Origin of the sequence: Coprococcus sp. RTP31081st1_H1_RTP31081_211007 (assembly GCF_040227275.1) — a bacterium.
In the GTDB taxonomy this organism is placed as follows: domain Bacteria; phylum Bacillota; class Clostridia; order Lachnospirales; family Lachnospiraceae; genus Coprococcus; species Coprococcus aceti.
In genome coordinates this window covers 346,029-403,699 of the sequence record NZ_JBEHVP010000002.1, presented here as the reverse complement: position 1 = coordinate 403,699, position 57,671 = coordinate 346,029, and the positions used below count along the sequence as shown (strand labels likewise).

45 protein-coding genes and 3 pseudogenes (1 of these 48 only partly in view) are annotated in these 57,671 nt (G+C 41.7%); 45 read left to right on the top strand and 3 right to left on the bottom strand.

Going from position 1 to position 57,671, the window contains the following annotated elements:
- Positions 1 to 9 precede the first annotated feature (9 nt).
- Complete coding sequence (locus tag ABUA31_RS05930) at positions 10 to 765, top strand: tRNA threonylcarbamoyladenosine dehydratase (protein WP_004851697.1); 756 nt, start codon at positions 10 to 12, stop codon at positions 763 to 765.
- Positions 766 to 785: 20 nt separating this feature from the next.
- Here the strand turns inward: ABUA31_RS05930 and ABUA31_RS05925 are convergent, their stop codons facing one another.
- Positions 786 to 1,214, bottom strand: a complete 429-nt coding sequence (locus ABUA31_RS05925; RefSeq protein WP_015534741.1) for a DUF3592 domain-containing protein — start codon at positions 1,212 to 1,214, stop codon at positions 786 to 788.
- Positions 1,215 to 1,504: 290 nt separating this feature from the next.
- Between ABUA31_RS05925 and ABUA31_RS05920 the strand changes: the two genes are divergently transcribed.
- From ABUA31_RS05920 to ABUA31_RS05710, 43 genes and pseudogenes are all read left to right on the top strand, one after another.
- Entirely contained in the window at positions 1,505 to 2,362 is an 858-nt protein-coding gene (locus ABUA31_RS05920) for a DUF3737 family protein (RefSeq protein WP_349818883.1), read from the top strand.
- A 375-nt stretch (positions 2,363 to 2,737) separates the two neighbouring features.
- A complete protein-coding gene (locus tag ABUA31_RS05915; RefSeq protein WP_055280287.1) occupies positions 2,738 to 3,958 on the top strand; it encodes a MalY/PatB family protein in 1,221 nt (406 codons plus the stop codon).
- A complete protein-coding gene (locus ABUA31_RS05910) occupies positions 3,951 to 5,480 on the top strand; it encodes an MATE family efflux transporter (RefSeq protein WP_015534744.1) in 1,530 nt (509 codons plus the stop codon). Before ABUA31_RS05915 ends, ABUA31_RS05910 begins: the two co-directional genes overlap by 8 nt.
- Before the next feature lie 69 nt (positions 5,481 to 5,549).
- Entirely contained in the window at positions 5,550 to 7,040 is a 1,491-nt protein-coding gene (locus ABUA31_RS05905) for an AAA family ATPase (RefSeq protein ID WP_118016848.1), read from the top strand.
- 111 nt (positions 7,041 to 7,151) lie between these two features.
- A complete protein-coding gene (locus ABUA31_RS05900) occupies positions 7,152 to 8,213 on the top strand; it encodes a LacI family DNA-binding transcriptional regulator (protein ID WP_173795887.1) in 1,062 nt (353 codons plus the stop codon).
- 280 nt (positions 8,214 to 8,493) lie between these two features.
- Positions 8,494 to 9,972, top strand: a complete 1,479-nt coding sequence (locus tag ABUA31_RS05895) for an extracellular solute-binding protein (protein ID WP_173795886.1) — start codon at positions 8,494 to 8,496, stop codon at positions 9,970 to 9,972.
- 113 nt (positions 9,973 to 10,085) lie between these two features.
- Entirely contained in the window at positions 10,086 to 10,982 is an 897-nt protein-coding gene (locus tag ABUA31_RS05890) for a carbohydrate ABC transporter permease (protein WP_044998090.1), read from the top strand.
- Positions 10,982 to 11,818: a carbohydrate ABC transporter permease gene (locus ABUA31_RS05885; RefSeq protein WP_173795885.1), complete on the top strand. Its 837-nt coding sequence runs from the start codon at positions 10,982 to 10,984 to the stop codon at positions 11,816 to 11,818. The genes ABUA31_RS05890 and ABUA31_RS05885 overlap by 1 nt, the downstream gene beginning before the upstream one ends.
- A 9-nt stretch (positions 11,819 to 11,827) precedes the next feature.
- Entirely contained in the window at positions 11,828 to 13,525 is a 1,698-nt protein-coding gene (locus ABUA31_RS05880) for an alpha-glucosidase (RefSeq protein ID WP_349818882.1), read from the top strand.
- A 387-nt stretch (positions 13,526 to 13,912) separates the two neighbouring features.
- The gene (locus ABUA31_RS05875) at positions 13,913 to 16,237 is read left to right on the top strand and encodes an alpha-galactosidase (protein WP_349818881.1); all 2,325 of its coding nucleotides are present in this window, start codon (positions 13,913 to 13,915) and stop codon (positions 16,235 to 16,237) included.
- A gap of 400 nt (positions 16,238 to 16,637) precedes the next feature.
- Complete coding sequence (locus ABUA31_RS05870) at positions 16,638 to 20,447, top strand: EAL domain-containing protein (RefSeq protein WP_349818880.1); 3,810 nt, start codon at positions 16,638 to 16,640, stop codon at positions 20,445 to 20,447.
- Positions 20,448 to 20,469: 22 nt separating this feature from the next.
- Positions 20,470 to 21,750: an O-acetylhomoserine aminocarboxypropyltransferase/cysteine synthase family protein gene (locus ABUA31_RS05865; protein WP_015534752.1), complete on the top strand. Its 1,281-nt coding sequence runs from the start codon at positions 20,470 to 20,472 to the stop codon at positions 21,748 to 21,750.
- Complete coding sequence (locus ABUA31_RS05860) at positions 21,747 to 22,604, top strand: TrmH family RNA methyltransferase (RefSeq protein ID WP_349818879.1); 858 nt, start codon at positions 21,747 to 21,749, stop codon at positions 22,602 to 22,604. Before ABUA31_RS05865 ends, ABUA31_RS05860 begins: the two co-directional genes overlap by 4 nt.
- Before the next feature lie 131 nt (positions 22,605 to 22,735).
- Positions 22,736 to 23,491, top strand: coding sequence for a metallophosphoesterase family protein (locus ABUA31_RS05855; protein ID WP_015534754.1), 756 nt, complete (start codon positions 22,736 to 22,738; stop codon positions 23,489 to 23,491).
- A gap of 271 nt (positions 23,492 to 23,762) precedes the next feature.
- Positions 23,763 to 24,476, top strand: coding sequence for a CpsB/CapC family capsule biosynthesis tyrosine phosphatase (locus tag ABUA31_RS05850; RefSeq protein WP_349818878.1), 714 nt, complete (start codon positions 23,763 to 23,765; stop codon positions 24,474 to 24,476).
- Positions 24,477 to 24,531: 55 nt separating this feature from the next.
- The gene (locus ABUA31_RS05845; protein WP_015534756.1) at positions 24,532 to 24,657 is read left to right on the top strand and encodes a hypothetical protein; all 126 of its coding nucleotides are present in this window, start codon (positions 24,532 to 24,534) and stop codon (positions 24,655 to 24,657) included.
- Positions 24,658 to 24,685: 28 nt separating this feature from the next.
- Positions 24,686 to 25,696, top strand: a complete 1,011-nt coding sequence (locus ABUA31_RS05840) for an LCP family protein (protein WP_349818877.1) — start codon at positions 24,686 to 24,688, stop codon at positions 25,694 to 25,696.
- Between the two features lie 55 nt (positions 25,697 to 25,751).
- Entirely contained in the window at positions 25,752 to 26,570 is an 819-nt protein-coding gene (locus tag ABUA31_RS05835; protein ID WP_022217120.1) for a YveK family protein, read from the top strand.
- Positions 26,567 to 27,319 (top strand): CpsD/CapB family tyrosine-protein kinase, encoded by a 753-nt coding sequence (locus ABUA31_RS05830; protein WP_055223475.1) that lies wholly within the window; start codon positions 26,567 to 26,569, stop codon positions 27,317 to 27,319. Before ABUA31_RS05835 ends, ABUA31_RS05830 begins: the two co-directional genes overlap by 4 nt.
- Positions 27,320 to 27,412: 93 nt before the next feature.
- Entirely contained in the window at positions 27,413 to 28,183 is a 771-nt protein-coding gene (locus ABUA31_RS05825; protein WP_055223477.1) for a hypothetical protein, read from the top strand.
- A gap of 246 nt (positions 28,184 to 28,429) precedes the next feature.
- Entirely contained in the window at positions 28,430 to 29,881 is a 1,452-nt protein-coding gene (locus tag ABUA31_RS05820) for a sugar transferase (protein WP_349818876.1), read from the top strand.
- Between the two features lie 13 nt (positions 29,882 to 29,894).
- On the top strand, positions 29,895 to 30,791 hold the full coding sequence (rfbA, locus tag ABUA31_RS05815) for a glucose-1-phosphate thymidylyltransferase RfbA (protein ID WP_117550428.1): 897 nt from the start codon (positions 29,895 to 29,897) through the stop codon (positions 30,789 to 30,791).
- Between the two features lie 92 nt (positions 30,792 to 30,883).
- Positions 30,884 to 31,903 carry a dTDP-glucose 4,6-dehydratase gene (gene rfbB / locus ABUA31_RS05810; RefSeq protein WP_117550429.1) on the top strand — a complete coding sequence of 340 codons (1,020 nt, stop codon included), beginning with the start codon at positions 30,884 to 30,886 and terminating at the stop codon, positions 31,901 to 31,903.
- Between the two features lie 11 nt (positions 31,904 to 31,914).
- Positions 31,915 to 32,826 (top strand): dTDP-4-dehydrorhamnose reductase, encoded by a 912-nt coding sequence (rfbD, locus tag ABUA31_RS05805; protein WP_117550431.1) that lies wholly within the window; start codon positions 31,915 to 31,917, stop codon positions 32,824 to 32,826.
- Between the two features lie 115 nt (positions 32,827 to 32,941).
- Positions 32,942 to 33,550, top strand: a complete 609-nt coding sequence (gene rfbC, locus ABUA31_RS05800) for a dTDP-4-dehydrorhamnose 3,5-epimerase (protein WP_117875244.1) — start codon at positions 32,942 to 32,944, stop codon at positions 33,548 to 33,550.
- A gap of 40 nt (positions 33,551 to 33,590) precedes the next feature.
- Entirely contained in the window at positions 33,591 to 34,415 is an 825-nt protein-coding gene (locus tag ABUA31_RS05795; protein ID WP_117875246.1) for a glycosyltransferase, read from the top strand.
- A 19-nt stretch (positions 34,416 to 34,434) separates the two neighbouring features.
- Entirely contained in the window at positions 34,435 to 35,541 is a 1,107-nt protein-coding gene (locus tag ABUA31_RS05790; RefSeq protein ID WP_117550437.1) for a glycosyltransferase family 1 protein, read from the top strand.
- A 20-nt stretch (positions 35,542 to 35,561) separates the two neighbouring features.
- Positions 35,562 to 36,722, top strand: a complete 1,161-nt coding sequence (locus tag ABUA31_RS05785; RefSeq protein ID WP_117550439.1) for a polysaccharide pyruvyl transferase family protein — start codon at positions 35,562 to 35,564, stop codon at positions 36,720 to 36,722.
- Positions 36,719 to 37,915, top strand: coding sequence for a Coenzyme F420 hydrogenase/dehydrogenase, beta subunit C-terminal domain (locus tag ABUA31_RS05780; protein WP_158547600.1), 1,197 nt, complete (start codon positions 36,719 to 36,721; stop codon positions 37,913 to 37,915). Before ABUA31_RS05785 ends, ABUA31_RS05780 begins: the two co-directional genes overlap by 4 nt.
- A gap of 11 nt (positions 37,916 to 37,926) precedes the next feature.
- Entirely contained in the window at positions 37,927 to 39,051 is a 1,125-nt protein-coding gene (locus tag ABUA31_RS05775) for a glycosyltransferase WbsX family protein (protein ID WP_117550443.1), read from the top strand.
- Between the two features lie 2 nt (positions 39,052 to 39,053).
- Positions 39,054 to 40,220: a glycosyltransferase WbsX family protein gene (locus ABUA31_RS05770; protein ID WP_117550445.1), complete on the top strand. Its 1,167-nt coding sequence runs from the start codon at positions 39,054 to 39,056 to the stop codon at positions 40,218 to 40,220.
- Positions 40,221 to 40,331: 111 nt separating this feature from the next.
- On the top strand, positions 40,332 to 41,489 hold the full coding sequence (locus ABUA31_RS05765) for an O-antigen ligase family protein (protein WP_117550447.1): 1,158 nt from the start codon (positions 40,332 to 40,334) through the stop codon (positions 41,487 to 41,489).
- A gap of 38 nt (positions 41,490 to 41,527) precedes the next feature.
- Positions 41,528 to 42,532 carry a capsular polysaccharide synthesis protein gene (locus ABUA31_RS05760; RefSeq protein WP_158547601.1) on the top strand — a complete coding sequence of 335 codons (1,005 nt, stop codon included), beginning with the start codon at positions 41,528 to 41,530 and terminating at the stop codon, positions 42,530 to 42,532.
- Entirely contained in the window at positions 42,533 to 44,065 is a 1,533-nt protein-coding gene (locus tag ABUA31_RS05755) for an MATE family efflux transporter (protein ID WP_117875256.1), read from the top strand.
- A 6-nt stretch (positions 44,066 to 44,071) separates the two neighbouring features.
- Positions 44,072 to 44,905: a glycosyltransferase family 2 protein gene (locus ABUA31_RS05750; RefSeq protein WP_117550453.1), complete on the top strand. Its 834-nt coding sequence runs from the start codon at positions 44,072 to 44,074 to the stop codon at positions 44,903 to 44,905.
- Positions 44,906 to 45,225: 320 nt separating this feature from the next.
- Positions 45,226 to 45,402 (top strand): annotated as a pseudogene (locus tag ABUA31_RS14385) (DapH/DapD/GlmU-related protein); the annotation flags it as partial.
- Positions 45,403 to 45,688: 286 nt separating this feature from the next.
- A pseudogene (locus ABUA31_RS05740) lies at positions 45,689 to 46,130 on the top strand (sugar phosphate nucleotidyltransferase); the annotation flags it as partial.
- 157 nt (positions 46,131 to 46,287) lie between these two features.
- The gene (locus ABUA31_RS05735; protein ID WP_349818875.1) at positions 46,288 to 47,190 is read left to right on the top strand and encodes a sugar phosphate nucleotidyltransferase; all 903 of its coding nucleotides are present in this window, start codon (positions 46,288 to 46,290) and stop codon (positions 47,188 to 47,190) included.
- 493 nt (positions 47,191 to 47,683) lie between these two features.
- Entirely contained in the window at positions 47,684 to 48,148 is a 465-nt protein-coding gene (locus ABUA31_RS05730) for a hypothetical protein (protein WP_349818874.1), read from the top strand.
- A 90-nt stretch (positions 48,149 to 48,238) separates the two neighbouring features.
- Complete coding sequence (locus ABUA31_RS05725) at positions 48,239 to 49,363, top strand: AAA family ATPase (protein WP_349818873.1); 1,125 nt, start codon at positions 48,239 to 48,241, stop codon at positions 49,361 to 49,363.
- A 120-nt stretch (positions 49,364 to 49,483) separates the two neighbouring features.
- Entirely contained in the window at positions 49,484 to 50,098 is a 615-nt protein-coding gene (locus ABUA31_RS05720; protein WP_349818872.1) for a hypothetical protein, read from the top strand.
- 1,000 nt (positions 50,099 to 51,098) lie between these two features.
- A pseudogene (locus ABUA31_RS05715) lies at positions 51,099 to 51,194 on the top strand (SEC-C metal-binding domain-containing protein); the annotation flags it as partial.
- A 452-nt stretch (positions 51,195 to 51,646) separates the two neighbouring features.
- Positions 51,647 to 54,052, top strand: coding sequence for a cytidine/deoxycytidylate deaminase family protein (locus ABUA31_RS05710; RefSeq protein WP_118016826.1), 2,406 nt, complete (start codon positions 51,647 to 51,649; stop codon positions 54,050 to 54,052).
- 345 nt (positions 54,053 to 54,397) lie between these two features.
- On the opposite strand, the gene ABUA31_RS05705 is transcribed toward ABUA31_RS05710, so the two are convergent.
- The gene (locus ABUA31_RS05705; protein WP_349818871.1) at positions 54,398 to 55,642 is read right to left on the bottom strand and encodes an IS256 family transposase; all 1,245 of its coding nucleotides are present in this window, start codon (positions 55,640 to 55,642) and stop codon (positions 54,398 to 54,400) included.
- Between the two features lie 169 nt (positions 55,643 to 55,811).
- Positions 55,812 to 56,318 carry a toll/interleukin-1 receptor domain-containing protein gene (locus tag ABUA31_RS05700; protein ID WP_349818870.1) on the bottom strand — a complete coding sequence of 169 codons (507 nt, stop codon included), beginning with the start codon at positions 56,316 to 56,318 and terminating at the stop codon, positions 55,812 to 55,814.
- Between the two features lie 325 nt (positions 56,319 to 56,643).
- Between ABUA31_RS05700 and ABUA31_RS05695 the strand changes: the two genes are divergently transcribed.
- On the top strand, positions 56,644 to 57,671 hold the 5' portion of the coding sequence (locus ABUA31_RS05695; RefSeq protein ID WP_118016823.1) for a hypothetical protein. Its footprint extends 253 nt past the window's final position; 1,028 of the gene's 1,281 nt are visible here — the first part of the coding sequence; its start codon is at positions 56,644 to 56,646; its stop codon lies off the right edge, out of view.

Here is a 57,671-nt window from a genome sequence, read left to right as displayed (position 1 = left end):
GAATAAGAGATGTTAACACAGTTTTCGAGAACGGAGCTGCTATTTGGCAAGGAAGCCATGGACAAGCTGGCAGGCTCTAAGGTAGCGGTATTTGGAATAGGCGGAGTTGGCGGTTATGTATGCGAGGCACTGGTCAGGAGCGGTGTCGGAGCATTTGACCTGATAGATGACGACAAGGTGTGTCTGACAAATCTCAACAGACAGATCATAGCGACAAGGAGCACAGTTGGAAAGTATAAGACCGATGTTATGAGGGACAGGATGCTTGACATCAATCCAAATGTGGAGGTTGAGGTACACAAATGTTTCTTCCTTCCGGAAAATGCGGATGACTTCCCTTGGGACAGCTACGACTACGTAGTCGACGCGGTGGACACCGTGACAGCCAAGATCGCTCTTGTCATGAAGTGCAAGGAGAAGAATATCCCGATCATCAGCAGCATGGGTGCGGGAAACAAGCTTGACGGAAGCCAGTTCAAGGTTGCAGATATATACAAGACAAAGGTGTGTCCGCTTGCGAAGGTCATGAGAAGAGAGCTGAAGAAGAGGGGCGTCAAGAAACTCAAGGTCGTATACTCGGAAGAGATTCCGACAAGGCCGATCGAAGATATGGCGATAAGCTGCAGAAACAACTGCATTTGTCCTCCGGGTGCAGAACACAAATGTACAGAGCGCAGAGACATCCCGGGCAGCGTGGCATTTGTGCCATCAGTCGCAGGGCTTATAATAGCCGGTGAGGTGGCAAAGGATCTCATCAGGAGGTAATAAAAAAGGACGCTGAGAAATCAGCGCCTTCTCCATAAAAATACCAGAGTTCCAAGCAGAACCGCACCACCATAGATGAATGGTGCATTTTTGTCACTGTTCATAGTTCTTTCCGTATAAGATACGGATGGATTATTCGGGTTGTAATATATTGCGATGGACGACATGGAGTTGTAATTTGTTATACCGCGGACGGAAAGAAAACCATTGTGCAATACTCCGGACTGGTCGCGGTATTCATAGTTGATATGGGTTCTTTTACTGAATCTTCTGACAGATGTGATATCGGCGGATGTTCTGGTATAGTCCCGCTCGATACGGCATGCCTTACCCCGTATGGAAAGGCCGATGACCACAGCTATGATGAATGATGCTATTGGAATAATGTAAGTCGTATAAGGTAATAGTCTGAAAAAAATACTGATAGAATCCCCCGATGTTAAAATCATAATGTACCCCCTGAAATTGTTGTTTCCCCCAAATGTCAGACATGAGATCCCTATTTACATGCCGGACTTGTATGTGTAGATTATAATATAAAGAAGACTGGTTGAGAATCCCTTAATTTAAGAGGATAAGTCTGTTAATATAGCAAATTTCAGGTAATAAATATATTACTGTATGCACTGCCACTCATGGTGGTCATAAGCTCAGTCATATTCGCATTTGCCAGAAGTGATAACATGGTGATAATAGACCAATAATATAATAGAGAATATACAAAAGGAAGATGAACGAGATGGATAAGAAAGAAGAAAAGAAAATCATAAGACAGGAGTTTCTGACAGGTGAGAGAGCTCTTTTCATGGGAAAAAATCTCGATATATATGATACGATATTTGACGACGGCGAGTCTCCGCTTAAGGAGAGCTGCGGCATAAATCTGTACGGCAGCATGTTCAAATGGAAGTATCCGCTGTGGTACAGCAAGAACATTGTTGCGGAGGATTGCCACTGGTTTGAGATGGCGAGAGCCGGAGTCTGGTACACTGATAATATCGCGGTGAGGCGTGCACTCATCCAGGCGCCAAAGAACTTCCGCAGATGTAAAGGGCTGGAGCTTACGGATGTGACATTCACCAATGCGGAGGAGACACTGTGGAGTTGCGATGACGTGACAATGAACCACGTGACAGCAAAGGGCGACTATTTTGCCATGAACAGCAATAATATGAAGATAGACGACCTGAAGCTTGACGGCAACTATTCATTTGACGGATGCAGGAATGTAGAGATAAGAAACTCCAATCTGCTTTCAAAGGATGCATTCTGGAATACCGAGAACGTGACCGTATATGATTCATTCATATCGGGCGAGTATCTTGGCTGGAACGCAAAGAACCTCACCCTGGTGAACTGCACCATCGAGAGCCTTCAGGGCATGTGCTACATCGACAACCTTGTGATGAAGAACTGCAAGCTCATCAACACAACACTTGCATTTGAATATTCAACAGTGGATGCCGATATCTGCAGCAAGATAGACAGTGTCATGAACCCAACATCAGGAACCATCAAAGCCCAGCACATTGACAACCTGATAATAGAAAAAGACAAAGTAGATCCGTCAAAGACAAAAATAATAGTACAGGACTAAATTAAAGCACAGGGATTCACGGCAAAACATCACCCCTACGTGTGACAGCATATGATAATATAAATAAGAGAAATATAATAATTTTTACGTAGAATGATGATAAATACATGGTGGCATATCATAACGTAAATGAGATTCCGCGGCTGCTGTGGTGAAACGAGTTGGCACATATAGAGTGCTCAATCGGTAGTGAAGTCGACTGAGCATTGCTGCTTCTTGCCGGAGCGGCGCAAGCAACGCCCTTATCGCTTGCAGAGCGCAGTGCAGATAGAAGCAAAGCAAGGCGAGGGAAGACGAACGTGATGGAGCACTCTATATGTGCCAGCCGTTTGCCACAGCAGCCGCGGAATCTCTCCATGAAGTGGAGGGACAAACATGAAGTTTGATTTTGACAAGGTTATAGACAGACGCGGCACAGGCTCCCTGAAGTGGGACGTGCCGGAAAACGAACTGCCAATGTGGGTGGCAGACATGGACTTTCAGACGGCTCCATGCATCAGGGAGGCACTGGCAGCCCGGGTGGAGCACGGAATATTCGGATATTCCATCATCCCGGACGAGTGGGCAGATGCCTACGTGAACTGGTGGGGCAACAGACACGGATTTGCGATAGATAGGGATTGGCTGGTGTTCTGCTCCGGAGTCATCCCAGCCATATCAACGGCGGTGAGAAAGCTCACCACACCCGCAGAGAATGTTGTAGTGCAGACCCCTGTCTACAATATTTTCTTTAATTCTATATACAACAATGGGCGAAATATATTGGAAAGCCCTCTGAAATATGACGGCGAGGGATATGCCATGGACTTTGAGGATCTTGAGGCAAAGCTTGCAGATCCACAGACCAGCCTCATGATACTCTGCAATCCGCAGAATCCTGCGGGAAAAATCTGGGATAAGGAGACACTTGCCCATGTGGGAGAGCTATGCGCAAAGTATGGTGTGACGGTCATCTCGGATGAGATACACTGCGATCTCACCGATCCTGGAAAGGAGTATGTGCCATTTGCCACGGCATCTGACACATGCAGGGATATAAGCGTGACCTGTATTGCGCCGACAAAGACCTTCAACATAGCTGGAATACAGACCGCAGCAATTGTGGTTCCGGATAAATTCCTGAGACACAAGATGTGGAGAGGTCTGAACACAGATGAAGTAGCCGAGCCAAATGCATTTGCGGTGGATGCGGCGATAGCAGCATTTACAAATGGCGGCGAGTGGCTGGACAGTCTCAGGCAGTATCTGTATGAGAACAAGCAGTATGTGAGAAAATTTGTATCTGAGAATATCCCTGACATGAAGGTGGTGTACTCGGAGGCAACATACCTTCTCTGGCTTGACTGCAGTAAGATAACTGACAACGCAAAACAGCTTTCAGCATTTATCAGGAAGAACACCGGACTCTATATGTCGCCGGGACTTTCATATGGTAAGAACGGAAAGGCATTTATCAGACTTAACATCGCATGTCCAAGGTCGATCGTGGAAGAGGGCATGAAGAGACTTGCCGAGGGAACCACGGCATTCAGAAAAATGAACGCAGAGATGGTAAACATAGACAATGCGGCTAAAAAAGGAGATATAGATGAGTAGCAGTGAAAACTTGCTGAAGGACATGATATCTGGAAAGTCGATGACCGCATCCCAGCAGATAGGACTTACGGTCAGGCTCAGCATCCCGGCGATCCTTGCCCAGATCTCGTCCATTGTCATGCAGTACATCGATGCATCCATGGTGGGGCGTCTTGGTGCAAATGCATCGGGAGCCATCGGACTTGTTTCGTCCACGACATGGCTGTTTGGCGGGCTATGCATTGCGGTGACTACAGGATTTACTGTGCAGATAGCCCAGGCTGTGGGGGCCGGTGAGGATAAATCTGCCAGAAATATCATGAAACAGGGACTCATAATAGCCCTGTGCATAAGCGTCATACTCGCACTCATTGCAGCAGTGATAAGCACACCGCTTCCGAGCTGGCTCGGCGGTGAAGCTGCTATACAGAAGATGGCAAGCCAGTATTTCCTTGTGTATATGCTGGGACTTCCTGCTCTGCAGATGAACAGCATAGCGGGCGGTATGCACCAGAGCTCCGGAAATATGAGACTCCCAGGTATACTTAATGTCATGTGCTGTGTGATGGATGTGATTTTTAATTTGTTCTTTATATTTCCGACAAGAATTGTAAATTTAAGTATTCCGTTTTTATCCAGCGTAAGGCTGGCTGGTTCTCAGATGGCAGGAACGGTTCAGGCAGGAGCCTTTGGTTCCCATTTGTCAACACTTGTGCAGTCTGAAACCTCGATGAATGGACTGACATTTACCATGCCGGGACTTGGACTTGGCGTTGCTGGGGCGGCACTTGGAACCATCACTGCTGAAGCAGTTACCTGTGCCATCATGGTCACTGCACTTCTTTGGAAGAACAGGACACTCCATTTAAGAAAGGGAGAACGTTTAAGATTTCACAGGGATACCCTTGCCAAGGCGGTGAAGATTGGAGCACCTGTGGGTCTTGAGCAGATGGTCATGTGCTCAGCGTATGTCATGTCCACAAAGATCGTGTCACCGCTTGGAACGATAGCCATCGCAGCCAACTCATTTGCGGTTACTGCGGAGAGCTTCTGTTACATGCCGGGGTACGGAGTACAGGCGGCATCAACCACACTTGTGGGACAATGCGTGGGAGCAGGACAAAAACAGTTGTCCAGAAGAATGGCATGGATTACAATGGGATTAGGTGTGTCGGTTATGACCATTGGCGGAGTCCTTATGTACATAGCAGCTCCGTCCATGATAGGTGTGCTGACACCGAACGAAGAGATAAGAAATCTTGGGGCGGCAGTGCTGAGGATAGAGGCATTTGCCGAACCATTTTATGCCGCATCCATAGTTGCATCGGGAGCACTCAGGGGAGCCGGGGACACTTTGGTTCCTAGCTGCATGAACTTTGCAAGTATGTGGTGTGTGCGGATACCGCTTGCAGCCATACTTGCACCTAGAGTCGGTCTCTACGGTGTATGGATCGCCATGTGCGTGGAGCTCTGTTTCAGAGGAATCCTGTTCACCACAAGGCTTAAACGGGAAAGATGGATGCGGGTGTTTGACGAACATTAAATATGATGTTTTATAATTGCAAGGCATGATTAAACTTGCAATAAAACATCGTTAAACAGGGAGGAAAATATGCCAGTATTTGATTTCAGCGGAAGTGACAACAAGAATAAGAACATAGTTACATATGAGACATTTCAGTCATCGGAAAGAACAGCCACAGCAGAGAAACCGATAATGCTCCTGGAGAACTCGACCAGGAAGTGGGCGCACCACTCCGGCGGAAAGTTCACAAATCCGATCAAAAGGACAGCATTTGAATTTGACGAGGTGGACGGAGTTCAGTCTGCCGACATATTGAAGATAGATGCGAGATTTGTAAGCCTTCTCAAATGGCTCGGCGAAAATCATATCAACGTCCGTCTGTCAGGAGAGAACAGACCGGAAGGCTATGCAGTATATAAGATAAGGGAGACCGAGTTCGGCGGCGGGGCAAAGCTGTCGGCAAATGACGGATTCCTCCAGTTCATGATAGAGCGACTTCTTGCAAGTGATGCCCCTTCAGAAGAGGAGAAATCCGAGGAGGAAGAAGAGGAGGAGGCACTTGGCGACGACATGAAACTCACAAGCATGCAGAGTATCATTGATTTCATGCACTGTGCCGGAAGAACGCTCCCTGACAATATAAGACTGTGGGCGAGAAGAAATCTTGCGGTTGCGAGATCCAGCGAGGTATCACCGGAGGAGAGACGCCACGCCCAGAGAGCACTTTCCATGGCGATGAACATCAGATGGAAGAGCAATTACTTTGAGGCGATAGATCCGGAAGAGGCCAGAAGGATACTGGACGAGGAACTCTACGGAATGGAGAAGGTAAAGCAGAGGATCATCGAGACAATCATCCAGATCAACCGTACACATACACTTCCTGCATACGGACTTTTGCTCTGCGGACCTGCCGGAACAGGAAAGTCACAGATAGCCTATGCGGTTGCGAGAATACTCAGACTTCCATGGACGACCCTTGACATGAGTTCCATCAACGATCCGGAACAGCTTACAGGAAGTTCAAGAGTATATTCCAATGCCAAGCCGGGAATCATCATGGAGGCATTTTCACAGGCTGGAGAATCTAACCTCGTATTCATCATCAACGAGCTGGACAAGGCAAATTCCGGCAAGGGCAACGGCAATCCTGCCGATGTACTGCTGACACTCCTGGATAACCTGGGATTCACCGACAACTACATGGAGTGCATGATCCCGACAAATGGCGTGTATCCTATAGCAACGGCAAATGACAAGGAGAACATCAGCAAGCCGATCATGTCGAGATTTGCTGTTATAGACATACCGGATTACACCCCGGATGAGAAGAAGGAGATATTCAACAAATTTGTTCTGCCGAAGGTGCTCAAGCGCATCGGACTTGAAGGGAGCGAGTGCATCATCCTTCCAGACGGCGTGGATGCTGTCATCAAGAAGTGCGACGGCGTGACCGGAATCAGAGATATAGAGCAGGCTGCAGAGCACATAGTTGCACATGCGCTTTACCAGATCGAGGTAAATCACGTTCAGAGCGTGACATTTGACGGAGCTATGATAGAGGAGCTTTTGAGCTGATTATCGTCATATTACACAATTTACATTACGGAAAGTATTATGGTATACTCTTCTTATGAAACAAGTTTCATGGACTACAGTCTGAAATTCATAAGGAGAGTATATTTATATATGGCAAGTATAAGAGACGTTGCGAAGGAGGCGGGGGTCGCCATCTGCACGGTGTCGAGACTTATCAACGGCACGGCAAATGTTGAACCTGAGACTCAGAAGAAGATAGAAGATGCGATGAAGAAACTGGATTATGTTCCAAATGAGCTTGCGCGAGGCATGTTCAAGGGCAGATCAAACTCCATTGCGATGTTGGTTCCAAATATCCAGCACCCATGGTTCTCATCACTGGCATCGGAGATAGAAAAGATACTTTATGAGAAGAAATACAAGTTTATGCTTTTTTCCACATCCGATGACAAGCAGAGGGAGAAGGAATGTTTTAAGCTGTTAAAGTCCAACATCGTGGATGGGATCATATGCGGAACGTCGGCATGTACGGCGAAGGAATACCAGAAGATAGATAAGCCGATGGTCATGCTGGATTATAAGGTTGGCAGCAAATTTCCTGTCGTAGTGTCGGATCACAAGATGGGCGGACAGCTTGCTGCCCAGGAATTTATAAACAGTGGATGCAAATATGTCATCCACATATCAGGAATCAAGGTGGATAAGAATATCATGTCATTTGAGTGCCATGAGGAACTAGATAGAGTCCTTGCCGAGAATGGGATAAAATCCAGACGAGTTCCAATACAGTGGAACGACTTTGATTTTCATGGATATTTTGAGATGGCAAAATGCATACTGGAGGAGTACCCGGATGTGGACGGTGTATTTGCCGCAGACATGCCAGCGATAGCATTCCTCAAGGCGGCACTTGCCATAGGCAAAAAGATTCCTGATGACCTGGCGATCGTGGCATATGACGGAACGTACATAACCAACGCCAGCACGACAAGGCTCACATCGATACATCAGCCGTACAAGGAGATCGCCCAGGAGGCAGTACGCCAGCTTATGGAGATGATCGACGGACCGGGGGAGGAAGATGATGCCGAAGGACAGGTTGAAAGTGCAACCGCAGATCAGATCGACAGCGCAAAAGAGAGAAACACACATATAGACGGAAATCTTATACTACTTCCGGTGAGCGTAGAAAAAGGCGATACAACTTTATAGTATGATTACGAAAAGAAGTTCATGAAGAGAAAATGAGGTGCCACTCAAAAATCATGAACTTCTTTTTTATGCGGGTACAAAACATAAGAAACTTGCTAAGAGCACAAAATACAAAAATCTATAAATTCCCTATTGACGAAACATGTTTCATATGATAATCTTAATGCAAATGAAACATGTTTCATTTAAGCGCTTATGAAATGTGTTTTATCGGAACAATATGAATGATAGCGAGAATTAACAAGAGGGAAAATTCAAAGCAAGAAAAGGAGAAAAGGTTATGAGAGCAAAGAAATTAGTAGCATGTGCACTTTCAGCAGCTATGATGCTGGGACTTGCATCCATGACAGGATGTGGTTCAGCAAAGAAGGATTACGATCTGTATATTTACAACACAAAGTCCGAGATCGCAGACAGTATCCAGGATCTGTGCAAGGATTATGAGACAGAGACAGGAGTTAAGGTTAAGGTTTACACATGTGGTACACAGGAGACCATGGAGACACTCAGATCTGAGATGAATTCCAAGAACTATCCTACACTGTACGCGATAAATCAGGCACAGTTCACAGAGTGGAACGAGGGCGGATTTGTACTTCCATCAACATCAGTAAAGAATGAGGAGTTAAAGTCAATCTACGATTCAATTCCAGAGAGCATGCAGCTCGCAGATGAGAGCGGAGCAAGCTGCGGAATCCCTTACAACGTAGAGGGTTACGGACTTATCGCAGATACGCAGATGATATGTGATGTATTTGGACTTGACAGCGCAGACGCATTTGTCGCTGATTACAGAAGTGCCAATTATGAAGAGTTCACAGGCATGATCAAGGCAATCGATGATTACATAAACGGCAAGGGTGGTGAGAAGGTTACACTTTCAGGCAATGCATACACCACGGCAAAGGACAAGACAGCCACAACAGAGAACATGAACGGGGTATTTGCAATCGCAGGCGCAGAGAAGTGGACATATGCAAACCACTATACAAACTACGCACTGAATGCAGTATTCCCTAACTACAATGCAACGGCAGCAGCTACAAAGGAAGATGTTGATAAGCTTGAGGAGCCACTTGTAAAGATGGTTCAGGAGCTCGACATGCTTTCAAGCTACACAGCAGGACCAAGCGGCAAGGTAGAGCGTGGATCAGAGTACATTAACTCAACAGTGACAGGATATGATCAGGCAGTTCAGACATTTGCCGAGGGTAAGGCAATGTTCATCAAGCAGGGTAACTGGGTATACGGAACCATCGCAGGTGTGGATGCAGACAAGGCATCAAGACTTACGATGCTCCCAATGAAGGTCAACCTTGAGCAGAGTGACATCTCAGCTGAGGGCGTTACAGTTGATAAGATGAACAGCTCAATCCCTGAGTTTGTTTCACAGTATTACGTTATCAACAAGAAGGATTCAGAAGAGGAGCAGAAAGCCGCTGAGGACTTCCTTGTATGGCTCTACACATCAGATACAGGAAAAGATTACATCACCAACAAATTCGCATTTGTCCCATTCAACGCAGACGAGAGCGAGAAGCTTGAGAATCCGCTCAGCAATTCACTTGTATACTATATGAGCAATGACCTTGTGATGGGCAATGACTTCGATGCTTTCCCTGAGTCATGGGGACTCAACACCATCGGTGCAACTATTCAGGAGCAGTTGTTTACAAATCCTGATCAGTGGGATGAGAACACTATAAGAACAGGTGTGGAAGATGCACTGACAAAGTGGAAGGACAGCATCAAAGAGTAATCGGTGCTAAATGGGATGTGTCAGGTTTTCTATGAAAACCTGACATGTAGCGCCAGCCATTTGCCGAAGGCAAATTTTGTATGGCTGGTGTTCAATGTAGGAAAGGAAAAACTATGAAAAGATTTTACAAGAGAAAATTCTGGTTTATGGTTCTGCCTTCTATAGTGTTGTTTCTGCTGGTTATCATAGTTCCTTTTATAGAGGGTGTGATCTACTCCTTCACCGAGTGGAGAGGTTCCTACTTCGTAGGTGGGGAGCACTGGTGGAATGCACTGGTGGGACTTAAGAATTATACAAGCATATTCAAGTCGAAGGATTTCCTTCAGTCACTTGGATACACGGCCATATATGCTGTACTCGCAGTAATAGCACAGAATGTTGTCAGTCTTCTTCTGGCACTCATGATCAAGAAGCTTACCAAGGGCAAGGGACTTTTCAGAACGGTACTGTTCCTTCCATATGTACTTGGAATGCTCGCCATGGGTTATGTATGGCGTTTCATATTTGAAAATGTATTTTCACAGACGCTGTTCGGAACAGACGGTGTGGTACACGTAGAGGTGCTCAACAACATGCTTCAGAATCAGTGGAAAGCACTTCTGGCATATGCGATCGTTGGTGTGTGGCAGGTTGCAGGTTATTACCTGATAATCTACCTCAACGGACTCAACAATATTTCAGAGGATATTTATGAGGCTGCCAGAATAGATGGGGCTACGGGCTGGACAAGCTTCAGGAAGATCACACTTCCGCTTCTCATGCCTTCATTTACGATAGTGCTCTTCATGTCACTGGCAAACAGCTTCAAGATGCTTGACCTCAACGTTTCACTGACAGAGGGCAATTTCGGAACGACCATGATATCCTACATGATACTGAAAACAGTAAGAGAGAGCTCTCCTCCGGCATACGGAGAGGCGCAGGCACAGGCAGTTATATTCTTCGTTATCATTGCAGTTATATCTATAGCTCAGGTAATGATCACTAAGAGAAAGGAGATTGAATCATAATGGGAGTAAAAGGCAAGATCAAAAGAGCAATCATAGTGGTTATACTCGCTGTATTGGCAATCGTGACCATATTCCCGATATGGTTCCTGATCGTCAATTCATTCAAGGGACAGCAGGAGATAGTAGCATCTCCAATAGCTCTCCCGAAGTCTTGGAATCTGGACTATCTGAAGAATGCAGCTGAGCAGATAAATCTCGGCAGCAGCCTGCTTCAGACAGTACTCATAACAGTTGCGGCTGTGGCACTTATCGTGGTCATATCTTCATTTGCCGCATGGGCAATTGCCAGAACAGATTCCAAGGTGGCAAATATACTATTCATCGCATACACAGCAGCCATGCTCATACCTTTCCAGTCAGTTATGTACCCGTTGGTATCACTGATGGACAAGCTGGGACTCAAGAACACACCGGGTCTGATCCTCATGTACGGAGGCTTTGGAATCAGTATGTCGGTTCTGCTGTACAGAGGATTCATCAAGAGTATCCCGCTGTCACTTGAGGAGGCAGCCATGCTCGATGGAGCAAATATATTCCAGATATACAGATATGTGGTCATGCCGCTCTTAAAGCCGACGACCATGACAGTTGTCATCACAAATGCAGTGTGGATATGGAACGATTACCTTCTTCCATTCCTCGTAATAGGAAATAACGACAAAAAGACGCTCACGCTGAGCTTATATTATGCAAAGAGTCTGTCAGGACAGTACGGAAATCCTTGGGAGCTCATCTTCCCTGCAGTACTTCTCTGCATCATCCCTATCGTGATCATATTCATCATACTTCAGAAGAATATCATCGAGGGAATTTCAGCCGGAGCTGTGAAAGGATAAACATAAAATATGGACAGAAAATGGTGGAAAGAGGCGGTATTTTACCAGATATACCCTAGAAGCTTCTATGACAGCAACGGAGATGGAATAGGAGATCTGAAGGGAATAACTGAGAAATTGCCGTACCTCAAAAATCTTGGCGTGACCGCTGTGTGGATATGTCCATTCTTCAAGTCGCCTATGAAGGACAACGGATATGACATATCGGATTACTATGATGTGAATCCTGAGTTTGGAACCATAGAGGATGCGGATGAACTTATAAGATGCGCAAATGAAAATGGCATCAAGATCATTATGGACATGGTCATAAATCATACATCAGACCAGCACAGATGGTTCCAGGAGGCGTGCCGGGACAGACACAGCAAATACAGAAATTACTATATATTTAAGGACAACATAGATGGACTTGCAGATCTCAGATCCAACTTCGGTGGAAGCACATGGACACAGATTGAGGATGGCAGCTGGTATTTCCATTCATTTGCGAAGGAGCAGCCGGATCTCAACTGGGAATGTAAGGAGATGAGACAAGAGCTCTACGACATGATGAATTGGTGGCTTGACAAGGGAGTTTCAGGATTCCGAATGGATGCCATCACATTTATCAAGAAAGACCTCTCATTCCCGCCTATGCCGTCAGACGGCGAGGACGGCAGATGCGATGTTGGAAAATGCTGCCTCAACAGGCCGGGAATAGATGAGTTCCTTCACGAGTTAAAACTCAACACATATGGCAGAGGAGACTTTGTGACTGTCGCAGAGACTCCTGGAGTCCCAAATGAGGATTTGGACAGATATATTGGGAGAGATGGACATTTCTCCATGATATTTGACTTTAGCTACACAGATATAGATATCAATCCGGGCGATCTCTGGCTGCACCAGAGAGACTGGACGATAGAGGAATTCAAGGACAAGCTGTTCACCAATCAGAGACTTGTGAAAAAGATCGGATGGGCAGCAAATTACCTGGAAAACCACGATCAGCCTAGAAGTATAGGCAAGTACTTCCCAGCCGGTGATATTCCTGAATACAGAACACAGATGGCAAAGGCGCTGGGCGCGCTGTTCTTCTTCCTGAAGGGTACGCCGTTTGTATATCAGGGACAGGAACTTGGCATGATAAACACTCATTTTGATAACATAGATGAGCTGGACGATATCAACTCCAAGGGACAGTTTGCGAGATGCATTGAAGCCGGATACAGCGAGGCAGAGGCGATGGAATCTGTAAATATCAGGAGCCGCGACCAGTCAAGACTTCCGATGCAGTGGAACAGCGATAAGAACTTCGGATTCTCAGTGCATGAGCCATGGCTGGCATGCAACAATCAGTGTGACCTCCAGACAGTGGAGCTTGAGAGCGCTGATAAGGATTCTGTGCTTAACTTTTATAAGGCGATGATACAGCTCAGAAATCACTCGGAGTACACACAGACTCTCATCTACGGAGACCTGGAGGATGTGGAGACGGATAATGCAGGAATCATAGTGTACAGGCGCAAGCCGGTTCAGATTGAGTGTGTATGTGGAACTGGAGCAAATGCAGAAAGCACAGACAGATCGGTATATGTTGTTGTCAACATGACCGGTGAGGATGTGGGCTATGCAATTCCTGAGACTGCGGATATGCTTATGGGTAATTATGCGGATTACGATGGTACGCTCAGACCTTATGAGACTGTGGTGTACGCGGTGTAGGCCGGAGCTGGCAGAAAAAGCCTGAATATTGGTGGAGACTGATTGAAAATTACAGTTGGTCTGGTATCAGTATTCAGGCTTTTTTCATTGTCTGTATACTTTTGGGATACTTTGCTCAAATCTATAGACAAAGTGAATGGATCATTAAATGCAAGATATGTCTTAATGTTCAAAGCGTATTCACAGTTCAGAATAATCACCCAACTTAACCATTATCGGTACCATATTTGGTCAACTTTTTTCCATATAAAATCTAATTCCCAGATATTAAAATAACTGTATTAAAAGCAGTCAGACATGAGATTTTAGAGCAGAGGGTGCGCAGTGCGCAGGCGTAACGGAGGTTGTCTGCTCAGACAAATAAATGGAGAAAAAGGAGTCACACTTATGGGTATTATTTTTCACGAAGAAACAAAGACATTTCACCTTACAAATGGCGAGATAAGCTACATCATGACAGTGCTCCCCAATGGACATCTGGGAAATCTGTACTATGGTAAGGCGATAAGGGACAGAGAGGATTTCTCACATCTGTTGGAGCTTGTCCAGAGACCTATGTTTCAGTATGTATATGACGATGACAGACTGTTCTCACTTGAGTCAGTGAAGCAGGAGCTTCCTGTGTACGGAACCACAGACTACAGAGCACCGATGGTTGAGGTACTTCAGTCAAATGGCAGCAGGATATCAGATTTTGTATATGTATCACATGAGGTAAATGAGGGCAAGCCAAAGCTTGAGGCATTGCCGGCAACATACACAGAGAATGATGACGAGGCAGAGACATTGATCGTCACATTGAAGGATTCACTCACAGGCATAAAGGCGAGAATGCTCTATACGATATGGAGCGACAGACCAGTCATAGCAAAGAGTGTGGAGTATGTAAATGAAGGCACAGAGGCGGTACATCTCACCACTGCTTACAGTATGTGCCTGGATCTTCCTGATCCTGATTATCAGTGGATGCAGCTCTCAGGCGCATGGGCAAGGGAGCGCCACATAATAACAAGGGATCTCGAGCAGGGCGTACAGTCGATAGGCAGTAATCGTGGTCATTCATCCCATGAGCACAATCCGTTCATCGCATTGAAGAGAAAGACAACTGACGAGAACCAGGGAGAGGCGATTGGAATAAGCCTTGTATACAGCGGCAATTTTAAGATACAGGCAGAGGTTGACACGAGAAATACAGCCCGCATTCTTGCCGGAATAAATCCGGATACATTTGACTGGAAGCTCGATGCAGGTGAGCATTTCCAGACTCCTGAGGCAGTCATCGTATACTCAGATCAGGGACTCAACAAGATGAGCCAGACCTTCCACAAGCTGTATCAGAAGAGACTTGCAAGAGGCGAGTGGAGAGACAAGCCAAGGCCGATCCTCATCAACAACTGGGAGGCTACATATTTTGATTTCACCAGAGAGAAGCTCATAGCCATCGCACAGAAGGCAAAAGAATGTGGAGTTGAGCTGTTCGTCCTTGACGATGGCTGGTTTGGAGCCAGAACTACAGACCATGCAGGTCTTGGAGACTGGGTTGCAAATCCAGACAGACTCCCGGAGGGAATCACAGGAATTGCAGAGGATATAGAGAAGGTAGGATTGAAGTTCGGACTGTGGTTCGAGCCGGAGATGACAAATAAAGATTCAGACCTCTACAGAGAGCACCCAGACTGGATACTTTCAGTTCCGGGAAGACATGACTCACACGGAAGATTCCAGTATGTTCTGGATTTCTCCAGAAAAGAGGTCGTTGACAGAATATATGAGATGATGGCAAAGATACTCAGCACGGCAAAGGTGTCATATGTGAAGTGGGATATGAACAGAAGTATCACCGAGTGCTATAGTGCAGTTCTTCCGGCTGACAGACAGGGCGAGGTGTTCCACAGATACATACTTGGTGTGTACGATTTGTATGAGAGACTCACAAGCACATTTCCACATGTACTCTTTGAATCATGTGCCAGCGGCGGCGGACGTTTTGATCCGGGCATTCTCTACTATGCGCCACAGGGCTGGACAAGTGATGACACGGATGCCATAGAGAGAGTCAAGATCCAGTATGGAACATCCATGTGTTACCCGATCAGCAGTATGGGAAGCCACGTTTCGGTTGTGCCAAATCATCAGACAAGACGTGAGACTCCGCTTAAGACCCGTGCAAATGCTGCATATTTTGGAACATTTGGATATGAGCTGGATCTGAACAAGCTCACAGCCGAGGAGATAGAGGAGGTCAAGAAGCAGGTCAAGTTCATGAAGGCATACCGTGAGGTGATCCAGTACGGAACATTCTACAGGCTTGCAAGTCCATTTGACGATGAGGAGTGCGGCTGGATGGTCGTATCAGACGATAAGAAGACCGCCATCGTTGCGTGGTTCAGAACACTCTACACACCGAACAAATGCTTCACCAGAATGAAGCTCCACGGCCTTGATCCTGATGCGATATATAGCTGCAATGTGCTCGGGGGACAGGCGCTCACAGTGAGCAAGACACCGGATGGAAAGCTGATATATGAGAAAGTGTCAGGAGACAAAGGAGAGGATTCTGCAGTTAATGTCATCGCAGGCCCATCATGCTATGGCGATGAGCTGATGAACCTCGGACTCATCACCAGCGACACATCGGCGGGAGAGATAGTCGGAGAGGATATGCCTTGCGGAGACTATGATTCCAGACTCTATGTGCTCAAGGCAGAGTAAGCGGGTTTGCGAAAAAATTTTCCTGCTTTTTCGGGCAGAAAAAGAAAAAAGACAGTATATCCGAGTCAAAAAACTAAGATAATAAAATCCAAATAACCGCACTCGTGGTCTATGATTGAAATAAGGCAGTTAAGATATGCCTGTATGGGTTATTTCTGACGACCAGCAAAGGGCATGGTACCAGAAAGGCCATAGTGGCAGGACTTCTGGAAATACACTGAAGGAGACTGCGCGTGGAGGCCTTGCAACCACTCGCACGGCGCTTGAGGTGAAAAATAGACTAAAAATGTAGACAGAAACTATGGCATTTGTCAAATTGCATAAATAAGGTTTTTTTTAGCCTGCAAACATGATATAATTGCATAAAGAATGTTTTAAAAATGCAGTTGGGGATGATCAGATGAGCAACAGGAAGAGAATATGCGTTATAACAGCACAGGTTGAAGAGAGTACACAGAATCGCTTCATGCAGGGATTTCTGAAGCAGGCATATGATATGAATTACGATGTCTGCATATTTTCCATGTTTTTGAAGTACCAGGATTCAGCAGACAGGGAGGTTGGCGATTCAAACATCTACAACCTTATTAATTTTAACCTTTTTGATGCTGTGGTATTGTGTCAGGACACCATACAGACTCCGGGAGTCGTAGAAAAGCTGGAGAAGCGCCTGCAGTCAGAATTTGCAAATGGTGTGGTAGTGGTAGTCGACAAAGAGAATAACATATTCCCAACGGTCATGATGGATCATTATACCCCTATAGTAAAACTCGTGGATCACCTTATAGAGGTTCACGGACACAAGAATATATATTTCCTGGGCGGACTCAAAGAGCACATACACTCCAAGCAGCGACTCGCCGGTTACATAGACAGCATGAAGGCGCACAACCTGCCGGTTACGGACGACATGATATATTATGGAACATACTGGTACGACAGCGGCGACTACATGGTGGACGAGCTTGTGAAGGATAAGGAGCATCTGCCGGATGCCATCGTATGTGCAAATGACTGTATGGCCATCGGAGTGTGCACCGCATTTGACAGATATGGAATAAGAGTTCCCGAGGACATAGCCGTGGTGGGCTATGACTCCATAGAAGACGGAAGAAACAGTCCTGTTCCGATCACATCTGCGGACATACCGGCGGATGACTGCGGGCACTACTGTATGAAATATATAGATGCAAAGCTTAACGGACATGACGTACCGGAATTCAAGTCCAACGTGGAGCTGTACATAGGTGGAACCTGTGGCTGTGAGGGCTGGGAACGAGAGACAGTCAGGATCAGAAGAGACAAATGGGAGACAGACCTCTCAGAGACCGGCTTCTACTCTTGCTTCAACAACATGGCGGATGACCTTGTGGCGCAGACGAGCGTGGAGTCATTCTTCGACACCGTGTCGGAATACGTGTACCAGATAAGACCATTTGAGAGCTTCCATCTGTGCCTGAACGACTACTGGAGAAATCCGGAGGTCATGACCGGCGATGAGGCACTTCGCCACGGTTACACAGATCATGTATACAGACTGATAAAGTGTGGCCCGGATGAAAAAGAAGAGAGACACATACGCTACGACGACGTATTCGAGTCTGCGAAGCTGTTGCCGGAGCTGTACGAGGACAGGGATTATCCTACAGCGTTCATATTTACACCATTGTTCTTCCAGGACAGAAGCTTTGGCTATGCAGTGGTGAACTACGGTGCAGAGCCGAGGGTGTACGAAGATGTATACAGATCCTGGATCAAGACGGTTGCCAGGGACATGGAGTCATTTGCAAGACATCAGGGACTCAATGTACTTCTAAACAAGCTTGAGGCGGATCAGATAAGAGACGGTCTCACCGGAATGTACAACTACAGAGGCTTCATAGGCAGGGCAAATGACATGATAATCCAGGCCGCTGAAGAGAAGTCTGAGATACTTGTGTTGGCGGTGGATCTGAAGAATACACGCCAGATAAACAGCAATTACGGAAGAACAGAGGGTGACAGAGTCCTAAGCTATGTTGCCCAGTCGATAAATGAGGTACTTACCCCATACGAGATATCCATGAGGATGGGAAATGACGAGTTCGTCATAGCCACAGTGGCAAAGAGTGGCGATATCTCAAGGGGAGAATATATAGCCGAGGAACTCAAGAAGAAGCTTGAGGCGGCAAACAGTGGCGGAAAGGACGATTACGAGCTCGGTATATATTACGGATGTAAGAAGGCTCTGGTCAAGTCATCTGCCGAGCTGGAGACCCTCATCAACGATGCGGTCAACCAGAAGAACCGCATAAAAGAACAGAACAATGCCAAGGGACGCAACAAAGCGACGATAACGAACAGGGATCTGGAGAGAGATGAGATAGTAGCTATGATACTGGACAACAACATGCTTACATATCATTTCCAGCCTATAGTAAGTGCCCGTGACGGAAGCATATTTGCATACGAGGCACTTATGAGGATACTGGTTCCTATGAGAATGTCACCCCCTGAGCTTCTGGAGAGTGCAGAGAGACTGAACAGACTGTACGATGTGGAAAAACTCACACTGTTCAACATCGTGGAGATCGTGGCATCGAATCCTGAGATGTTCAGGGGCAAGAAGGTATTTATCAACAGCATGCCGGGGCATATGCTCAACGCACAGGACAGAAATGAATTCATTTCAAAGGTGAAGACGCTCCAGTGTGCAGGCATCGTCATAGAATTTACCGAGGGAGCAGAGCTGTCGGATGCGGAACTGAATGATCTCAAGGCATTCCTCAGAGGAAATGGCATGGAGATCGCCATAGACGACTACGGCTCAGGCTATTCAAATGTAAACAATCTTCTCAGGTATATGCCTGAGTATGTGAAGATAGACAGAATGCTTCTGACAGGGATCGATGCAGACCCACACAGACAGCATTTCGTCAAGGATATAATAGAATTCACCTCGACCAACGACATCAAGGCGCTGGCAGAGGGCGTTGAGACCACGAAGGAGATGAAGACCGTCATCCAGCTCGGTGCGGATCTCATTCAGGGATACTATACCGCCCATCCGAACGCGGAGGTGGTACAGCTCATATCCCCACAGGTTGTGAATGAGATAGTTCAGTACAACCAACAGGAAGAGGTGGCTGAGAACAGCAGCATATTTGTCATGGAGCATGAGAGAAGTGCATCACTTCTGAAGCTCACATCCCGGGGAATCAGGAAGATAGTTGTGGCACAGAGAGCCGGTGGCGACAACAATGTTCGCATAGTCGGCGCACAGGGCTTCAAGTCAGATATGACACTCAAGATAAAGGATGGTTTCACCGGAACCATAGTGCTGCAGAATGTAAGCTTCTCGGGCGACCGTGACAAGCCTTGTATAGACTGCGGTGAGAATACGGATCTGCACATCATGCTTGAGGGTAAGAATTTCTGTAGGAATGGCGGAATAAAGATACCGGAGTCGTCCAGAGTGACATTTATCGGAGATGGGGATATAATGATCCGCGTCAACGGTAACAGCTATTACGGAATAGGCAATGACATTAATTCAAAGCATGGAGTCATGAAGTTCAAGCAGGAGGGCGCCATTAATATAGAAACAAACGGTGTGAACGGAGTGGCAATAGGCGCCGGACTCGGAGGAGATATACGTATAGAGAAGGGACGATACGACCTGTATATCAACGGCGAGAACGGAGTTGCTATTGGAAGCATAAGCACCCCGGTGAATCTGAATCTCCTGCAGGCGGACATAGACATAACCTATGAGGCTGCAAATGGAGTCGCCATCGGCTCGGTGAGCCAGCATGCAGATATCGCGATAAAGAACACATCCATATCGCTCAGAGGATCGGGCAACAGATACGTGGCGGTCGGAACCCTGGACGGAGATGGATGCAGCGTAGATATAAGCAGAGCACATGTGGACATGAACCTTAAGGGCAATTCGTGTATAGCCATGGGATCTGACCATGGAATAGCAGACATACGCATGACGGACGCCAACTCAAGGCTGGCGGTTCAGGGCGAGGCGTGCTTCGCACTTGGAAGCAGAGACGGCACAGGCATGCTGTCCAGCAATAATGCAGATCTGAATGTGGTTGTCAGGAATTCACTGAACATAGATATATCCGCGGCAGAGCAGGACATACGTCTGGTGAATGGAAGATACATGTTCGTTCTGAACAATGAGAATATAGAGCGCAAGGTAGTAGAGCGATATTAATTCAAAGGAGTATAAAGGAATAATGGAAAGAGAGACTATGTGTATACAGGCTGGATACCAGCCTAAGAATGGGGAGTCAAGAATGATACCGATCGTACAGAGCACAACGTTCAAGTACGACACGAGCGAGGATATGGGTAAGCTGTTTGACCTTGAGGAGAGCGGCTATTTCTACACCAGACTTGCAAATCCGACAAATGACTATGTGGCAGCCAAGATATGTGCCCTGGAGGGGGGATCGGCAGCAGTGCTCACATCGTCAGGACAGGCAGCAACATTCTTCTCGGTATTCAACATTGCCGGAGTGGGAGATCACGTTGTGGCATCATCCACCATATACGGAGGAAGCTTCAACCTTTTTGCTGTGACCATGAAGAGAATGGGTGTGGAATTCACATTTGTGGATCCTGACTGCTCGGACGAGGAACTTGAGGCAGCGTTCAGACCAAACACCAAGGCCGTGTTTGGCGAGACCATAGCCAATCCGGCACTCATAGTATTCGATATAGAGAGATTTGCAAATGCGGCACATGCACACGGAGTACCACTCATCGTGGACAACACATTTGCCACACCGATCAACTGCAGACCTATAGAGTGGGGCGCAGACATAGTCACACACTCCACCACGAAGTACATGGACGGACATGATGCAACCGTGGGTGGGGCGATCGTGGATTCAGGCAAATTCGACTGGATGGCACACGCAGACAAGTTCCCAGGACTCACCACACCTGATGAGTCATATCACGGAGTGGTATACGCAGAGAAGTTCGGCCAGGGCGGCGCATATATCAACAAGATCGTGGCACAGCTTATGAGAGATCTCGGCCCGATACCTGCACCTATGAATTCGTACATGCTCAATCTTGGACTGGAGTCGCTTCACGTGCGTATGCCACGTCACTGTGAGAACGCACTGGCGGTTGCGAAGTTCCTCGAGGCACACGATAAGATAGCCTGGGTAAATTATCCTGGACTTGAGAGCAGCAAGTATTACGAGCGTGCTAAGAAGTATATGCCGGACGGCACATGTGGAGTTGTGTCATTTGGCGTCAAGGGAGGAAGAGCTGCTGCGGAGGCCTTCATGAAGGAACTCAAGGTTGCGATGATAGCAACACATGTGGCGGATGCACATACATGCGTTCTTCATCCTGCATCAGCTACACACAGACAGATGAATGACGAGGAGCTTCTGGCGGCAGGAGTAAGTCCTGATCTTGTGAGACTGTCGGTGGGCATTGAGAATGTAAAAGACATAATAGCAGATCTTGAAAATGCACTGGATAAGGTACAGATATGAGAATAATAAATATAACCGACCTTTCGGCACCCGAGCTTGATATATATGCGCGCATGTCAGAGAATCAACTGGCGCACATATATGAACCGGCTTCCGGGCTGTTCATAGCTGAGAGTCCAAAGGTCATAGAGAGGGCACTGGATGCGGGTTACGAGCCAGTGTCCATTCTATTGGAAGACAGGCACGTGGAAGGACAGTGCGCGGATATAATAAAGCGGTGCGGAGATATACCGATATACACAGCACCATTTGATGTCCTCACGAAGCTCACGGGATTTGCCCTGACAAGGGGGATGCTGTGCGCCATGAGGAGGGCAGAGCTGCCGTCTGTTGAGAGCGTGTGTGAACATGCCGCCAGAATAGCGGTGCTTGAGGAAGTGATGAACCCGACAAATGTGGGAGCGATATTTAGAAGTGCGGCGGCACTCGGGATGGATGCTGTACTGCTCACGCCGGGCTGCAGTGACCCGTTCTACAGGAGGGCGGCAAGGGTCAGCATGGGAACGGTGTTCCAGATACCGTGGACATATATTACATTTGACACCCTGGGTCTTGCACACAATAAAGCAGATCATGGCATATGGCCGGAGTTTGGGATGGAACAACTTCACAGTATGGGCTTCAGGACGGCATCCATGGCGCTAAGAAATGACACGATAGACATACACGACCCGGAGCTGAAGCAGATCGACAGACTTGCAGTAATACTGGGAACCGAGGGAGAAGGCCTCAAGACAGAGACCATAGATTCCAGCGACTACACAGTGAAGATACCAATGTATCACGGAGTGGACAGCCTGAATGTGGCTGCAGCCAGTGCCGTGGCATTCTGGGAGCTTGGCAGGCGCTTGTAAAACGTCGAAAAACATCCCTCAAAAAATACGCATACATATCTACAGGATATGGAAAATATGTTATAATAGTCAGGATGTGAACGGACAGGCTCACAGTCGGCAGAAGGAAAAGACTTAGGAGGATGATAGACATGTTTTATGCTATTTCAGGAATTAACGGGGATTATGAGGCATACAAGAGAGCACTCAAGAAACTCAAGTTTCAGAACCTTGACGATATAAAGGAAGAGGACATCATGAACGAGGAGGCTGTCATCAGCACCCTTGAGGGCGAGGATGTCCTGTATGTCCTTGGCAATATAATCGGAGCAGGCGGCGGATCCATGAAGATACTTCAGGATATGATGAGCAGAGATAATGTCATCGCAGTTGTCGGTGAGAACGAGTACAAGATCACACAGGCACTCAAGGCACTGAATGACCATATCCAGTCCACAGGTGAGGTGCCACCACAGATGCTGGTAGACAAGATAACATCCATGCTTGGAGAAGAGCTCTCAGGTGCGGTGGAGGAGTTCCTGCAGCTTGACGATGAAGAGCGTGAGGATGTCATAGAGTATATAGATGAGATTTCTGAGGAAGCGTTCCTCGAAGTGATGATGGCGAGAAAGAAATTTGTGCTGGTTCACGCCGGAATAAGAAACTTCGATCCGAAGAAGGAACTGGATGAGTACGACACAGAGGACTTCATCACAGAGCCAGCAGACCTGGACAAGACATATTACAAGAACAGAACACTCGTCGTTGGACATGTGCCAACCACAGAGCTCGGCGGTGAGGGCAAGATCGTTAAGAAGAACAACAACGTTGCCATCGACTGCGGGTGCGGCAAGGGCGGACAGCTTGGAATATACTGCCTGGGCAACGGCTCGGAGATGTATGTATAATAGAATAAAGAAGAGATTGACACGGCGGGATATGAAATATCATATTCCGCTTTTTTATTTTTTTATTATGGAAGAAATTGGATTAAGAAAATAAAGTGGTTTATACAAATTGTATAGTTAAGTGAAAAATCAACGAGGATTTTTGTCGATTTTAAATCGCAAATGGAATTGAAAAATTGTGAAGAAACTGTTAAATTAGGGTGTGGGCATGGATAAAGAATTTTCCTATATAAATATTTATAGTTTTTTATAAAGAAAACAGGAGGAAAACATGGGTGTTATAGATTTTCATTCACACATACTGCCGGGTATAGACGACGGCAGCAGGAATGTCGAGACATCTATAGGCATGCTTTGGATGTGCAAAGAGCACGGCGTGGATACTATGATAGCGACGCCGCACTTTTATGCTGATTCAAATACTGTGGAGAGGTTCATTGATTCAAGACAGAAAGCATATGATAAAGTCATGGCTGAGAATACGGACATACCGCAGATTATAATGGGGGCAGAGGTCGCGTTCTTTGCAGGAATAAGCAGAGCGGAGAAAACGGACGCACTAAAAGTAGAAGGAACTGATATCATGTTGCTGGAGATGCCGTTTGTGACATGGAGTGATTCGGTAGTGCAGGAAGTACGAGACTTAATTGAGAAGAGACATTTCCATATCATACTAGCTCATATAGAGCGATTCTTACAGATACCAGGCAACAAGCCATATGTGAGACAGATCCTTGAACTGCCAGTTACGGTGCAGGTGAATGCGGAGACACTTCTGGATTTCAGACAGAAGGGCAAAATGCTCAAGATGTTCAAGAAAGGACAGGCACACATCATAGGAAGCGACTGCCATGGTATGCATCACAGGGTGCCAAACTTGTGGCTGGGCCGCGAGGTGTTGGAGAAGAAGCTGGGACATGAATTCCTGGAGAACATGGACAGCTACGGAACAAAGCTCCTGAAAGAACATCAGATACACCCATAATCAGCAATAACAACGAAACATGTAAAAGATAAACAGATAGATGGAGGACAACAACATGTCTAAGAAGACAGCGATAATCATCAGTATTGTGCTGTTCATAATACTGTGTGGTCTTATTGTGTGCGAGAAGAAGTGGCCTACAGCGGGAACAGACCTGCTTATGCTGAACGTTCTGAGATAGCACATTACATTCCGAAGAGGTGATACATATGTCATACAGGAACAGAACACTATCAGAAAAAAAGAGAATATACAAGAAGCTTGGACTTGTGATCACAGCCATACTGGTCGTATGCATTGCACTGGCGATAGCACTCAGACCGACAAAAGGAAATGCATCACACAATGCATCGGGCACACAGGCGGTCGAAGGCATGATCGAGGTGGACGGAGTCAAATACGTTCCCAAGAAGAATATAGAAACATATCTTTTTATGGGAATCGACAACATGGGCAAGGTTCAGAAAGTCACCGATTATGAGGGGGCAGGCCGATGCGATGTGGTCATGCTGATGGTCAGAGACCTGACAGATGGAACATACAAGACGCTGAGCATAGACAGAAATACCATAGTGGAGCAGGATACACTGGATCCCGACGGAACCTATGTTGCAACGAGCCCGGCACAGCTTGCTCTGGCACATGAGAATGGTGACGGAATGGAGATAAGCTGCGAGAACGTGGTCAAGGCGGTGTCAAACTTCCTTGGCGGCCAGAAGATAGACGGATACGCAGCGGTGAATATGGGGGCCATAGGAACCATCAACAATCTGGCTGGCGGAGTCACGGTTACCATAGAGGATGATTTCTCCAAGGTGGATAAGACCATGAAGCAGGGAGAGACCATCACACTGACCGATGAGCAGGCAGTACATTTTATCCATGACAGATTCGATGTGGGAGATGAATCCAACACCCAGCGAATGAAGCGTCAGGAGGTGTACAAGGCAGGACTCAAGGATAACCTGGCGGCAAAGTGCAGCGAGGATAACACATATCCACTGACCATATATGACGCCCTGGGAGATTACATGGTGACTGACATCAGCTCACAGAAGTTCTCCAAGCTGGCGCTACTTGTTCTCAAGGAAAAGGATGCCGGAACGGTGTCGATAGCTGGAACAGAGACCATAGATGATCTCGGATTTGTCGAGGTGGAGCCGGATGCGGACAGCCTTCAGCGGGCGATCGTAGAGCTGTTTTACAAGGAATATAACTAGCATCACACATTTGATGCAGGGGATATAGATACAAAAAAACGGATGGAGGGAATATATGAATTCCAACAAGAAAATGGCTGCTGTGCAGGATGAGACCACACATATAGCCGCAGTGAACACATACAAGAATACAGAGGATGATGAAACCGAAATCGATCTACTGGACATGGGAATGGCGCTTCTTGAGAAGCTCCCATACATCATACTGTGCTTCCTGATCGGTGCGGTGCTGTTCAACGCATTTGCATACTTCCTGATCAAGCCGACATACCAGTCGACAGCCAAGCTGTATGTGGTATCAGCATCAGATGATTCCATAGTAAATCTCCAGGATCTGAACATCGGTTCATCCCTGACCAAGGATTACGAAGACCTGATACTCAGCTATCCGGTTCTCGACCAGGTCATCGAAAAGCTCGGCCTTGACATGGACTCAGAGGGGCTTGCCAAGATGATAACCCTTGAGAATCCTTCAGACACACGAGTCCTGAAGATCACGGTCACAAGCACTGACAAGCAGCAGGCATGTGACATTGCAAATACACTGGCAAACGTGTCGATAGAGTATCTCCCGGATACCATGAGCACAAGCGCACCTAACATAGCCCAGGTTGCAAGGGTAGCAGACCAGAAAGTCGGACCAAGCTACCTTAAGTACACCGCCATAGGTGCATTGCTTGGAGCACTCATCTACTGCCTGATCGTCATTGTGGGATACCTGATGGATGACACGATCCACTCAGCAGACGACATGGAGAAGTATTTCGGAATAGTACCGCTCACGACAATACCTGAGAGCGACCAGTTCAGGACAGACGACACAGAGGATGAATTTGGAAAGAAACACAACAGGAAAGAGAGGGTCAGAGCATGAAGAAGCTTAACATAGAGTTTCAGGAACTCCCATATGCAGTGGAGGAGGCGATGAACCGTCTCAGGATCAACATAAAGTTCTGTGGCAAGAACACAAGAAAGATACTCATAACCAGCAGCATGCCAAATGAGGGCAAGAGCAGCGTAGCGATCAACCTGTGGAAGATGCTCGCTGAGGCAGGATTCCCTGCAGTGCTGGTGGATGTGGATCTTCGTAAGTCAGTCATAAAGGACAGACATCACATAAAGGATGCTGACAAGCTTCCGGATCTTGGATATTTCCTTTCGGGACAGTCCGAGATGGAGGATGTCATCTATGAAACACAGGTAGAAAATGCATACATCGTACCTTGTATGAACCTTCTGGAGAATCCATCGGCTCTTCTGGAGGATGCTAGATTTGCAGAGCTTCTTGACAAGCTGGCAGAGACATATAGGTATGTCATTATAGACTCGCCACCGCTTGGCAGTGTGGCGGATGCCGCTCAGATCGCATCACTGTGCGATGGCGCAGCTCTGGTAGTCAGAGCAGGTGAGACATCAAGAAGTCTCATCAAACAGTCATTCCAGCAGCTTGACCAGGTAGGTTGTACGCTGCTTGGAGTCATACTCAACAGAGCCCAGACAACGGGGAGAGCATACAAGAAATACTACGGCAAGTATGGCAAATACTATAGCCAGTACGGCTATGGTTATGGCACTTACGGCAAAGAGGCTGCAGCCGCCAGCGACAGCACCCCGTCAAAATAATTCACTTTGGATATAACGCCATGTATAGTGGCGTGCAGGGCGTTTTATCATATATTCAATACAATAGAACTTTTTGGGAAGGAGGAATTTATTGTGAAGAATTTAAAGAAGCTTTTGGCTATAGTTGTATGTATCGCAATGATGGTGCCAACAGTTGCATTTGCAGCTACATCATCACCAACTAAGGTAAACGTTAAGTCTGCTACAGCAAAGTCGCTTACATACAATGCAAAGAGCCAGACAACAACAATTGTTGTTAACGGTAAGACACTTACCCTGAACAAGGATTTCAAAGTCGTTTCAGGAAGCCTTAAGGCAACAAAGGCTGGTACATACACAGTTAAGATCAAGGGAATAGGTAACTATTCAGGCGATACAACAGTTAAGTACACAGTTAACGCACAGCAGAGCTACAAGGCTACTGCTGCTGCAAAGACATACAATGCTAAGAATCAGACAACCAAGGTTACAGTTAAGTATGGTAACACAGTTCTCAAGAGAGGTACTGATTACAAGATTACTGGTGTAACTAGGGCTAAGAACGCTGGCAAGTATAAGATTACCGTAAAGGGTATCAACAACTACAAGGGTACAAAGACAATTTACTACACAATTAACAAGGCTGCTCAGAAGTCTGTTAAGGTTAAGGTAAATGCTTCTAAGAAGAAGATCACTGTATCTGGTGTTAAGGCAAAGGCAAAGGTTACTTACAAGTCAGCCAATAAGAAGGTCAAGGTTAAGAATGGCAAGATTACTGTTGGTAAGGGTGTCAAGAAGGGCACAAAGGTAAGAATCACTGTTAAGGTTGCTGCAACAAAGAACTACAAGGCATACAGCAAGTCAATTATTTACAAGGTTAAATAATCAACCTGCTATGTTAAATAGTTCCAAGCCCTAGCCGGTGGCGCAAAACGAATGTCCATGCCACAGGACGTTCCGCGCCGCCAGTGTGGGTGATAAATAACAGACCGTTTAATGAGTAACATGGTTTACAGATGAAAAGGTTCAGCCGACAATCACACGGGCTGAGTCATTTCATGTATGAATCAACAGACCGGGTCATGCGGGCACAAATATGACCCTGACGACAGAGGATGAGGAGAGAAAATTATGTATCAGAAAGGCGCAAAAGGCTGGCTGAAGCACTTTGACTTCATGCTGCTGGATCTTATAGTACTTCAATTGTCATTTCTTGTGGCATTCCAGATCAGACACGGCATGGTAAATCCGTATGCGAACAGAGACTATCTCGCGCTGGCTATCATCACGGAGCTGGCGGATATAGTAGCCATGATATTTCTGAATACATATGAGGGCGTCATCAGAAGAGGATACTTCAAGGAATTCATATCCAGCTTCAAGAACGGTTTCGTGATCGTTGCACTGCTCCTTCTGTATGTGTTTGTCCTCAAGGATACATCTATATATTCCAGAACTACTATACTGCTCATGTGGGCCATATACGTATATGCTACATTTGCAGTGAGGAGCCTGTGGAAGAAGCATCTCGAGAAATATGCAGAGCATGGCAAGGGCAAGAAGCTCCTGGTCATGACCACCAGACATGTAGCAGATGAAGTGGTGGCAGGCCTCAAGGAGAAGAACTACTCCGGGTTTGATATAGTAGGAGTCATGGTGATAGATGCCAATCTCGTCGGTCAGGAGATTCAGGGAGTGCCGGTGGTGGCGGATTACAACACCGCAGTTGACTATGTGAGAACCGCATGGGTGGACGAGATATACGTGGATGTGCGCGGAGCATACGGATATGCGAACACCCTGATAGAGGCATTTGTCGAGGGCGGCATCACGGTTCACATGTGTATATCATCCATCGTGAAGACCCACGGCGACAAGCAGCTCATCCAGAAGATAAATGGTGAGACCGTGGTCACGACCATGATGAACTACGCAACACCGAAGCAGATGCTGCTCAAGAGAACGGCAGATATAATAGGTGGTCTGGTGGGCAGCGTATTCACGCTCATCCTCACCATATTTATAGGACCTATCATATACATCAAGTCCCCAGGACCGATCTTCTTCAAGCAGGAGAGAGTGGGACTTAATGGCAAGATATTCAAGATGTACAAGTTCCGAAGCATGTACATGGACGCTGAGGAGCGCAAGAAGGAACTCATGGCGCAGAACACCATGAGCGATTCTAAGATGTTCAAGATGGACTTTGATCCGAGAGTCATAGGCAACAAGATCCTGTCGGACGGCACCAAGAAGAAGGGAATCGGCCAGTATATCAGGGACTTCTCCATAGACGAGTTCCCACAGTTCTTCAATGTGCTAAAAGGGGATCTGTCACTGGTTGGAACCAGGCCGCCTCTCATCTCTGAGGTGGAGCAGTACGAGATGCACCACAAGAGCCGTCTTGCTACGAAACCGGGTATCACCGGAATGTGGCAGGTGAGCGGCCGAAGCGACATCACGGACTTCGAGGAGGTCGTGAGACTGGATACGGAGTATATAGAGAACTGGTCGTTTGGACTGGATCTGAAGATTGTGCTTAAGACTATCAAGGTAGTGCTTGGTAGGGAAGGATCAAAGTAGAGGAGGAAGATGGATGAAAGGAATCATACTCGCCGGAGGCTCCGGCACAAGATTGTACCCACTGACTATGGTGACGAGCAAGCAGCTCCTGCCAATATATGATAAACCGATGATATACTATCCACTGTCTGTACTTATGAATGCGGGAATTAGGGAGATTCTTATCATCTCAACTCCTGCTGATACGCCGAGATTTGAAGAGCTTCTAGGCGATGGACATCAGTTCGGCATAGAACTGTCATACGCAGTACAGTCGTCACCTGATGGGCTTGCCCAGGCATTCATCATAGGTGCGGATTTCATCGGAGACGACAGTGTGGCGATGGTGCTGGGAGATAACATATTCGCAGGTCACGGACTCAAGAAGAGACTCAATGCAGCAGTGGTAAATGCTGAAGGTGGCAAGGGCGCAACAGTGTTTGGGTATTATGTGGACGACCCGGAGAGGTTTGGCATAGTTGAGTTTGATGAGAACGGCAAGGCCATATCCATAGAGGAGAAGCCGGAGAAGCCGAAGAGCAACTATTGTGTGACCGGACTGTACTTCTATGACAATAGAGTTGTGGAGTATGCTAAAGGGCTTAAGCCATCTGCAAGAGGCGAACTGGAGATCACTGATCTGAACAGGATATATCTGGAGAACGGTGATCTGAATGTTGAGCTTCTCGGACAGGGATTCACATGGCTTGATACAGGAACACATGAGAGTCTGGTGGATGCAACAAACTTTGTAAAGACGGTGGAGCAGCATCAGCACAGGAAGATAGCGTGCCTTGAGGAGATAGCATACCTGAATGGATGGATCAGCAGGGAAGAAGTTCTTGAGGTATATGAGGTGCTGAAGAAGAACCAGTATGGACAGTACCTTAAGGATGTATTAGATGGTAAATACCAAGAGCATCTTTATTAGAATAAAGACACTAATAATTATAGATACATTGAACATTTGCTGATATACAAATATAGAAAAAGAAGTAAGAGGCAAATGCGAGGAGGAGAATTATGACAATTATAGTAACAGGTGGAGCAGGATTTATAGGAAGCAACTTCGTATTCCACATGCTTAAGAAGTACCCGGGCTACAGAATCATATGTCTCGACAAGCTGACATATGCTGGCAATTTGTCAACCCTTGAGCCGGTTATGGATAACTCAAACTTCAGATTTGTAAAGCTTGATATATGTGATAGAGAGGGTGTATATAAGCTGTTCGAAGAGGAACATCCAGATATGGTAGTGAACTTCGCTGCTGAGTCCCATGTGGACAGATCCATAGAGAATCCTGAGATATTCCTTCAGACAAATATCATAGGAACAGCTACATTGATGGATGCATGTAGAAAGTATGGTATACAGAGATATCATCAGGTAAGTACCGATGAAGTATATGGAGACCTTCCACTTGACAGACCGGATCTCTTCTTCACAGAGGAGACTCCTATACATACAAGTTCACCATACAGCAGCTCCAAGGCTGGTGCGGATTTGCTCGTTCTTGCTTATCACAGAACGTATGGACTTCCTGTTACTATCAGTAGATGTTCGAATAACTATGGTCCGTATCACTTCCCAGAGAAGCTTATACCGCTTATGATAGCCAATGCTTTGGCAGATAAGCCTCTTCCAGTATATGGGGAGGGATTAAACGTGCGTGACTGGCTCTATGTGGAGGATCACTGTAAGGCGATAGACCTTATCATCCACAAGGGACGAGTGGGAGAGGTCTACAATGTAGGCGGACACAACGAGAAGAAGAATATAGATATAGTGAAGATCATCTGTAAGGAGCTTGGCAAGCCAGAAAGCCTTATAACTCATGTGGGAGATAGAAAGGGACATGACATGAGATATGCCATAGACCCTACAAAGATCCACAATGAACTCGGCTGGCTTCCAGAGACGAAGTTCGAGGACGGAATCAAGAAGACAATACAGTGGTATCTGGACAATCGTGAGTGGTGGGAGACCATCATATCAGGCGAGTACCAGAACTACTATGAGAAGATGTATAGCAATAGATAAGGGGTAAGAGGATGAAATTCTTTGTAACAGGCGTTGGCGGTCAGCTGGGACATGACGTGATGAATGAACTTCTGAAGCGTGGATATGAAGGCGTTGGTTCTGACATACAGCCGGAATATAGTGGCGTGGATGACGGTTCACCAGTGACTAAGGCTGATTATGTGCAGCTCGACATCACTGATAAGGCTGCTGTAGAAAAGATAATAACAGAGATCAAGCCAGATGCGGTTATCCACTGTGCGGCGTGGACTGCGGTGGATGCTGCAGAAGATGAAGAGAATATAGACAAGGTTCGTGCCATCAATGCTGGCGGAACAAGAAATATTGCAGAGGTATGTAAATCACTTGACTGTAAGATGACATATACCAGTACGGATTATGTGTTTGATGGTCAGGGAGATATACCATGGGAGCCGGACTGTAAGGACTATGCTCCTCTCAATGTGTATGGACAGACAAAGCTTGAGGGTGAGCTTGCGGTATCTGAATTGCTTGATAAATACTTCATAGTGAGAATAGCCTGGGTGTTCGGTCTCAATGGAAAGAACTTCATCAAGACAATGCTCTCTGTAGGTAAGACTCATGATGAGGTAAGAGTAGTATGTGACCAGATAGGAACACCTACTTATACGCTGGATCTTGCAAGGCTTCTTGTGGATATGAATGAGACTGAGAAGTATGGCTACTATCATGCCACCAATGAAGGCGGATATATCAGTTGGTATGATTTCACATGTGAGATATATAGACAGGCTGGATACAGCACAAAGGTGACTCCTGTTACTACAGAGGAGTATGGCCTTTCAAAGGCTGCAAGGCCTTATAATAGCAGACTTGACAAGAAGAAACTTGTAGAGGCAGGGTTTACGCCACTTCCAACATGGCAGGATGCGCTTAGCAGATATATTAAAGATTTATCATGAGGAGGGACCCTCGTTAGAGGGAGGAGTCCTGATGATTACGCAGACGCTACGCGCAAGCGTCTTAGATGCGTCTGCTCCATAATAGAGTATTAAAGAAATAAGAGGTATAGATACAATGGGACAGATAAAGGTTGAGAAGAATGTAGGTGGTATAGAAGGTCTGTGTGTCATCGAGCCGGCAGTTCATGGCGACAGCAGAGGATACTTCATGGAGACTTATAATGAGAGAGACATGAAGGAAGCTGGAATAGATGTGAAGTTTGTACAGGATAACCAGTCTATGTCAACCAAAGGGGTTCTCAGAGGACTTCATTTCCAGAAGAACTTTCCGCAGTGTAAGCTTGTAAGAGCTGTGCGCGGTGAAGTGTTCGATGTGGCTGTGGATCTTAGAAGTAATTCGGAAACTTATGGTAAGTGGTATGGTGTAAGACTTTCCGCTGAGAATAAGAAACAGTTCCTCATACCTGAGGGATTCGCCCATGGTTTCCTTGTGCTTTCTGATGAGGCAGAGTTCTGTTATAAGGTGAATGACTTTTGGCATCCAAATGATGAGGGAGGTATGGCTTGGAATGATCCGGAGATCGGTATTGAGTGGCCGGAACTGAAAGGTGAGTACAAGGGCAGTGCAAGTGCAGAGGGCTACACGCTGGAAGATGGTACTGCACTGAACCTGAGCGATAAGGACCAGAAGTGGTTGGGACTGAAGGATACCTTCAAGTTTTGATTTGAAGTGAGCAGAATAAACTAGAAGGTAGGATAGAACTATGAAAAATACCCCATATACAGTTCTAATGTCTGTATACATAAAAGAAAAGGCTGAGTATTTAAAATTAAGCATTCAGAGTATGCTCGATCAAACGGTTCCGCCTGATGAGTTTATTCTTGTTAAAGATGGTCCATTAACAACGGAACTGGATGCAGTTGTGGACTATTACAATCAAAAATATCCAGGTTTGTTTACCATAATTTCAAATGAAACGAATCTTGGACTTGGACCAGCACTGGCAAAAGGCATAGTCGCATCAAGAAATGAACTGATTGCAAGAATGGATTCTGATGATGTATCAGAAAAAACTCGATGTGAAAAACAACTTGCTGCCTTTGAAAAGGATTCAAAGTTAGAGATGGTTGGGTCATTTGAGGCGGAATTTATCGGAGAAAAAGACAACATTGTGTCAGTTCATCGAGTGCCTGAAACACATAATGAAATCACAAAATTTATGCGTCGTAGGTGTGCCATTCTGCATCCAACAGTAATGTACAAGAAAAGTGCCGTAATCAGAAGTGGAAACTATCACTCTGTTCCATTATATGAAGATTATGATCTTTTTGCTAGAATGGTGCTGGAATACAATGTGCGTAGCTATAATATTCAAGAGAACTTATACTATATTAGAACAAGTGAGGATTTCTTTAAAAGACGCGGTGGATTAAAATACGCAAGAACAGTATTGAACTTTAAATGGAACCAGCACAAAAAAGGATATATGTCGCTGACAGATTTTTGCATTAGTGGTTTGGGACAGGCATTTGTATGTGTTCTACCAAATACATTACGTAAAGCTGTTTATTTGAAGCTATTACGATAATAATAGATTGAGGACAATTATGGAAAAGGAACCAATAAGAGTTTTACATATTGTGCCTAATATGCAGGCAGGAGGACTTGAAACATTAATTATGAATATCTATAGAAATATAGATAGAACTAAAGTCCAGTTTGATTTTCTTGTCCATTATACTGGAAATTACTTTTATGATGACGAAATCAGGAGTTTGGGCGGAAGAATATATAAGTTGTCAGTACGCGATGACAACAATTTTATAAAATATTTGAAAGATTTGGATGCGTTTTTTAAGGCGCATCCAGAATATAAGATTGTTCATGGACACATGGAAAGTTTAGGACAATTTTATTTTAAGGCTGCAAAAAGGAATGGAGTTCCTGTACGCGTTGCACACAGTCATAATTCAGCAACAGAAGATACACTCAAGGGAAAAATTAAGGGACTTCTCTTGAAACGATATAAAGTATTTGCAACAGATTACTTTGCTTGTTCACAAAAAGCGGGTGAGTTTATGTTTGCAAATAAAAAGTTTACTGTTCTGAAGAATGCAATCATTGTAAATAATTTTGCTTACAATGAAGATGAAAGAAATCGACTGAGAAAAGAACTCGGTATTGAGGATAAAATAGTCATTGGTCATGCAGGAAGGTTCTGTGAACAGAAAAATCATAAGTTTTTAATAGATGTTTTTAAGAAAATTGCTGATCTGGAAAATAATGCTGTTTTGTTGTTGATTGGTGCTGGAGAAACGTTTGAAAGAATAAAGGAACAAGTTCAAGAGTATGGTTTGGAAGAACGTGTTATTTTCCTAGGGGTTAGAAAAGATATTGCAAGCTTGTATCAGGCGATGGACTGTTTTGTGTTTCCGTCACTTTTTGAAGGTCTTGGTATTGTTGCAATAGAAGCACAGTGTTCTGGTTTGCCAGTAGTCGGCTCTGATGTTATTCCAAAAGAAGCTGCGGTAACAAATCAATTTCACTATATGTCGTTGGATGATTCTGCAGATGAATGGGCAAAAAAAATTCTTGAAGTAACGAAACAGGAGAGAAAAGCTGAAATCGATAAAATTCGAGCTGCGGGATATGACGTGCATGATGTGGCGGAATATTTAGAAGATTTTTATATAAAGAAGTATTTGGAGAATTAAGAAAGCTAGAGGGCGGAAAGATGAAAAAAGTTGGTCTAGTTTCTGTGAGAAACTATAACTATGGAAGTATATTGCAAGCATATGCCTTGCAGCAGGAGTTGTTTGCAGCAGGGGTTGATAATGAATTAATCTATTATAAAAAGCGTAATGTTGTCAAGCAAGCTCTTAGAATATTTAATCTGCCGCTCCTCATGGCAAAGATGAAAGATGTCTGGCGTGTAATTGAAGGAAAGACTAATCCCAAATTAAAACCGATTATTTCTGGAAGAAATAGAGCTTTTTCGAATTTTCTGAAAGATAATTTTGTATTTACACCGTGCTTAAGCGGCAGAAAACAGCTTATTGATTACACAAAGAAATTTGATGCTTTCATTTTGGGAAGCGATCAGGTATGGAATCCAATGTTACTTGGTGGAGATTATTATACATTAACTTGGGTGGATTCTCGTCGCCCTAAAGTAACATACGCTTCGAGCTTTGGTGTATCAGAGATACCTGCGAGCCAAGTAAAGAAGACAAAAGAATACCTGTCTCGATTCAATATGATCTCTGTTAGAGAGGAACAGGGGGCAGAGATTGTCGAAAAATTGACGAGGAAAAAGGCTGAAGTCTGTTGTGATCCTACTGTGCTGACAGACCGGAAGAGATGGGATGAGCTTAGTGGAGATTGTCCGTTTGTGAGTGAAAAGTATATTTTCTGCTACTTTATTGGCAATAATCCAAGCCAACGAGAGTTTGCAAAAAAATTAGCACAGAAAACGGGCTGCAAAATCCTAGCAGTTAAACACATTGATGAGTATATTAAAAGTGATGATGACTTTGGCGATATTGACTATTTAGAAGTTGGGCCAAAAGAGTTTGTCAATTTTATTAGGTATGCTACATATGTATGTACGGATTCTTTTCATGGAACGATTTTCTCGATAATGTATAATAAGAACTTCTTTACATTTATGAGATTCTCAGATAGCCAGAAAAGCTCTATGAATTCGAGAGTAAAAAATATTCTTTCAATCGTTGGTTTGTCCAACCGCTTGTTTGAAAACTCAATTACCCCGGAAGCAGCACTCGCATATCAAGTGGACTGGTCTGATGTTAATAAGAGGCTAAATGATTTTAGAAAAAGTTCACGAGAGTATTTTGAAAGAGCAATAATATGCTTAAAGGGTACACAGGAATGATTAAATTAGTTGAGAAAGAGCACTGCTCAGGCTGTACAGCTTGTATGGTCTGTTGTCCAAAAGAAGCAATATCAATGTGCGCTGATGAGGAAGGATTTAAATATCCAGTTATTGATAGAAATCGGTGCGTGGAATGCGGAAAATGTGTAAGGACATGTCCTATCACGAATAAGCAAAAGAAAAATTCAGTAGTTGATTCATATATTGCTATAAATAACGATAAGAATCAGCGTGAGGCAAGTGCGTCAGGTGGTCTGTTTAGCGTCATAGCTCATTATGTTTTGGAAAAAAATGGCGTAGTTTTTGGTGCGGCATATGATGAAGAACTTAGGGTTAAACATACAGCTATAGAACACGAAGCAGATTTAGAAAAATTGAGAATGTCCAAGTATGTGCAAAGCGATTTGGGTGATACATTTAAACAGGTGGACAAGTATTTAAAAGCGGATAGAATCGTTTTGTTTTCTGGTACGCCTTGTCAAGTAGCAGGACTTAGAGCGTATATTAATAGAGAAGACGCAAATCTAATTCTCCTTGATTTGGTTTGTCATGGCGTTCCATCGCCAAAGCTGTTTGAAGACTATAAGGCTGCACTCTCAGAAAAATACGAAAGTGATATTCAGAATATATATTTTAGAAGCAAAGTTTTAGGGCATCACTTGTCCACGATCGCAGTTCGTTTTTCAAATGGAAAGTTAATTCACAGCAGACGATTGGTGAAATCTTATCCGAGATTATGGTTTGCCGGGTTTACATCACGGCCATCTTGCTATGCCTGCAGTTTTAAAGAAGAAGATCGTGTGAGTGATTTTACACTATTTGATTCTTTTAAGTCAGCTGGACAGTATGACTTTAAAGATGATGATATGGGGCTGTCCAATGTGTATGTTCGCACACAAAAGGCAACTGATTTGTGGAAACAAATCGAGGCTCAAGTAACTGCTGTAAAAACGAAAACAGCGGTTACGAATAAGAATGACGGAGATATGATTTACGAATCCGCAGTAAAAAATAAGGCCCGTGCAGAATTTTGGAGTGATTATGGAAAACTTTCATATACAGAATTAATTGATAAGTATATTCCATATTCTAAAAAAGAAGCCATTATGGATAAGGTTAAACGAGTGATGGTTAGCACAGGCCTGAGTAAAAATTTGAAGATTAAAAAGCTACTTACAAAGATTAAAAAGTAAAGGAAGAAGAAATGAAAGTAATTGCATTCTATCTGCCACAGTTCCATGAAACGCCAGAAAATAATGAATGGTGGGGACAAGGCTTTACTGAGTGGAATAACATGAAAGCTGCCAAACCACTTTTTGAGGGGCATAACCAGCCAAGAATTCCGCTTAACAATAATTATTATAACCTTTTGAATGAGAAAACTCTGGAGTGGCAGACTGAAATTGCAAAAGAACACGGCGTATACGGTTTCTGCTGCTACCACTATTGGTTTGGAAGCAAAATGCTTCTTGAAAAGCCGATGGAGATTTATCTGAAAGATAAAAACTGTGATTTGCCATTTTGCTTTTGCTGGGCAAACGAAACATGGACAAATGCTTGGGCTGCGGAAACTGAGTCTGATCGAAAGACCTTAATCAAGCAGGAGTACGGTGATAAAGAAGAATGGGAGAGACATTTCCAGTATTTGCTTCCGTTCTTTAAGGACGAGAGATACATAAAGGAGGGTAATAAACCGCTTTTTGTGATTTATCGTCCACAGTATATTACAGAGCTGAGTGCAAGACTGGCTTATTATAATAAACGTGCTCAAGAAGAGGGCTTTGACGGGCTGGTTTTTGCAGCACAGCATGTTTCTTTTTATGCTGAGAAGAGCGTCGATAAGTCGATGTTTAAATACCAGATTGAATATCAGCCAGGCTTTGCGTTTTATGATATGAGCTCTTGGATGCAGAAGCAGATGAGCGTTATTAAGCAGAATGTACAGACATGGGCAAGGGATCATTTGAAAAGCTTTAAGTCTGCTAAAAAGGCAAAACTGCAGAAATTATCGTATGACGAAGTGTGGAATACAGTTCTAAATAGAAAAGCAGAGCCGGGAATGATTCCAGGGGCATTTGTGGACTGGGATAATACACCGAGATATAAAGAAAAAGGTCGTGTTTTGACTGGGGCAACACCTGAAAAGTTTAAAGAGTATTTTGGAAAACAGCTGAAAAGAGCACGGGATGAATACAAGTCTGACTATATTTTCATTTTTGCATGGAATGAATGGTCAGAAGGTGGATATTTAGAGCCTGATATGAAAAATCAGTACGGTTACTTAGATGCAATCAAATCATGCGTCGATGAATTGGAAAGTGAGAACTAAAAATGGCAGAGATATTATCAAATAATAAAATTAAAACAATTGCGTTTTATTTACCTCAGTATCATGCCATTCCGGAAAACGATAAATTTTGGGGAAAAGGATTCACGGAATGGGTAAATACGAAAAAGGCTACTCCGCTATTTGAGGGGCATTATCAGCCAAAAGTTCCGTTAAATGAAAACTATTATAACTTGCTAGATGACGATGTTAAAATTTGGCAGGCGAATTTGGCGAAGAAGTATGGTGTGTTTGGCTTTTGCTACTATCACTACTGGTTTAAAGACGGAAAGAAGCTGCTTGAAAAACCACTAGAGCAAATGTTGCAAAATAAAGATGTTGATATCCCATTTTGCATGTCTTGGGCAAATGAGAACTGGAGTAAGCGATGGGATGGCGGTAATCAGGAGATTATTGCCGAGCAGGATTACGGCACAGAAGATGATTGGAAAAAGCACTTGCTTTATATGGTTCAGTTTTTCAAAGATGAACGATATATTACCCTGAATGGCGATCCGGTTTTTCTTATTTATAAACCTGAAGAGATTCCTGATTTGCATCGTATGGTAACTTATTGGCAGTCGGAAATTAAAAAGTTTGGCTTCAATCGGATTTGCTTAATGATCCAGAATTCGGGATGGTATTTTTCACCATCTTACAATGATAGAGATTTCGATTATCAAGTTAAATTTGAACCATACTTTTCAAAGCAGTATGCAGAAAAAGATTTAAATAAAATTAGGCGTCTCCAGATTGCTTATCGAATTCTGAAGAAAGTTAAATTGGAAAAGCCAATCTATGCATTTGTGAAGAGTAGAAAAAAAGTGGCCGGAAATGATAAGCCGTTGTCAATTTTTAGCTATGATAAAGAATGCGCAGATATCCTGAATGGCCCACATTCCCAGAAGATTGTGCAGGGGTTGTTTACAGATTGGGATAACACTGCAAGGCGAAAAAATGGCTTTGTTTTTAAAGGAGGAAATCCGGAGAAATTTGGAAACTGCGCAAAGGCTCTCTTTAACCAGATGAGAGAAAAGAATGATCTTCCGCTTGTCTTTATTAATGCTTGGAATGAGTGGGCAGAGGGAGCGTATTTAGAACCGGACGAAAAGCATGGCTATGCTTATCTTGAGCAATTACAAAATGCTATGGAAAAGTATAATAGAGGTTAATATTTTTATATTGTCTTTTTATTAAGAAAGATATTTAAGAGTGCGTGAATCAACTATTGTATTTATGTAATTTGTGAAAGAATCGAATATCTAAGAAAGAGAAATTTAATCATGACAACCAGAGAATTTGGAAAAGTTACATCAAATCAATTGTATTTGTATGCTCTAGTACTGTACATTTTACTAAATTACACAATTTTAGGAGTACAATGGAACTATCCATTCTCCATTTTAAAAAATGCAGCACAGATTATATTGACATATTTTATTCCTTTCTTATTATGCGTGCGATTCATGCTAGGGTTTATAAAAAAGAGAACATGGCATCAATTAATAACTGTGCTGATAATTAGCTGCACTTTATATTCATCAAGCGTAATACACAGTAATGCACTTGCTTATACAGCCGCGTTTATTCTATTGGCGCCAGGAATTGATTATGATGAAATCGTAAGAGCATTCTACAAAGCAGCTTTTTTTTCAGTAGCGCTATTGATTCTTGCAACAATAATTGGAGCTGTCAATGATAATCAAATACGCTTTACATATGCAACGGGCGTATTGTATGGACATACAATGGGAACCTCACATCCTAACAATTTTGCAGCCTATGTAATGACGACTCTTTTTCTATGGCTGTATATGAATAGAAAAAGAAAATCACCGGCTAAACTGATTTGTGTTGATATAATAGTTGGCGTGATTGTATTTATATTAACGGCGTCAAGGACGAGTTCAATTGTAATATTAGCATTTGCTGTAATTTATTTGTTGTATGAAGTAATGAAAAAGGTTAATGCAGAAAGGCTGATTAACCTATTAAAATTGGCAATAGTGGCTGTTTTTGCAGTTTCAATTTATTTAATGAATTCTATGGGGCAAGTCGGATCAAACGGAATATTAGCAGATTTGACGTTTGCAACACGTTTTTCATCGGCATACAATATTTATCAACAGTATGGAATTCAACCGTTTGGTTCAGATATTGAGTTTGTAAGTTCTGTTGTTTCAGCTCAGACAGGTAAGTCGTCTGTGATACTTGATTCGGCGTATTTGAACTTGCTTTTGTATCGGGGATATATTGTCACTGTTTTGTTTGCGATAGCTGTAGTTCTCTTGTTTAGGAAAATTGGAAAACAACGAGAGTATATCTTGATGATTATAGCCGCGCTATTTGTTGTTGATGGTCTGATGGAACAAAATGTATTTATGATTTATTGTAATTTTACTTTGATGGCTTGCTTTTCAGGATTAGAGAGTATCGATTAATAGACAAGAGCCATTGCTAACAAATGGAGGAATATAGGGTGCGAATAATAAATAGAATTAAACGAAAACTAAGTTCTATTATTAATGATCCTTGGGTGAAAAACAACGGGGAAGTTAGAAAGGAATTTGGATTATTTACTGGTTTAATTATCTTGGTTTTAAATATTGTTGATATGGTAACCAGTTATAAGACAGTATTTTACAAGAACTATTTACTAAAGATAATTAAAAAGGACGTACAGATAACTGTAGACAAATATAAAAAAGATACTTGTGTATTTGACGGTAAAATCACAAATAATGCTAAGATACATGTATGGGTGATATGGTGGCAAGACATAAAAAATGCACCTCAAATAGTTCAAGAGTGTATAGCAAGCCAAAGACTATATATTAATAATAAATATTATGAATATCATTTACTAAATAGTGAGACAGTTTGGGACTATGTTGAACTACCACAGGAAATTATAGAGAAATTTAATCGTAAGGAAATAGGATTTGCGCACTTTTCGGATATTTTAAGACTGGCTCTAATAAAAAAATATGGAGGAGTCTGGATGGATGCCACAATTTTTATGACAAATCAGCTTCCTGAAAGTATAAGAGCGAGTTCTTTTTATTCAAATAAGAAAAAAGCCGATGGATATAATCAGAGAAAATTAATATCAGAGGGTAAATGGACAACCTACTTTTTTAAAGCAGAGCCCGATGATATTATTGTTTCATTTGTTCTGGATGCACTTATTGAATATTGGAGAAAGCATTCTGTGGCTGTAGATTATTTTTTGTTTGATTATTTAATAGCAGTTGCATATGATGAATTTTCACGCGCGAAACATGAAATAGATTTGATCCCTGAGAATAATCCGGAAGTATTTAGTCTTTTTGTTGAGAGAAATAAAAGATATACTCTTGAATTCTTTGAAAAAATTACAAAAGATACTATTATTCATAAACAGTCCTATAAGTTTCCCTACAGTAAACAGGATAAAGACGGTTTTATAACGAACTGGGGACATGCTTGCGAAAGGATAAAATAAATGAGTCTTAAGAGTGATCGAATAAAAAATACAAGGAGAAATGCTATATGGGGAATTGTAAATAAGTTCATTACAATACTCCTTCCGTTTATTACCAGAACAGTTTTGATTTATGTGTTGGGGGTTGAATATGTTGGCATAAACGGACTGTTTTCTTCTATATTACAAGTCTTGAGCTTAGCGGAACTGGGATTTTCTAGTGCAATTGTTTATAGCATGTATAAGCCGCTGGCAGAGAATGATAACGATGTTGTATGCGCATTGCTCCAGTTCTACAAAAAAATATATCGCTGCATTGGTAGTATTGTGCTGATAATTGGTGTTGCACTGATTCCTTTTCTGAAGTACTTGATTTCAGGATCTTGTCCGAGCGATGTTAACATATATGTTGTTTATATAATTTATCTTCTTAATACGTCCTGTAGCTATTTCTTATTTGCTTATAAAAAATCTTTGCTTTCAGCTGTGCAAAGGCAGGACATTATTAGTAAAGTTGCAATGATTAATAAAATCATCAGTAGCTTTATCCAGATTGTGGGATTGCTTCTCCTGAAGCAGTACTATATCTTTATTGTGGTTTTACCGTTGATGTCTTTGCTGGATAACTTGCTGTGTGAATTTCTGGCAAAAAAATATTATCCTCAATTTGAGTGCCACGGAAAGCTCGATAAGAAATATAAGGAAGATATTATTGAAAAAACAAAGGGATTGCTTATTCACAAAATTTGCGGTGTGACACGCAATTCATGTGATAATATTTTCATATCTATGTTTTTGGGGTTAACGCCAGTTGGCATATATAGCAACTACTATTATGTCATGAGTTCAGTAAGAGGAATCCTGGATGTATTTACGGTTTCTATGAGTGCGAGTGTTGGTAACAGCGTTGCTATTGAAAGCGTAGAAAAAAATTATAAGAATTTAAATTTGTTTACATTTATATATGAGTGGCTATGCGGTTGGTGCACGGTTTGTATGCTTTGCCTTTTTCAGCCTTTTATGAGAATTTGGGTTGGAGAAAAGGCGATGTTTTCATTTGATGTCGTGATTGCAATTTGCATATATTTTTATGTTTGGACAATTGGAGATATTAAAAGTCAGTATGCCGATGCCGCAGGCCTTTGGTGGAAAGATCGAATCCGAGCGTCTGTTGAAGCAATTGCCAATATAGCGTTGAATTATGTCCTTGTAAAAAATTTTGGCGTTTTTGGAATTGTTATTGCGACAGCAATATCAATTCTATTTATTGGCTTTCCTTGGAGTACAAAGATTGTATTTGATAATTATTTCAAAGGAAAAAGCTTTTTGCGTTATATGCGTGACGAAGTATTTTATGCAGTGGTTACAATTATAGTTTGCTTTGTCACTTATGAGATTTGTAACTTCGTTAATGTGTCTGGAATTCTGGGGCTTATTATATATGCAGTTATTTGTGTTATAATTCCTAATGTTCTATATTTGCTGGCATATTTTAAGTCACGTTATTTTAAAGATGCAGTACGATTTGTAAAGAAAATTGTTGTAAAGGGGTGATTATGTGTGATTTCGGTAGTGATGCCAGCCTATAACAGAGAAAATATTATAAAAGAAGCGATTAATAGTGTTTTAGGCCAAACATATGAGGATATTGAGTTAATTGTTGTTGATGACGGCTCCACTGATCAAACTTCTAAAGTGGTTCGTGAAATTGAGGATCCGAGATTAAAATATTTTTATCAAGAAAATGCAGGAGCTTGTGCGGCTAGAAATAAGGGGGTTGAGCTCTCGCAAGGAGAACTTGTTGCCTTTCATGATAGCGATGATATTTGGCATCAAGACAAATTAGAAAAACAGATAAAGGTGATGGAAACATCAGGTGCAGATCTTGTTTTTTGTAAACTTGTCAAATATTATGCGAATGGAAAAACTCAGCTATTGCCAGATTCAATAAGTGAGGGCTTTTTGAATCCCGTCGAAAACTTGTTTGGAATAGGGACACAAAGCCTATTAGCAAAAAAAGAAGTATTTGAAAAATGTCCATTTGATACTTCGATGCCACGCTTTCAGGAGTTTGAAATGCTGGTCAGAATTGCAGAAAAGTATCGAATTTATTGTCTTGATGATGGACTGGTTGATTATAAAATCGGAAATGATTCTATAAGTAGTAATCCTGAAAAACTTTATAAAGCCTGTGATTTAATTTTACAGAAGCATCCATCTTTTCAGAAAAAATACCCTAAAATGATGCATGTTATGGCTAGTGCGTTACAGGATGCGGGAAATGAATTGAAAAAATCGGGAAAAAATAATTATAAGAAATTCTACGATAAAAGCTTAGAGTATGATAGCTCGTTAAAAAGAAAAATTTCAATTTATATTAAAGGAATTATTTGAGGGATGAACTTATGTTTGATAAAATAAAATTATGGCTAAAGAAAAAAGAGTGGAGAAAAAGAAATGTTCATAATGAAACTAGTATTGTGAATGCTTTTAACTTTGCTCAGGTTTCAGTTGGAAAAGGTACTTATGGAGGAATAACTGCTATTTTAATGGCAGATGATTCTTGTATTAAAATTGGAAACTACTGTTCGATAGGACCCAAGGTTATTTTTATGGGGGGGGGCGAGCATAATTACAAGAGGATATCTACATATCCTTTTCAATCAAAAGTTTATAAACAAAAAACTAATAACCCCGTGAATCACTCCATTATCATAGAAGATGATGTTTGGATTGGATATGATGCGCTTATTATGCCCGGAGTAACTATTGGTAAAGGTAGTGTTATTGGTGCAAGAGCGATTGTCACAAAGGATGTTCCGCCGTATTCGATATATGTTGGTAATAAAGTAATCAAGAAAAGATTTTCTGAGGATATTATAAATAAACTGAGCATAATTGATTTTTCAAAAGTTGAGCACACCAGTTTTGATACATATATAAATTACTGCCAAACAGAAATCACTTCAAGTAATGTGGATGATATACTGGAGTGCTTCGTTACGAGAAAATAATATTTGAGGGCATCTAAAAGGAGTTTTTCAGGCAATAAATACCATTTTTTGTTCTGCTATGATTTTTGTATGTGGCTATATTGTTACAAGTATTGTAAATAGGATTCCATTTGTGGGGAAATGGATTGTTTAAAAGAAAAAGAATAGAGGGAAAAAGGAAAAAATGACCACAACATTACTTATCATGGCTGCTGGAATCGGCAGCCGCTTCGGAATAGGAATCAAGCAGTTGGAACCAGTTGATGACGTGAACAATATCATCATGGATTACTCGATTCACGATGCGATTGAGGCAGGCTTCAACCATGTGGTCTTTATTATTCGCAAGGATATCGAGGAGGAGTTCAAAGAGGTCATCGGTAATCGTATTGCCTCTATTTGCTCCTCTCATAATGTAACTGTGGACTATGCTTTCTAGGATATCAATGATATTCCGGGAGAACTTCAGGCAGGCCGTACAAAACCGAGGGGGAACTGGACAGGCTGTGCTTGTAGCGAAAAATGTGATTGATACCCCGTTCATTGTGATCAATGCAGATGATTACTATGGCAAAGAAGGCTTCAAGGCTGTCCACGAATATCTGGTGATAGGCAGTCTGAGGTGTCAGGTGCAAATGAATATATTTATTTAAATATGCCTGTGCTGTACTAAATAATTGGGGCAGTTGCGATAGTAACAAATAGTATATATCATTATTTGAGTTTATTTGTAGATAATAAAGATGAACATAAACTTATTACTTACTAATGAGGAGAAAACAAATGGAGACAACTTTACTTATAATGGCGGCAGGAATCGGTTCAAGGTTTGGAACAGGAATAAAACAGCTGGAGCCTGTAGATGATGGTAATCACATTATCATGGATTATTCAATTCATGATGCCATAGAGGCAGGATTTAATCATGTCGTATTTATTATTCGCAAGGATATCGAGAGAGAATTTAGATCTGTTATAGGTGATCGGATTGCCGCCATTTGCGGGAAATCTGGCGTTACGGTTGATTATGCATTCCAGAATATCGAGGATATTCCAGGGGAGCTGCCGACAGACAGAACAAAGCCATGGGGAACAGGACAGGCCGTGCTTGCAGCTAAAGCCGTGCTGAAGACACCATTTGTCGTGATCAATGCAGATGATTATTATGGCAAGGAAGGCTTCAGGTTGGTTCATGAGTATCTGGTGAATGGAGGACAGTCATGTATGGCTGGATTCGTACTTAAGAATACATTGTCTGATAATGGTGGTGTGACCAGAGGCATTTGCAAGATGGACGATCAGAATAATCTGACAGAGGTGGTGGAGACCAAGAATATCGTCAAGACTGTGGACGGTGCAGAGACGGACGGCACAGCCATTGATACGGAGTCTCTGGTGTCCATGAACATGTGGGGACTGACACTGGAATTCTTGGATATGTTGGAGGCAGGATTTGCGGAGTTCTTTGAGACGGAGGTTCCGACTGATCCACTTAAGGCAGAGTTCCTTATTCCTACATTTATAGGAGAACTTCTGGATGAGAAGAAGATGACGGTTAAGGTTCTCCGGACGAATGATACCTGGTATGGTATGACGTATAAGGAGGATGTTGAGGCTGTTAAGGAGAGCTTTAAGGGGATGATTGAGGACGGTATGTATGAGAAGGATTTGTTTGGGGATTTGTAGATAGGATGTTTATATGGATGTGATGTGATGTGATTGCCAGCCCTCCCGGGCTGGCAATTGGTGGATATAGGTAATTTCATAGGCATGTTATGATTTGCTATATAATGTTGATTGAAAAATGACTGTATGTTATAATGCTTAATATTAAAATATACGACAAAACAAATGGTATGTCGATATGATTCATAGAGTGACTTGTGATAAATGTGGTTCCATTTCGGAATATGATGATAGATCTATATGGGAGGGCAACCGTGAACGTGAAGAGGTAGAATGCCCTGTGTGTGGGAATATTATTGGGAGCGTTTTTACAGACCTTATACCTGTAGCAAGACTTATAAGTAAAGGATAAATTATGTATAGAAAAGTAATGTTTTCATTGATGTTGCTGTCATTGATATTATTATCTCTAATTGCATGGAAAGTTGGTGTGTTTACGACGATCGTAGGTCTGTCATTTTACCGTTAGTAAGAGAGGAGCAAAGAATACTAAATGAGTGGTGGATATATTTCAAAAATAACATTCAACAATAATCAGAGTGTAGAGATAAATGCAAATGATATAGTTGTATTTGTAGGTGCTAATAACGTAGGGAAAAGTCAAACATTAAAAGATATATATGAACTGTGTGATAGAAAAGTTCCTACGATGGTAGTTGAAGATATAGATATCGTTAAGTACGATGTTGATCTTGATAAATTTTTACCCACAATATCGCATATAAAAAACATGGGGGCTTATAAAGAATTTTCGGGAATGGGCTTCTATTTTAATTCGTATAGTGTGCAGGATTATGCTAAAGAAAAGCGGTATGGACAAATAAGAGATATATTTGTTGCTTATTTAGACACTATGAGCAGATTATCCATTTGTAATCCTCCTGAATTGATTTCGAGAAATGCGGAAAAAAGGCATCCAATTCATTATGCTGCTTTTAATGGAAAATATAGAATTTGACTAAGTGAAAATTTTAAAAAGGCGTTCGGTAAAGATTTAATCCCTTTTACACAGAATGGTAGTAATATACCATTGTGTATAGGCGATGTTGTGAAATTCGATACGGAATTTGATGATGAACAACTACGTCAGGAAGCATATTCAGAAATTTTAGAAACATATAAACAGGTTCAGGATCAAGGGGATGGGATAAAAAGTTTTACAGGAATATTATTGTATTTAATGTTGGATTATTATTCTACTTTTTTAATAGATGAACCTGAATCGTTTCTACATCCTCCTCAGGCGAATATAATGGGGCGTATAATAGGTGAGACATTGCAGGCGGATCAGCAAGCGTTTATATCAACTCACAGTGAAGAAATTATTAAAGGGTTACTAGAAGTTTGTCCAGATAGGATAAAAATAGTGAGAATAAAAAGGGCGGGAGATTATAATTCGATTTCTGTTTTGGATAATGAAAAGTTCTCTGAGATATGGAATGATCCACTATTAAAGTATTCCAATATCATGACGAGTTTATTTCATAAAGAAGTTATGTTGTGTGAGAGCGATTCTGACTGCAAGATGTACTCTGTTATAGAACATCATCTTAAATACAAAGTTGGAAAATATTCAGAAACATTATTTATTCATTGTGGTGGAAAACATAGAATGGCAAAAATCGCTAGTGCCTTGCGGTCATTAGATATAGATGTAAAGTTAATCCCTGATCTGGATGTGTTGAATGATGAATGCATTTTTAAGGGTATTGCGACATCTTTTGATGTAGATTGGGAGAGTATAAAAAAAGACTATAATATAATAGCATCAAATTTACATAGCTCCAAGGAAGCAGTGGATAAAAATAAATTATTGGGTATGGTTTCTCAAATTGTTAATGAATCTGAAAATCCAAATTTATCGTTAAAAGAAATAAATACAATAAAGGCAGAACTGAAAACAGAGTCAAAGTGGGAAGCTTTGAAAAGAAATGGAATAACAGCATTGCCAAGTGGTGATGCAACGGTAGCATTTCAGAGACTGGATCAGGTGATAAGGAATGCTGGAATATTTATTGTCCCAGTAGGTGAATTAGAATGCTTTGTTAAACAAGTAGGAGGGCATGGACCTGATTGGGTGAATAAGGTGTTAGAGACGTATCCAGATTTAGACAATAAAGTATATGATGAAATTAAGAAATTTATAGCTCAAGTATGTTGTGAGCGTTTATAAACAGTGGGTTAGATAGAGTTAGGCAATACTTATTGTATATACAAGTTGTTAACTGGAATAATATTTAAGCGGTAAATCGCTCATATATAGTTAATAGCAACACTTTAGAAGGGGGCCAATATGGCAGAATACATTCGTGATGTTGAGAAAATTATTGATGCCTACCATAAACAAGATCCGTTATTTTCTTTAAATAGAAAAACAGCATTATATAATGCATTAATCGTCTTTGAGGATGCTTGCCGCTTGGGTGGCATAACGAATCTTGCACTGATAGGTGATAACTTGGAGTATTCAATGCTAATCCGAGAACAATTAGATTCATTAAATGTTTTAATTCAATGGATATTCCAAGACTGTTCGCATAAAGACACTGATACTTTGGATATGAATATTATACCCGAGCGATATATAGATGCTGCAAAGCTATTGCAGCTTCAAGCAAAGCAATATTCACCCATTTATAGTGCGTATACCAGCTATTCGAGAGGCCATTTTTCTGCAAGTGTAAATGAAATACAAAGTAAGATAACATTCTTAGACAATCCCCAAAATAGGAATATTATAATATCTGATATGGCAGAATCAATATTTAGAGATCAGGTAATGGGAACTAAGTTTATGACTGGTCAGGATTTGTCATTGGCAAACAGTAAACTTATAGATTCTATTAAGTTTCAAGATGGATGCATTTCCTATAGTTCCGATGAAAAAAATATGGAATCCTTTTTATGAAATGATGGAGCGGCAATGGATTAATACTAGTGAATTACCAGAAGAATGGGAATTTGACAAGTTTTCAGTAAAAGATTTCAAGCAGTTTTGGATAGCGATAGCGACACTTTGTTTTATTCATATGGTAGCTTGCTTGAAAAGCGGAGTTCCTGGCGCTGCTGTTCAAGAAGCAGTTCTTATAAAATCATCGACTGAATTTGTGCAAGTCATTGCAGATAAAACTAAACTCTCTAAAGATAGAATATCTGCCATATTAAAATTACTAACATATAATAGTGGCTTGAAAAACAACGATATTGTATATCAACCTTTTGTCGAAATTGACAAGGATAGATTAGCCCTTGCTCCTCATTTGATTTTAGCAAGCAGACCAGAAAGAAACCTAATCTCACTTATCCATAAACTGAGAGATAAATCATACTTTGACTTGACAAATTTACGGGAAGGAATTATGCAAGATGAACTTGATGCTGTTACGGAAAAAATATCTACTGTATTAGTGGCAAAGAATAAATCACTTCCCGGCACCCTTCCAGATGTAGATTATGCTATATGGGATAAAGAATACAATTACATTCTTATATGTGAATTAAAATGGCTTGTTGAAGCGGATTCAACATCCGAGGTATTTGCAAGGGTTCAGGATTTGGAGCACGGGTGTGAACAGGTGTCGGATATGCTAACATATGCACAAAAAAATTGCTTTGAATTCTGTAACAAAGTGTTCGGATTTGTTACATCGGATAACTTGCCAGTAGTTATGGGATGTGTTGTTTCAAAAAAGGGGATTAGAGTATACAATTCAGATATTCCTGTAATTAGTTTACAAACACTATTGGACTTGCTAAAGAGTAATAGCGTCAATCATACTTTTGAGGTGATTAAAGAAAAAAACTATTTGTTTCCAACTCCTCCCCATTTTGAATTTGGATTACAAGCAATTTCGTATGCAGGGTATACTTTTGAAATCCCTACGTTGATAAAAGATCAGCCCAATATTTCTGGAACATATAGGCGTATTGCCCCTAAAATAGGAAGAAATGCTCCTTGTCCGTGTGGGTCAGGTAAAAAATATAAAAAGTGTTGCGGATGTTAAAATTAGGCAGTGGAGCTAGCCAATAAAGACGATGGGGTTAAGAGATGGCATATAAGAGGCAATGCCTATAAGCTAAGTGTTGGATAAAGTGTTCTGTGTAAAAAATACTTGTGTGTAGAGTGAATAATTACAAGTCAAAAGCATAAAGCAGAGTTTTTATGTATGACAAATAGAATGAATATTGTCTGCATGAAGAAGCTATTCAATTGTAAGTAAATGCTCCACAGTGGGGATCCCCACTGTGGAGCATTTATTTAGAATCATAAAATACAAAATAATATTGAAATATTATAATAGATTATTATAATATTTCAATATAGAGATTGTATGGTAATAAGATGATACGGAATGATGATGTATGCGATTTAAGAAAGAAATTATAAAAAGATAAGTGCCTCATTGAGGATTGGTTTTGTGATGGAAAGCATAGTGGAAAAGAAAGGGGAGATAAGATGAAAGATGCAATTTCGCAGGTGTACGAGAGTAAAGAAAAACTAATTATTATAGGCTTAACAGGTAGAACAGGTTCGGGATGTAGTAAGGTTGCGGAGATACTTGAAACTAGTAAATTTGAAGATTTACACATGAAATCAGCAAAAAGTTATGATTATAAAAGTAGTGATGAACGTAAGTTTAGTATAATATATGATTATATGAAAGAACCCGGTAGGTGGTTCCCATTTTCTGTTATTGAAGTGAGTTCATTAATCTTTGCAAGTGCTTTCGAGTCTGGAATTGAAGAATTTATAAAATTTATAGATGGAATAACCGATGATTCCATGATAGAAAGTCTACATATCGGTGAAAAGGACAAATTTATAGATCAAATACGTATGATGAGTTACGTTTTTGTAGAAGCTAAAAAGTATAGTTTAAGTCTAGATAATAAAAATGTTGAAGAACTGTCTGATATACAAGTTGAAGAATACTATAACTATTATATGATGCAAGTAAAGAAGGAGAAAAAAAGGTTTAGAGACGTTCTAGATGAACATACTTGTTATTATGTGTATAATGATGAAACGAGAGGAAAACAACAATCGAAGTATCATTTGTATACATATTTAATGCAGAAATTTGGAAATAACATAAGATGTTCTGGTGATCCTTTTGTATCTCAATTTGATGAGAAAAAGTATAATTTTTTTGCCCATAGAATAGATAATTTAATAAAAATAATAAGCAAATATAATGAGATTAAAGGAAATTCTTCTACGAGAATATGTATTGATGCAATAAGAAATCCATATGAATCTATTTTTTTGAGAGATAAATACAGAGCATTTTATTTAATGGCGGTAGGTACAGATGATAGTGATCGTAGAAATAGATTGAGTTATCTTACGTTAGAAGAACAGAAAAATTTGGATAATATAGAGTATCCTGAAAAAACAAAAGAACCTGAAGGTGTATTTTATCACCAAAGTATAGAAAAGTGTATTGAATATGCAGGTATTCATGTGTATAACCCTTCTGTTACAGGCAATAAGTATTATGAGCTTACAGAACAATTGATAAAGTATATTGCACTGATAATACATCCGGGATTGGTAACACCATCACATATTGAACGATGTATGCAATTGGCATATAACACTAAATTTAATTCTGGATGTTTGTCTCGCCAGGTGGGTGCCGTGGTTACAAGAGCGGATTATTCAGTTCAGTCTGTCGGATGGAATGACGTACCCAAAGGGCAGATCCCATGCATGTTACGAGATGTGCAGGGATATTGTAAAAATAGAGATGGAGAATCGTTTAGTAAATTTGAACTAGAGGATAATAGATTTTCGGAAGTAATGCAAAAAATTGATAATAAAGTAGAAAATAAACTTTGTGGAAGAAAAATGACATATTGTTTCAAGGATGTATATAATGGCATGACTGGAGATAAGAATCAAGTGTATACCAGAGCTTTACATGCTGAAGAAAATGCCTTTTTACAGATTTCTAAGTATGGCGGATCCCCGGTTATGGGAGGAAATTTGTTTACCACGGCAAGTCCGTGTGAATTGTGTGCAAAAAAGGCATATCAACTTGGGATAAAGAATATATACTATATAAATCCGTATCCGGGAATATCATATACGCATATTTTATCATTTGGTAAGAAAAACAATCCATGTATGAATTTGTTTTTTGGGGCTATTGGTCAAACCTATTTGGAATTATATGAGCCTCGTATAGCGGTAAAGGATGAATTGGAATTATTGACAGAAGAAAGTATAAAAAAGATTGCACAGGGTGAGGAACAAGAGCAAACGGTAGAGTATGGAGATATTGAATATGAATCAGTTTGTATTGATTTCCAATTCGCAAACAATAGAAGTGAGATAGAGTGTTACAGATCTGTTGAGGCAAAGATATTGGCAGAGGAATTATGTGATGTGAAAAAGAGTATTGTTTGGACAGGAAGTTCTTATGATGGAACCGAATTAGTACCGGAAGAAAGTGATGAAGATATAAGAATTGAACAAACTACAGATTTTTTACCATATACCTATACAATAAAAGCAGATAGAAAGCAAGACAATAAACTAAAATACAAAGTGGTTACAAAAGTTAAAGATGAAAAACAAGTCATGTCTCCATATCTAGCGCATAAAGTACGGAATAAGACTCGTTATTTGGAATTGAAAATATCAAGCAAGCACACAAATGATATCTTTGAAAATGTTACGTATAATGTGTATGCAGATTTGGAAATGAAGACACTTATAGAATCTAAAGAATTAGAGATAAAGGATGTGAACGATGTATATGTGGCTGAAGTAAAAATTGATTCACCAAATGTGAATTACACATATGCTATTAATTGGAAATTTAAAAAAAACAGTCTTGAAAAATTTCTTTTGTAATATATGATAAAGGTAGTGGAGGTGAATATTATGGAAGGTGATTGACATAATAAAAGAATTGTTAGTGTTTGTAAATTTCAATTCTAAATTTCAATAACAAGTTGGACACTGGCTATACAACATCCGCTTGATAGATTTTAGTTTTTTCAAGTAAAGTGTGTAAGTTGGGGATTTTTATAGAGAGACTATGAAGAAAAGTCTGTAAATAATAATCTTCTATGATAATGATTGAGCTGGAAGCACTAAATTGGAGCTTCCAGCTCTTGTTTTATATATACGACATGATTTCGGGCATGTCAAGAGTGGACGTCAAAAACGTCCTTCTCATCATGTATACAGATTCTGTTATTCTGGGAGTCTTCCCTCGTACATAATACTGAGTTCACCGTAGACCTGTCCCCAGTTTCGAATGCTCATAGTCCATTTTTTAGTAGCTTCGAAAGTTGCCAGATACAGGGCTTTCAGGAGCACTGTATCACTTGGAAATACGCTTCTCTGACGGTTGAGCTTACGGTAGGTAGAATTCAGACTTTCAATTGCATTGGTCGTGTAAATAACCTTTCTGACATCCGGTGAGAACTTGAAAATCGGCGTTATTGCATCCCAGTTATCATACCAGCGTTTCATAGAATTCGGGTATTTTGCGGTCCATTTTTCAGTAACGCGATCCAGAGCCAGTCTAGCTTTCTCTTCATCGGAAGCATGGTAAATCGTTTTTAGGTCGGAAGTAAACGCTTTTCTGTCCTTATCGGGAACATATTTTAACGTGTTTCTTACCTGATGTACAATACATCTCTGATACTCCGTTTTGGGGAATGCAGCGGCAATTGCCTCTTTAATACCGCTAAGACCATCAGCGCAGATAATCAAGATATCCTTTACACCACGATTCTTCAGCTCATTCAGGACGGACAGCCAGTATTTTGAACTTTCATTATCACCGACCGTGATTGAAAGAACCTCTTTTTTTCCTTCTGTGTTGATGCCAAGAATGACGTTGGCAGCCAGTTTTCTGATCACTCCATTATCTCGTACGGAATAATGGATGGCATCTATATAGAGAATTGGATATACCTCATCCAGCGGTCGATTTTGCCAGTCTTCAATCTGAGGCAGGATTTTATCTGTAACGTCTGAAATAAAGCCTTCTGATGTTTCAAAACCGTAGATATCTTCGATGGTTTCGGATATTTGCCGGGGCGTCATCCCTTTGGCATACATGGAGATAATCTTCTGATCGATATCAGAAATATCCTTCTGACGTTTCTTTACAATCTGTGGCTCAAATGTTGATTTACGGTCCTGTGGAACATCGATATCCATGCTGCCATAGCTGCTGTTTACACGCTTTGATTTATATCCATTGCGGTAATCATCGCTATCAGATCTTTCAGATTTCTGGTAGCCAAGATGATCATCCATTTCTGCTTCCATCATCTCTTTGATGGTGCCGCCAAGCAGATCCTTAAGAGCATCCTGGATATCTTCAGCGGTTTCAATATCATACTCCTGAAGAAGTTGCTGAATGATGTTTCGCTTTCCCTCTGTCATTACTACTTTGTGTACAGGTTTCTTTTCTCTTCTTGCCATAATAAAAGGCCTCCTATGATTTATATTTTACCATAGAAGGCCTTGCTGTTATTAGCTATTTACAGAAAAAGTTTCACACACTCTTTATAAGAGGTCATATTTTATAAGTATGAGGTGACCCCTCAAAGTTAGATTTTTTACGAGACGACTTCGGTCGTCTCGTTTTTCTTTATGCAGCTAGAAGATGGAGTCTGTATTGAACAGGACTCATCCATCCTAACTTTTCTTTTATTCGTTTCTCATTATAGTATTTTATAAAACGTTCTATATCTTCCAAATATTTAGCTGATATTTGAGTTGCAACATCTAATGTTTCTTTTTCTGTTGTTATTTCGGTATATATAATATCATTTATCCATTGAAATTTTTCTGGGACATCTTTAGCAGTAATATTATATAATATCGGAATTACAACGATTTTTTTATTTTTTAGCAATTCATATATTTGCTCCAACTCTGAAATTGCGCAGGGGCTTTCAAATAATGCATGGGATATAATTACTACTACATATCTTGATTTATATAACCCTCTTTCAAAGTTGAGATAGTCACCATCATCTCCAATAAAAAGCTCATCATAATCATACCATATTTTATATCCATAATTTTTCAAATGATAGGATAAAGATTGCGCAACAATATATCTTTCAACATGTGAAAAACAAATAAATATCATAGAGAGACCTCATTGTTATGTAGTTAAATGCAAATTCTTTAATAATATTGTGGCAACAATAGTATAATTGATTGATAACTAATAATTATCTGTTACAAAATTTATAGATTTTTTAATGAGTTCAGACATGTAATTCGAAGCGGCAGATAGAAAAAATGAAACCTAAGAATAAATATATATTTTAATGAAAATGTATAGTGTAAAAAATGTTAAGAATTGCCATATTGTATAACAATATTCATAGTCATGTGATATAATATTCTTGTTTGAAAATAAGAATTGATATAAAGAGAAGAAAATGAGTGGAGATAAAATAGGATAAAATATGGAATGGCTGAAGGAAGATAAACTGCTTATTGAAAATAATAATGATAAGAGTTATGCGAATAAAAAGAAGAGTGAAGTAGTTTATGGAAATTTATTATTATATAAACTGGAAAAAGTAAAACAAGTAGAACTGCCACCTGATTATTCAGTTGATTTTGGGTACTATAAATTACTTTTTTTTACTTTAGAAACATTGAGAGAAATAATTTCTATATTAGAGAGAATTCGTCAAAAAGGAATTAAAAAGGCAATAGTATTTTTTTCTAGTGATATACTGGTTTTTTCTGATGATTTAACAGTGTCTATGACTGAGTATGTTATTTATTATTATTATGCGAAATATGGAATACATGCATATATTGATCATGCTGAAAAAAAAGGAAAAGATATGGAGATTGGACTATCTATAAGAGAAAAAAGAATTCGAAATGGATTTTATTATGGAGAGGCGGGAAGAGGTTTTTTTAGTAATTCGTTTCTTGCGGTAAAAGATTTGTTATGTGATGAAATCACAGAAGATGATTATTTTGCACGATACGATAGATCAAGTAGGTTTAAAAAAATAGTTGGAGAAGGCCCGTGGGATTCTTCGGTAGCTATAAGTGAGTGCAGTACTTTTTTAAGTAATGCCAATGTCAGTAAAAAAGCGATAGATGCGGTGGCAGATGTTATAGGAGAGTTGGCGCCAAATGCGATTGAACACGGAAAAACAAATTGTATGATTGACGTTTGTTTTGAAAGATCCACATCTTTAACGGGAAAAGATTATACAAGTATATCATTGGTCGTATATGATTTTTCAGAAAAGTTATTGTGGAGTGACTTATATACTAAAATTTTTCTGTCCTCAGATGAAATAATACAAAAGCGTCAAAGAATTGGTACAGTAAGAAAAGCATGGAATGAACATAAAAAATATTTTTCTAATGAATATTCTGAGAAAGATTTTTATAATCTTATGGCATTTCAAAGAATATCTGGTAGAGCAGGAGATCGGTATGATGGTGGGCTTGGAATAAGTACATT

What these genes read in the sequence shown, in the direction of transcription:
- ABUA31_RS05930 (WP_004851697.1), top strand. Translation starts at nt 10, where the DNA reads ATGTTAACACAGTTTTCGAGAACGGAGCTGCTATTTGGCAAGGAAGCC.
- ABUA31_RS05925 (WP_015534741.1), bottom strand. Translation starts at nt 1,214, where the DNA reads ATGATTTTAACATCGGGGGATTCTATCAGTATTTTTTTCAGACTATTA.
- ABUA31_RS05920 (WP_349818883.1), top strand. Translation starts at nt 1,505, where the DNA reads ATGGATAAGAAAGAAGAAAAGAAAATCATAAGACAGGAGTTTCTGACA.
- ABUA31_RS05915 (WP_055280287.1), top strand. Translation starts at nt 2,738, where the DNA reads ATGAAGTTTGATTTTGACAAGGTTATAGACAGACGCGGCACAGGCTCC.
- ABUA31_RS05910 (WP_015534744.1), top strand. Translation starts at nt 3,951, where the DNA reads ATGAGTAGCAGTGAAAACTTGCTGAAGGACATGATATCTGGAAAGTCG.
- ABUA31_RS05905 (WP_118016848.1), top strand. Translation starts at nt 5,550, where the DNA reads ATGCCAGTATTTGATTTCAGCGGAAGTGACAACAAGAATAAGAACATA.
- ABUA31_RS05900 (WP_173795887.1), top strand. Translation starts at nt 7,152, where the DNA reads ATGGCAAGTATAAGAGACGTTGCGAAGGAGGCGGGGGTCGCCATCTGC.
- ABUA31_RS05895 (WP_173795886.1), top strand. Translation starts at nt 8,494, where the DNA reads ATGAGAGCAAAGAAATTAGTAGCATGTGCACTTTCAGCAGCTATGATG.
- ABUA31_RS05890 (WP_044998090.1), top strand. Translation starts at nt 10,086, where the DNA reads ATGAAAAGATTTTACAAGAGAAAATTCTGGTTTATGGTTCTGCCTTCT.
- ABUA31_RS05885 (WP_173795885.1), top strand. Translation starts at nt 10,982, where the DNA reads ATGGGAGTAAAAGGCAAGATCAAAAGAGCAATCATAGTGGTTATACTC.
- ABUA31_RS05880 (WP_349818882.1), top strand. Translation starts at nt 11,828, where the DNA reads ATGGACAGAAAATGGTGGAAAGAGGCGGTATTTTACCAGATATACCCT.
- ABUA31_RS05875 (WP_349818881.1), top strand. Translation starts at nt 13,913, where the DNA reads ATGGGTATTATTTTTCACGAAGAAACAAAGACATTTCACCTTACAAAT.
- ABUA31_RS05870 (WP_349818880.1), top strand. Translation starts at nt 16,638, where the DNA reads ATGAGCAACAGGAAGAGAATATGCGTTATAACAGCACAGGTTGAAGAG.
- ABUA31_RS05865 (WP_015534752.1), top strand. Translation starts at nt 20,470, where the DNA reads ATGGAAAGAGAGACTATGTGTATACAGGCTGGATACCAGCCTAAGAAT.
- ABUA31_RS05860 (WP_349818879.1), top strand. Translation starts at nt 21,747, where the DNA reads ATGAGAATAATAAATATAACCGACCTTTCGGCACCCGAGCTTGATATA.
- ABUA31_RS05855 (WP_015534754.1), top strand. Translation starts at nt 22,736, where the DNA reads ATGTTTTATGCTATTTCAGGAATTAACGGGGATTATGAGGCATACAAG.
- ABUA31_RS05850 (WP_349818878.1), top strand. Translation starts at nt 23,763, where the DNA reads ATGGGTGTTATAGATTTTCATTCACACATACTGCCGGGTATAGACGAC.
- ABUA31_RS05845 (WP_015534756.1), top strand. Translation starts at nt 24,532, where the DNA reads ATGTCTAAGAAGACAGCGATAATCATCAGTATTGTGCTGTTCATAATA.
- ABUA31_RS05840 (WP_349818877.1), top strand. Translation starts at nt 24,686, where the DNA reads ATGTCATACAGGAACAGAACACTATCAGAAAAAAAGAGAATATACAAG.
- ABUA31_RS05835 (WP_022217120.1), top strand. Translation starts at nt 25,752, where the DNA reads ATGAATTCCAACAAGAAAATGGCTGCTGTGCAGGATGAGACCACACAT.
- ABUA31_RS05830 (WP_055223475.1), top strand. Translation starts at nt 26,567, where the DNA reads ATGAAGAAGCTTAACATAGAGTTTCAGGAACTCCCATATGCAGTGGAG.
- ABUA31_RS05820 (WP_349818876.1), top strand. Translation starts at nt 28,430, where the DNA reads ATGTATCAGAAAGGCGCAAAAGGCTGGCTGAAGCACTTTGACTTCATG.
- rfbA (WP_117550428.1), top strand. Translation starts at nt 29,895, where the DNA reads ATGAAAGGAATCATACTCGCCGGAGGCTCCGGCACAAGATTGTACCCA.
- rfbB (WP_117550429.1), top strand. Translation starts at nt 30,884, where the DNA reads ATGACAATTATAGTAACAGGTGGAGCAGGATTTATAGGAAGCAACTTC.
- rfbD (WP_117550431.1), top strand. Translation starts at nt 31,915, where the DNA reads ATGAAATTCTTTGTAACAGGCGTTGGCGGTCAGCTGGGACATGACGTG.
- rfbC (WP_117875244.1), top strand. Translation starts at nt 32,942, where the DNA reads ATGGGACAGATAAAGGTTGAGAAGAATGTAGGTGGTATAGAAGGTCTG.
- ABUA31_RS05795 (WP_117875246.1), top strand. Translation starts at nt 33,591, where the DNA reads ATGAAAAATACCCCATATACAGTTCTAATGTCTGTATACATAAAAGAA.
- ABUA31_RS05790 (WP_117550437.1), top strand. Translation starts at nt 34,435, where the DNA reads ATGGAAAAGGAACCAATAAGAGTTTTACATATTGTGCCTAATATGCAG.
- ABUA31_RS05785 (WP_117550439.1), top strand. Translation starts at nt 35,562, where the DNA reads ATGAAAAAAGTTGGTCTAGTTTCTGTGAGAAACTATAACTATGGAAGT.
- ABUA31_RS05780 (WP_158547600.1), top strand. Translation starts at nt 36,719, where the DNA reads ATGATTAAATTAGTTGAGAAAGAGCACTGCTCAGGCTGTACAGCTTGT.
- ABUA31_RS05775 (WP_117550443.1), top strand. Translation starts at nt 37,927, where the DNA reads ATGAAAGTAATTGCATTCTATCTGCCACAGTTCCATGAAACGCCAGAA.
- ABUA31_RS05770 (WP_117550445.1), top strand. Translation starts at nt 39,054, where the DNA reads ATGGCAGAGATATTATCAAATAATAAAATTAAAACAATTGCGTTTTAT.
- ABUA31_RS05765 (WP_117550447.1), top strand. Translation starts at nt 40,332, where the DNA reads ATGACAACCAGAGAATTTGGAAAAGTTACATCAAATCAATTGTATTTG.
- ABUA31_RS05755 (WP_117875256.1), top strand. Translation starts at nt 42,533, where the DNA reads ATGAGTCTTAAGAGTGATCGAATAAAAAATACAAGGAGAAATGCTATA.
- ABUA31_RS05735 (WP_349818875.1), top strand. Translation starts at nt 46,288, where the DNA reads ATGGAGACAACTTTACTTATAATGGCGGCAGGAATCGGTTCAAGGTTT.
- ABUA31_RS05730 (WP_349818874.1), top strand. Translation starts at nt 47,684, where the DNA reads ATGAGTGGTGGATATATTTCAAAAATAACATTCAACAATAATCAGAGT.
- ABUA31_RS05720 (WP_349818872.1), top strand. Translation starts at nt 49,484, where the DNA reads ATGGCAGAATACATTCGTGATGTTGAGAAAATTATTGATGCCTACCAT.
- ABUA31_RS05710 (WP_118016826.1), top strand. Translation starts at nt 51,647, where the DNA reads ATGAAAGATGCAATTTCGCAGGTGTACGAGAGTAAAGAAAAACTAATT.
- ABUA31_RS05705 (WP_349818871.1), bottom strand. Translation starts at nt 55,642, where the DNA reads ATGGCAAGAAGAGAAAAGAAACCTGTACACAAAGTAGTAATGACAGAG.
- ABUA31_RS05700 (WP_349818870.1), bottom strand. Translation starts at nt 56,318, where the DNA reads ATGATATTTATTTGTTTTTCACATGTTGAAAGATATATTGTTGCGCAA.